The sequence below is a fragment of the Streptomyces mesophilus genome (assembly GCF_040300965.1).
GTDB classification, from domain to species: domain Bacteria; phylum Actinomycetota; class Actinomycetes; order Streptomycetales; family Streptomycetaceae; genus Streptomyces; species Streptomyces mesophilus_A.
Genome location: NZ_JBEPEW010000066.1, coordinates 1 through 42,427, shown reverse-complemented (window position 1 = coordinate 42,427; position 42,427 = coordinate 1). Strand labels below are relative to the sequence as shown.

Sequence of the window (42,427 nt, the reverse complement as noted above, 5' to 3'; positions counted from 1 at the left end):
GGGGCGCGGCCGGTGCCGCGGACCCTGCGGCAGTGGGGCGGTCGGGCGGCGTGGTGGGAGCCAGTAACCTTGTGGGCGGCGTTCTAAGGGCCTGTCGGGAGTTTCCCGTCTGCCGTGCGACGCCCGGCACGCGCGCTCGCGGCGTTGCCGGACCGCCCACGTGGCTCCGCCACGAGGGCACTCCGGCGCCTTGCGATCGCACGCACCGGACGCCGCACGGCCGCCCTTCGGGCGACGACGGGAAACTCCCGACAGGCCCTTGCGCCGTACCGCACTCACGACCCGCCCGACGAAAGGCGCTCCAAGCCCCGTGGACACCACCGCCACCGCAGTGATCGTTGCCATCGACGGACCTTCCGGCACGGGCAAGTCGAGCACGTCGAAGGCCGTCGCCGCCCAGCTGGGCCTGAGCTACCTGGACACCGGCGCCCAGTACCGGGCGATCACCTGGTGGATGGTGCACAACGGCATCGACATCACGGACCCGGCCGCCATCGCCGCGGCCGCGGACAAGCCGGAGATCGTCTCGGGCACCGACCCGTCCGCCCCGACCATCACGGTCGACGGCACGGATGTGGCCGGTCCGATCCGTACGCAGGAAGTGACCTCCAAGGTCAGCGCGGTCAGCGCGGTGCCCGAGGTGCGCACCCGGATCACCGAACTGCAGCGCTCCATCGCCGCGGCCGCCGAGAAGGGCATCGTGGTCGAGGGCCGCGACATCGGCACCACCGTGCTGCCGGACGCCGATCTCAAGGTCTTCCTGACCGCCTCGCCCGAGGCCCGCGCGGCCCGCCGCAGCGGCGAGCTCAAGGGCGCGGACGTCAACGCCACCCGTGAGGCACTGCTCAAGAGGGACGCGGCCGACTCCGGCCGCAAGACCTCCCCGCTCGCCAAGGCGGACGACGCCGTCGAGGTCGACACCAGCGACCTCACGCTGCAGCAGGTCATCGAGTGCGTGGTCACCCTGGTCGAGGAGAAGCGGGCCGCGAAGTGAGCGAGACCGCCTCCGAGCGGGGTGCGGAGGTAGGCCGCAAGATCGGTGTCGGGCTGATGTACGGCCTGTGGAAGCCGCGGGTCCTGGGCGCCTGGAGGGTGCCCGCGAGCGGCCCGGCGATACTCGCCGTGAACCACTCGCACAACGTCGACGGCCCCATGGTGATGGGTACGGCGCCGCGGCCCACGCACTTCCTGATCAAGAAGGAAGCGTTCATCGGGCCGCTGGATCCGTTCCTCACCGGGATCGGCCAGCTCAAGGTGGACCGCTCGACCGCCGACCGGACGGCGATCACCAGGGCGCTGGACGTCCTGACCGCGGGCGGCGTCCTCGGGATCTTCCCCGAGGGCACCCGGGGCGACGGCGACTTCGCCTCCCTGCGCGCCGGGCTCGCGTATTTCGCGGTCCGCAGCGGGGCTCCGATCGTCCCGGTGGCCGTACTGGGAAGCACAGACCGTCCCGGACGGTTGATAAAGGGGCTGCCGGCGCTCCGCAGCCGTATCGACGTGGTCTTCGGTGACCCCTTCGACGCGGGAGACGGCAGCGGACGGCGCACGCGCAAGGCCCTCGACGAGGCGACCCTGCGCATCCAGGAGCGGCTGACCGGCCACCTGGAAAACGCCAGGCGCCTCACGGGGCGCTGAGTAAGACTTGAAGCACCGCGTCGCACCCGGCACCGGGTGGGAACGCGGTGAGTAGTGGCCCGCGCGCCTGCGTGGTCCATCGATGACCGATGACAGAGGTACGGACTTCATGAACGACCAGATCCCCGCAGAGGGCGCGCACGAGCACGAGCACGACCACGGCGCGCTCGGCGAGGCGGAGTACGCGGAGTTCATGGAGCTCGCCGCGGAAGAGGGCTTCGACATCGAGGAGGTCGAAGGCGCGATCGAGGAGGCCGGGCACGGCCCGCTCCCCGTGGTCGCCGTCGTCGGTCGCCCCAATGTCGGCAAGTCGACCCTGGTGAACCGCGTCATCGGCCGCCGCGAGGCCGTCGTCGAGGACAAGCCGGGCGTCACCCGCGACCGCGTCACGTACGAGGCCGAGTGGGCCGGACGCCGCTTCAAGCTCGTCGACACGGGCGGCTGGGAGCAGGACGTCCTCGGCATCGACGCCTCCGTCGCCGCCCAGGCCGAGTACGCCATCGAGGCCGCCGACGCCGTGATCTTCGTCGTGGACGCCACCGTCGGCGTCACCGACACCGACGCGGCCGTCGTCAAGCTGCTCCGCAAGGCCAAGAAGCCCGTCGTGCTCTGCGCCAACAAGGTCGACGGCCCGAGCGGCGAAGCCGACGCGCTGGCCCTGTGGTCCCTCGGCATCGGCGAACCGCACCCGGTCTCCTCGCTGCACGGCCGCGGTACGGGCGACATGCTCGACGCTGTCCTCGAGGCGCTGCCCGACGCGCCCCAGCAGCTCTTCGGCGGCCCCGGTGTCGGCGGCCCGCGCCGTATCGCCCTGATCGGCCGTCCGAACGTGGGCAAGTCCTCGCTCCTGAACAAGGTGGCGAAGGAGGACCGCGTCGTCGTCAACGAGATGGCCGGCACCACGCGTGACCCGGTCGACGAGCTGATCAACCTCGGCGGTGTCACCTGGAAGTTCATCGACACCGCGGGCATCCGCAAGAAGGTCCACCTGCAGTCCGGAGCCGACTACTACGCCTCGCTCCGTACCGCCGCCGCGGTCGAGAAGGCCGAGGTCGCCGTGATCCTCATCGACGCCGCCGACTCGATCAGCGTCCAGGACCAGCGCATCGTCACGATGGCGGTGGAGGCCGGACGCGCGATCGTCATGGCGTACAACAAGTGGGACACCCTCGACGAGGAGCGCCGCTACTACCTCGAGCGCGAGATCGAGACCGAGCTCGGCCAGGTCGCCTGGGCCCCGCGCGTGAACGTCTCGGCGCGTACCGGCCGCCACATGGAGAAGCTGGTGCCGGCGATCGAGACGGCCATCGAGGGCTGGGAGACCCGCGTGCCGACCGGCCGCCTCAACTCCTTCCTCGGCGAGCTGGTCGCCGCCCACCCGCACCCCGTGCGCGGCGGCAAGCAGCCCCGCATCCTCTTCGGCACGCAGGCGGGCACCAAGCCGCCGCGCTTCGTGCTCTTCGCCTCCGGCTTCATCGAGGCGGGTTACCGCCGCTTCATCGAGCGCCGGCTGCGCGAGGAGTTCGGCTTCGAGGGCACGCCGATCCACATCTCGGTCCGGGTGCGCGAGAAGCGCAGCAAGAAGAAGTAACGGCCGCTCCTTTGGACGTACGAAGGCCCACCAGGCGTCTGCCGGGTGGGCCTTCGTGTGTCGTACGGAAGGGGCGTACGCGTCGTACAGGGGCCCCCGGACGACGCGTACGGGAGCAGCTCAGCGCTCCCGGCGCGGCCCCGGCGGCAGCGCGGCCGGGAAGCCGCCCGGGCGGTGCGACAGGTGCTGCCAGGTCGGCGGGGGCGGCTCGTGGCGCGGGTGCCGGCCCGGGCTCGGGGGCATGTTGCCGAACGCCGTGAAACCCAGGTCGTCTTCGCCGACGCGGTCCCCCGGAAGCGCCTTGAACGACCTGCGCCACTCCGCATAGAGCTCGTCGTAGATCGGGGTCTCGGAGTGACTCGGGGGAGTCTCCCCGGAGGGTCGCATACCGGGGATGGGGTGGCGGGAGGGGTCGTAAGGCTGCACGTAGGTGCCAACGACCCCACGGCGGTTGGGATGCGGGACGGGACGCATCGACCTCGGACCGAGCAGCGCCGGCGGTGCGGGCCGGCTCACGCTGGGCTCAGCGGGCATCAGGTCCCGGCCAGCGGCATGCACGCCGTGACGAGCTTGCCGTTGGCCGCGGCCTTGTCCAGGGCGTCGCGCAGCAGGTCCTCGCGGGGCTGGCGCCCGATGGAGCCCACGGGGGCTGCGAACACCAGAACCTTGTTGGTCTTGTTGGCGGCCGCTCGCCAGCCCTCGGTGACATGGAGCGGCTGGTGTGCCTGCCACCAGGCCGCCTGGCCGCCGCTCTCGCCCGGCTGGAGCACCGCGTGCAGCTGACCCATCGCGAGCAGCACCGACCAGCCGTTCAGGGCGGCGGGGACGTCCTTGACCTGGCTGACGGGCATGAAGCCCTGCTCGATCAGGAGCGGCAGGAAGTCGTCGCCCCCGCTCGTGGCGCCGGGGCGGGCGATCGGCCCGGTGGGCTCGACGACGAGCGCGGGGTGCAGCTCGCCCTCGAGGAGTACGAGTCCGCTGGTCACACCGAGCACGGCCTGCTCGGGCTCCTCCGGTGCGGCCGGCTCGCCGCCGGTGATCGACTGGACGGCGCCCTGGAGCTGCTCCTCGGGAACCTGGACCACCTGCGAGGGCAGACAGGTGGCGTGCGCGAAGGCGAGGACGGCGGTCTCCTCGCCGACGAACAGCACGGTGCTGGTGCGCTCCTGCTGGCTGTCGCCCGGGGTGCGGCAGGACGTGCAGTCATAGCTGCCCGGGGAGTTCTCGCCGGTGAGCAGACGGTCGGCCTCATCGTCGCCGATCTCGGCGCGTACGTCGTCGCTGACGTCGAGCATGCGCTGCACGGGTGCTCCTCGGAAGTCGGTGCGTCGCGGTGCCGGGAGGCTCCCGGCACGGGGGACCGGTCGCTCCGGACCCCCCGAAAAGCCCGAAGGCTCATGAAGAGCACAACGGGGGAACCGTGGCGCAAGTCACGCAGCCGAGCGAACGGAATCGCACCATCCTCAGCACACGGTGAAGCCTTCGCCGGAACCGCTCACTCCGCGTCAACCGCTGCTGCATACAAGGAAGTTGAACCGGTGAGCTGAGTCACAGATCGCCGGAGTCGCCGACGGACAAATGCGGAAATCAAGGTTTCTAGTGGGTGGCTGGAAATCGCCGCTACTCCGGGTAATGGCCAACTGGCCTGGAATGACAAGGATTTGGTTGATATCGGGCGCCTGCGTGCCTAGATTCCACCGCCGTGTGCATCGAGCACCGCTCGGGTACGTCCGCCGGCAGCACCAAGCCAGCTCTTGCACCACGCGTCGGCGGACGGGACGCGACCGCTCACCGGCGTCGGATACGCCGGCGCGGCGGCGTCCAGGGGGAGCCCGGGTCCTGCGAGAGGGATCTCTGTGTTAGCCAAGTACGCCATCTCCTCACGTCCCAAGCGCAGTCGGACGACGGCAGTGCTCGCCGGGGCCGCTCTGGCCGCCCCGCTGGGCCTGTTCGCGGCAAGCGGTCAGGCCGCGGCTGCCGACAGTGGAGTCTGGGACCGCATCGCCAAGTGCGAGAGCGGCGGCAACTGGCACATCAACACCGGCAACGGCTACTACGGCGGGCTCCAGTTCTCCGCCTCGACCTGGCGCGCCTACGGCGGAGGGGCATACGCCTCCACGGCCGACAAAGCGAGCAAGGCGCAGCAGATAGCCGTCGCCACCAAGGTGCAGAAGGGGCAGGGCTGGGGCGCATGGCCCACCTGCTCGAAGCGGGCCGGAGCCTACGGCAGCGCACCTGCGGTGAACGCGCCGTCCAAGTCCCGGACGGCACCCAAGGATGCGGCGCCCAAGAAGGCGGAGTCCAAGGCGTCCAAGGCGCCCGAGCGTGCGAAGAGCCATGCGTCACGGGGTGGTTCACGGGATTACACCGTCAAGAGCGGCGACACCCTGAGCACCATCGCCGCGGCGCACGGCACGTACTGGAAGAAGATCTTCGACGCCAACAAAGCAGTGATCGGGGGCGATCCGGATCTGATCCTGCCCGGACAGAAACTGGACCTTCCCTGACAGGAGCGGGCAGCCCCGCCTGGTCGTCCGACCGGGTGGGGCTGCCCGGTGCCGGGGCGCGGCACTCCGGATCCCCGCCGCGTCGCTGCTTAGCGTGACGCATGCCGAAGCGTCACTTGTGGACCCTGAGCCTCCTGGCCCTCCTGCTCCCGCTCCTGCCGACCGGTGCGCACGCCCTGCCGGGGCCACGCGCCGAGCCCTCGCCGCCACCCGCGTCCGGTCCCGCTTCCACGCATCGCTCGTACGTCTTCGAAGTGCCGTACGACTGCGCGGCGAAGAAGTGGCCGTGGAACTGTCTGGCCGAGTGCGAGAGCAGCGGCCGCTGGAGCGCCAACACCGGCAACCAGTACTACGGCGGGCTGCAGTTCTGGCAGCCGACCTGGGAGGAGCACGGCGGGCTCGCGTTCGCTCCGCGAGCCGATCTGGCCACGCGCGAGGAGCAGATCAAGGTGGCCGAGGAGGTGCTGCGCAAACAGGGCTGGGACGCCTGGCCGGTGTGCTCGGAGCGCTACCGGCTCGACGGCCGGATCCACACCGTGAAGTCCGGCGAGACCCTGTCCTCGATCGCCCGCCGCTACAAGGTCAAGGGCGGCTGGTACGCGCTGTACCAGGCCAACCGCCAGATGATCGGCCGCTACCCGGACCGCCTCAACACGGGCACGATGCTCCTGATCCCGGACGGGAAGGGGGCTCGGCGGGTGCTCTGAGTTCGGTGGGGGCCCACGGTGGGCGCGCTTGCTCTGAGTTCGGTGGGGTCCACGGTGGGCGCGCTGGGTTGAGCGCGTGACTGGACGCGTCGGTGCCGAAGAAGCGGCGGCCTTGGACGAGCCGGCCTTGCGCGTCCGGGAGGAGCCGGCCGCGGCGGGCCTGCCGGTGCTCGCGCCGGGGATGCGGCACATCGTGGCCGCGGGAGCCGACGCCGAGGTGGACTATGCCGCGGACTGTGCGGGCGGCGTCTCCGTGGGCTGGGTCACCGGCCACCGTTTGGCCGAATGTGCCCTGCGCGCCGCCCGTGAGCTTCGCGCCGACGATCCGGCCCTTCGGCACTGGGGCTCTGTCGCCACGGCGATGACCGAGGCGATCGCCGCAGTCCTGGTCTCGGCCGGGTTCGAGGTCGAACGGCCCGTCGGTGCGCAGAGCGTGCGCGTGGTGTCGGCGCCGTCGGCCGACCGGCCGCCGGTGTGGCGGCTGCGCGACGATGAGCTGAAGGTCTCCTGCCCCGACCCGGAGCGCGCGCGCTGCGCTGTCGGCTGAGGCCGTTGCGCGCCGTGCGCTCCGCGGTCCTGCGGCTCAGCCCTCCGGCTGGCGCCGTTCCGCCGCCGCCCACTCCGCGGCTTCGCCGCTGAACGCCACGGAGCCGCGACGTAGTTCGTGGACGAGGACGGTGTGGGCGCGCAGGGAGGGTGGGAGGCGTTGTTCGGATGTGACGACCGTGGCGTCCAGGGCTCCGAGCAGTTCGTACGTACGGGCCGCGACCGACGGGGACATGCCCTGGGCCGGTTCGTCCAGGAGCAGGACGCGCGGGTGGGCGAGCAGGGCCCCGGCGAGCGCGAGCATGCGCTGCTCGCCGCCCGAGAGGGTCGCGGCGCGGCGTCCGAGCAGCGGCCGCAGTTCCGGATACGCGTCGAAGGCGGCGGTGAAGTCCTCGTGCCGGGTGGCCAGTTCGAGGTTCTGCCGCACAGTGAGTGAGCCGAACACGGCCTGCCGGTCGGGCACGAAGCGGATGCCGTGCGCGGCGCGCTCATGCGCGGGGACGCGCGTGACGTCCCGTCCGCGCCACAGCACCTGCCCCTCGGAGAGGGCCACGGTGCCGGCCAGGGCCCGCAGCACCGTCGTACGCCCCGATCCGTTGCGTCCCAGGAGCACGGTGGCCCCTGGGTGGGCGGCGGCCAGGTCGACGCCGTGCAGGGCCTCCAGTGGGCCGTAGCGCACGCGCGCCCGGCGGAGCTCGATCTCGGCGGTCATGAGTGGCCTCCGCCGATGCGCACGGCGCCGGGGGGCGTATGGGCGATGCGTGCCGGGGCGTGGGCCGCATCGCCGATGCGTCCGGGAGCGTGGGCCGCCCGACTCGTCGGCGCATCGGTCAGCGAACGCTCGGACCTGGTCCCGATCATCCGTGCTCACCGCCCGTACGCGCCACCGCGTCGAGGACCTGGCCCGCCGGCCCCGATGCGACCATGCGGCCCGCGCTCAGGACGTGCACCGTGTCGGCGAGATGGGCCACCAGGTCCAGGTCGTGCTCGACGATCAGCAGCGCGGTGCCTTCCGCCGCGAGGGCCCGCAGGATCCGCGAGAGCGTGTCGACCTCGGCGGTGTCGAGGCCCGCCGCCGGTTCGTCCAGGAGCAGGACGTGGGGTGCGCCGGCGAGCGCCCGGCCGAGTTCCACGCGGCGCAGGGTGCCGGTCGGCAGATCGGCGGCGGGATGCCGGCGCACGGGGCCGTCGAGGCCGAGCAGGCGCAGGGTGCGGTCGACCGCGGCCGGGTCGCGTACGCGGCCCTGTTCGGCGCCGACGCGCACGTTCTCCTCGACAGTGAGCGAGGGGAAGACGGCGAGCTGCTGGAAGGTGCGGGCGATGCCGAGCCGGGTACGGGCGTGTGCGGCCAGGCGCGTGATGTCACGCCCGGCGAACTCGACGCGGCCCGCGGCCGGCCGCACGGTACCGGCGAGGCAGTGGAACAGGGTGCTCTTGCCCGCGCCGTTGGGCCCGACGACAGCGGTGATCCGGCCGGGCGGAAGCTCCAGGCCGACGTCGTCGAGCGCGCGGAAGTCGTCGTACGCGACGGTGAGTCCGTGGGCGGACAGGGTGCCGGGAGCGGGGGACGCGGGGGAGGGGCCGGGCGCCGCGAGGCCTGAACTCCGGTGCCGAGGCGGCACGTTGCGGTCCGCTGCCTTGTCTCCCTCACGGCCGGGCGCGGGGGTGCGCGGTACGTGAATGCCGGGGAACGGCTCGGATTCCTCAGGACCGGACGCGGCGCCAGGCGGCGGCTGGCCGTCGGGAATCGGCGCCGCTGGGCCGGATGAGTCCGTCCCCGCGGCCCTCTCGCCGACAGCCACGGCCTCCCCTCGTACGGCCAAAGCCTCCCGCCGTACCGCCTGAGCCGCGATCCGTGCCCGTACCGCCTCGCCCCGGGGGCTGAGCCGCAGCGCGCGGTCCGTTCCGTGGAACCGTCCGGCGACGGCCCGTACCGCTTCGTAAGGGCCCCCGGGGAAGCGGCCGATCAGTACCGCGAGGACTCCGATCAGCGCCGCCGCCACCCCGCCGCGCGTGCCCGCGTCCAGACCCACCAGAAGCGCCGCCGCGCCCAGCGCGCCGATGAGGGAGTCCGCGCCGAGCACCACGACCGCCGCGAACCACAGGAGGCCGCGCACCGGGTCGAAGGCCGCCGGGTCGAAGGCGCGCAGGCCCATGCCGAGCATGCCGCCGCCGAGCGCGGCGAGCGCGGCGCCCGCGACGAACGCGCCCACCTTCATGAGAGGTACGGGCACACCCGACGCCGACGCCCCCGCCTGATGGTCGCGCAGGGCGGCAAGGGCGCGCCCCGTGCGGCCGCGGCGGAGCAGCGACACGCAGAGCAACGCGCCGGCCAGGAGGGCGAGTTCGAGGACGTAGTACGCGCGGTCGCCGCCGAAGCCCGCGGGCCGGCCGATGCCGAGACCCGATGTGGCGTACGGCTGGTCGAAGACGAAACGGCTCACGCCCATCCCCACCGCGAGGGTGGCGAGCGCGAGGGCCAGCCCGTGCCTGCTGATCGCCGGCCAGCCGGTCAGCAGGCCGAGCGGCGCCACGAGCAGGACCGCGACCCCGAGCGCCGCCAGCGTCGGCAGCTGCGGAAGGCCGGGGAAGCGGCCCGCCGTGAGCAGCGCCGTGAACAGGGCACCCAGACCCGCGTACGCCGCCTGCCCCAGCGAGATCTGTCCGCCGCGCCCCGTGACGACCACCAGCGAGAGGAGGACGACGGCCAGCGCCGGCACCTGGATCGCCGTATGGAGGTCGGAGCCCGCGAAACCCAGCGGCAGCAGGAAGAGCACGCCCGCTACGACCCACACACCGGCCGGTGTACGGATACGGGCCGTCGCGGTACGCGGCAGGGCGTCGCGTCCGCCGATCCCGGGGAGCACCAGCGCGGACACCAGGAGCGCCACCACGAACAGGTTCGCTCCCACCGCCTGCAGCAGCGGCTCGCCCCAGCCCGACGGATGCAGCCGGGTCAACTGGGCCTGGACCACGCCGATCCCGAGCGCCACCGCCACCGCGATCGGCAGACTGTGCATGCCCGCGCCCACCGCGACCGCGATCACCTGCATGACCAGGAGGGTCAGCCCGTAGGGGTCGAGGCGCACCTGGGAGGCGAGCAGCACCCCGGTCAGACCCGCGGTGAACGAACCGAAGGCCCAGCCCACCGAAGCCACCCGGTCCGCGTCGATCCCGCCGAGCACGGCCAGCGGACGGTTGTCGACCACCGCGCGCAGCTCACCGCCGAACCAGGTCCAGCGCGTCACCGCCCACACACCGGCCGCGAGCGCCAGCACGATCGCGAGCTGACCCCACGGTTCGTCGCCGAGCACCTGCGGGGCGTCCGCGTGCGCGCCCTGTCCCCAGACGAGCGCCGCCCCGCCGACCAGGAGTACGAACACCCCGATCGACGCGACCAGCGTCTGCACCGGATCGCCGCCGAGCACCGCGAGCGGCCGGAACACCGCACGCTCCAGGAGCAGCCCGATGCCCGGCGCCACCACGAGCAGCGTGACGGTGGCGCCCAGCCAGAGCGGCCAGCCCCACTCCACGGTGAACTGCCGCAGCAGATACGCGCACACCATCGCGACCGCGCCGTGCGCGAAGTTGAGCACTCCGGTCGCCCGGTAGGTGACGATCAGCCCGATGCCGGTCAGGGCTGCCGCGCTGCCGACGGCGAGGCCGGCCAGAGTGAGGTCCCACGTCAGCGAGTTCACCGCTCAGGACTCCGGACCGGCCTCGGCGGCCTCGGATCCGGGTTCGCAGATCGGGCACGGGTCCAGCCCCTCGTCGGCCGGCGCATGCGCATCGGCCGGCACGGCCTGCGGTTTGCCCGCGACGAGCGGGCAGTCGGCGCGGTGGTAGAGCGTGCCGCCGGGCACGAGCAGCAGATCGCCGCTGGTCGCGGCCGGCCGCACGGCGACCGGCTGCGGCTCCTCCTCCCGTACGAGAAGGGCGTACAGCTCGTCCATCCGTGCCGCGGCCGCGACACTGCGCGCCTGGGCCACGAGCACCGCGCCCGCCACGATGAGCGCGGCGCCCGGCAGGGTGCAGGAGGCGAGATAGGGCACCTGGCGTTCGGCGAAACGCTCGCCCGAGACCCCGTACCAGCCGATCACGCAGAGCACCGCGCCGAGCGCCGCGGCGGCGAGGCCCGTCCACAGCAAGGGGTGCACTGTCCGCAGTCGAGCAGTCCGCATCCGGTCCCCCTCGGGATCCAACTCATGTGTGGGTGCGTCTGTGCCGGTGTCGCGTCTTTGCTGATGTCTAGTCAGTCGGCTGTCTGTTCTTGTCAGCCGATCGCTTGCACTATGCCTTCTTGAAGCTGACCCTGAAAGCACCGGGCTGTGCCCGGTCCGACACCCGGTGGTGAGCCTGATGGTCCTCGGGAGCAGCCCCCACACGCGTTCCAGGACACGTTGCGCCGCGCTCGTCGCGGCAGTGGTCCTGGTCATCGGCCCGGCCGTGACGGCCTGCGGTGACGACGGCGGAGGGGGCAGCGACGATCCGCCGCCCACCCCGACCAAGGACAAGACGACCAGCGCACCCGCGGATCCGACGAGCGCCTCGCCGTCGGAGGAAGAAGGCGGCGGCGGTCAGCCGGAGGATCCGGCGGCGGCCGAGAAGGAGATCAAGACCAACTTCGCGAAGTTCTTCGACCCCAAGGTGTCGATGGCGGAGAAGGAGAAGGTCCTGGAGAACGGCACCGAGATGCGGCCCGTCCTGAAGGCCTTCAGCGGTGACGAACGCGGAGGCCAGACCTCGGCCGAGGTCAAGAAGGTCGAGTTCACCTCGCCCACCGAGGGCAAGGTCACCTACGACCTGTCCCTCAACGGCGCGGTCGTGCTGCCGGGCGCCTCAGGGGCCGTGGTGGAGCAGGACGGCACCTGGAAGGTCTCGGTCAAGACGCTCTGCGGCCTGCTCGCGATGAGCGGCAGCACCTCGCCGATGCCCGGCTGTTGAGCGGATGCGAGCGCGGTCGTACGGAGCCGTGTCCGCGGCGCTGCTCGCCCTGGTCGCCGTCGGCTGCGGCAGCCGGCTGCCGGAGAGCGAGTTCACGGACCGGCCCACGGGGCCCGAGCAGCCGGCGGACACCTCGCCCCTGAAGGTCGGGATCATCGCGAGCGAGACGAGCCCGGTGGGCGGCGAGGCGTTCACCGGGCCGCGGGACGGGGCGCGGGCGTACTTCGAGCGCCTCAACTCCCAAGGTGGGATCGGCGGCCGCAAGGTGGAGGTGCACACCTGCGACGACGGCGGCAGCGGTGTGGGCAACAACGAGTGCGTACGCAAGCTTGTGGACGAGCAGAAGGTCGTCGCCCTCGTCGCGACGACCACGCTCGACTACGCGGGCGCCCCACAGGTGTCCGAGGCAGGCGTCCCGGACATCGGCGGGCAGCCGATCGGGCCCGCGTACGACACGTATCCGCATCTCTACTCGATCTACGGCTCGCTCGCCCCGCGCAAGGGCGGCAAGGCGGGCTGGGACGGCAAGCAGTACGGCGGCACCGAGGTCTACCGCTACTTCAAGCGCGAGCACGGTGCCCGTACCGCCGCCGTGATCTCGTACAACCAGGCCGCGTCGGCGGGCTACGCCCAGCTGATCACGCGCGGTCTCAGGGCCGAGGGCTACAAGGTCGTCACCGAGCAGGTCGATCTGTCGCTGCCCAACTTCCGCGCGGTCGCGGCCGATCTGAAGGAGCAGGGCGCCGATCTGGTCTTCGACGCGATCGACTCCCATGGCAACGCGCAGCTCTGCAAGGCCATGGACCAGGTCGGCGCGAAGGTCACCGCGAAGGTCACGAACGCCCAGAACTGGAACTCGGGCGTCCTCGAGGACTACGCGGACGCACCGCGCTGCCGCAACGCCCTGTGGGTGACCGGATCGAGCCGCAACTACCAGGACCCCGGCAGCGGGGCCGCGAAGGAGTTCCGTGACGCGATGAAGGGCTCGGACCGCCGGCTGTCGCAGTGGCAGCTCGAAGGCTGGGCGGCGGCCATGTGGTTCGCGGACGCCGCCAAGTCCTGCGCCGGACAGGAGGAGGGCGTCACCCGGGAGTGCGTGGACGCGTTCATGCGGCGCGGTGAGCCCTATGACGCGCGCGGGCTGCTGGTCCCGGTGGTCTTCGAGCAGCGGCCCGAGCCGCCGAGGACCCGCCGGACCTGTCTGTCGGTCGCCCGCTGGCAGGACGCCGAGGGCTGGGTGACCGAGGGCGGCGACATGAACGAGAACTGCTTCGAGGTGCCCCAACTCCCGTACGAACAGTAGGAGGTCCCCCGGGGCTTCAGGAGGTGGACGCCTCCGCCCGCACCATCACACAGTCGAACTCGACCACACGCCCCGTCGCCGGCTCCCGCGTCACCGGATACATCCCGGTGATCCCGAAACCCCGGGCCTCGTACGCGGCGATCGACTCGGCCATGGCGGGGCTGCCCTCGTACAGCCTCAGCGGTGCGACCTCCGACTGAAGCCCGACGAACTCGTCGATCCGCTTCCCGCCGCCCTCGAAGACCTGCAGGTCGAACCCCTGCGTATCCATCTTCAGATACGGGCGCGGGTCGGCGATCCCGTCGAGCGCCTCGTCGATCACGCCGTCGAGACGGCGGACGGTGATCTCCTCGGTGCCGCCCTTCTTGAAACGCTTGTAGCGGCCGCGTCCGTAATCGCTGGGCGGCAGCAGCGAGTTCATGGTGTTCCAGTCGACGTGGATGGTGCTGGTGCCTTCCGCGGAGCCGAGGGCGCAGGGGTGGACCTGCCAGTCGGGGTCGTTCTTCGCGGCCTCGCGCAGCGTCTCGAAGGTGAGCGGTACCGGCTCGAACGAGACGATCCGCCCCTTGTAGCCGGAGCGGCGCAAACGCTTCGCGTACTGCCCGCGGTTGGCGCCGACGTCGAAGACGCAGTTCACGCCGTACCGCTCGAGGATTCCGGCCACATGGTGGTGGCACAGGTACTGGGCCGCCGCGAGCTGGAACTCCCGCTCGTCGGCCACGTCCTGATCGCCGCGCACCAGCAGATGGGAGCCGCTGCCGCCGAACTTCGCGTGCTGCCACCTGCCGCGCCGGGAGATCACGGCGGCTCCGGGCTCCAGATCGAGTACATGGACACCGAGCCGCGGCAGTGCTTCGAGCAGTCGTCTGAAAACCGTCGTCGCCATGCATCCACCCTGGCAGAGCCCTGGGTGTGGGAGGAAGGGACGTGCGCGAGGGGGAAAACGGGACGAGAGGTGGGGAGTTCCCCGTTCCGGGTCACAGAGATCAAACGGTTGGAGCACGAGCTCCTACCGGAACCCAACCTGTACACGCGTTCGGACGTCACACCAGATGTCAGGCGGACACCGGGGAGGGGAACTCCATATGTCCGCGGGAAAACGGGGAACTTGGGGACGCATGCGGATCTCTTTCCTGATCAACAGTGCATACGGCATCGGGGGAACGATCAGGACCACGTTCAACCTCGCCGAGCAGCTCGCCGAGCAGCATGAGGTCGAGGTGGTCTCGGTCTTCCGTAACCGGGCGAGTCCGCTGCTCGCGCCGGACGGGAAGGTGCCCGTGCGCTACCTCGTCGACCTGCGCAGGCAGGAGGCGACCTACGAGGGCGACGACCCTGAACACAAGCTGCCGTCCCGCTGTTTCGCCCGCCACGACGGCGCGTACGAACGCTACAGCCGGCTGACCGACCGGCGGATCGGCGACCATCTCGCGCGGACCGACGCGGACGTGGTCATCGGCACCCGGCCCGGACTCAACACCCATCTCGTCCGGCAGACCCGCCGCGGCCCGGTCCTGCTCGGGCAGGAGCATCTGACCTACTCCACGCACTCGCCCAGGCTCCGCCGCGAGCTGCGCGCCCTGTATCCGCGCCTCGACGCACTGATCACGGTGACCGAGAAGGACGCCCGCGACTACCGCAAGCTGTGGCTGCCCGGCGTACGGGTGGAATCCGTGCCCAACTCGGTGCCGGACCCCGGCCTCGAACCCGCGGACGGGCGGGGCAAGTGGGTGGTCGCGGCCGGACGGCTGACCCGGATGAAGCGGTACGACCTGCTCATACGCGCCTTCGCGCACGTGGTCGCGGAGCGGCCGGACTGGAAGCTGCGGATCTACGGCGGCGGGGTGGAGCGGGCCGGCCTGCGCGAGCTGATCGGACAGCTCGGCCTGTACAACCACGTCTTCCTGATGGGGCCCGTCAGCCCGCTGGAGCCCGAGTGGACGAAGGGGGCGATGGCCGCGGTCTCCTCCAGTTTCGAACCGTTCGGCATGACCATCGTCGAGGCGATGCGCGCGGGCCTGCCGGTGGTCGCCACCGACTGCCCCCACGGGCCGGGCGAGATCATCACGCCCGGAGTGGACGGGCAGCTGGTACCCAACGGGGACGCCGAGGCCATGGGCGCCGCGCTGCTCGGCCTGATCAACGACGACGAGAAGCGTGCCGCCATGGGCCGTGCGGCCCGCGAGCGTGCGCACCGCTACGACCCGGCGACGATCGGGGAGCGCTACGACCGGCTCCTGACCGAACTGGTCGCCCGCCGCAGCCGGTTCCGCTCCGGCGCCCACCGGGCCCGCGGCTCACTGGTCGGCGGGGCGTACGCGGTCAGGAACGTGGCCGGCGCGGCGCGCCAGGGCCTGGGCTACGTGCAGAAGAACGGCATGCGTGCGGCCGTCGTGAAGGCGAGGACCGTATGAGCACCAGCAGCACCAGCAGCACCAGCAGCACCAGCAGCACCAGCAGCACCAGCAGCACCAGTACATCGGCACTGACCGAGTCCGAGCGCAGCACCGGGCCGCGTGCCCACTGCGTGGCCGACGCGGACGGCGGGCTCGGCTTCGAGCTCGGCCTGTCCGGAGCCGCGGGCGGACAGGCCGTCCTGCTGCTCCAGCTGCGGCGCGGCCGGACCACACAGGAGGTGCGGCTGCCGTTCGCCGAGACGTCCCCGGGCCGGCTGCGGGCGGAGCTGCCGGTCGGCACGGAGCTGCGGGAAGGGCGTTGGGACGCGTATCTGGTGCTCGACGAGGACGCTCCGGTCCGGATGCTGCCGGGCATGAACGATCTGCGCGCCCTGCTCGGCCGCGTGCCCGGCAAGGGGGAGGAACGCCTCCGGGTGCGGATCCCGTACCCCACGAAGGACGGCCATCTCGCGGTGCGCGCCTGGCAGCGCTCTCCGCACGCCGAGGCCGGCGAGCTGTACATAGGCGAGGACCGGCTCACCTTCAAGGGACGGCTCTTCGGCGCCGGGTTCGACGACGGGGCGTACCTGGAGGCGGACCTGCGCGGCAGCGACGAGCCGTCCCGGCGGGCCGAAGTGGTGGTGGACGGCGACGAGTTCACCGCCACCGTCCCGTATCAAGCGCTCAAGGCCGGGCTTTGGGACCTGCGGCTGCGGCCCTCGGGTGCGCGGGGGCCGCGGGTGCGGGTCGGGCGCCTGCTCGACGATGTCGCCGACAAGAAGCCCGTCTTCACCTATCCGGCACTGCGGGTGACGGGGGAGTACGGCCCGGTCGACGCCGAGCCGTACTACACCGTCGACAACGATCTGTCGGTCAAGGTGACCGCTCTGGCCGACGAGAGTGAGGCGGGCTAGCGCGCCGAACCGGTCGGCGGCCGGCGCAGCGCCCGGAAGAACTCCCGTACGTCGCCGAGGAGCTGCTGCGGAGCCTCGAGGGCGGCGAAGTGCCCGCCCTGTTCGTACTCGTTCCAGTGCGTGATGGTGTTGAGTTCCTCGGCCCACCGGCGGATCGCCGCGTCCTCGAAGAAGTTGGCGACCCCGGTGGGCACCGTGGACGATGCGCTGGGGAACCAGTCGAGCGTGTGGGTGTTCTCGTAGTAGATCCGTGCCGCCGAGCCGCCTGTGCCGGTCAGCCAGTAGAACATCACGTTGGTCAGGAGCGTGTCCCGGTCGACCGCGTCCTCGGGCACTTCGGCGGAGGGATGGGTCCACTCCTTGAACTTCTCCATGATCCAGGCGAGTTGTCCGACCGGGGAGTCGTTCAGGCTGTACGCGAGGGTCTGCGGGCGCGTGGACTGCAGCTTGTTGTAGCCGAAGCCCTCGCTCATAAACCAGTTGATCTTGTCGAGGCGCTTCAGCTCCTTCTCACTGAGCTGCGCCTTGAACTCGTCCGACACCGGGCCGAGCGGGATGAACCCCACCGACGCGGCGTTCACATGGATCCCGATCACCGCCTCGGGCTCGATCCGCCCGAGCGTCGGCGAGATGATCGCGCCGAGGTCGCCGCCCTGGGCGCCGTACCGCTCGTATCCCAGGCGCCGCATCAGCTCGTGCCAGGCCTTGGCGACGCGGGTGGCGTTCCAGCCCTTGTCGCGGGTCGGCCCGGAGAAGCCGAAGCCGGGGATCGAGGGGACCACCACATGGAAGGCGTCCGCCGGATCGCCGCCGTGGGCACGCGGGTCGCTGAGCGGGCCGACGAGTTCGAGGAACTCGACGATCGAGCCCGGCCAGCCGTGCGTGAGGATCAGCGGCAGCGCGTCCGGCTCGGGTGAACGGACGTGCAGGAAGTGCACGTTGGCGCCGTCGATCTCCGTGGTGAACTGCGGGAGTTCATTGATCCGGGCCTCGTGCTTGCGCCAGTCGTAGCCGGTGCGCCAGTACTCGGCCAGCGACTTCAGATAGGTCAGCGACGCGCCGTACTCCCACTCGGTGCCCGGGAGTTCGTCGGGCCAGCGGGTCGCTTCGAGCCGGGTGCGCAGGTCGTCGAGCTGCGCCTGAGGTATCTCGATCCGGAAGGGTTCGATCTTCGAGGGTGCAGTGTTCTCCGCCATGCCCCACAACGTAGTGGCGCTTGCGGACAACTACAGTCCTCCTGACGACGGAGAACCGAGGTGCTCGAGGCGGCCTGTGTCGATGGCACACTCGGTCCCATGCTCGAGACCTCGGCCCGCCTGCTGAAGCTGCTCTCCCTGCTTCAGGCGCATCGCGAATGGTCCGGCCCCGACCTCGCGAACCGCCTCGGCGTCACCCCGCGCACGGTCCGCCGCGACATCGACCGGCTGCGCGAACTCGGCTACCCCGTGAACGCCTCACCCGGCACCGGCGGCGGATACCAGCTCGGCGTCGGCGCCGAGATGCCACCGCTGCTTCTCGACGACGAGGAGGCGGTAGCCGTCGCGGTCGGGCTGCGCACCGCGGCCGGGCAGGGCATCGAGGGCATCGGCGAGACCTCGGTACGGGCGCTCGCCAAACTGGAGCAGGTGCTGCCCAACCGGCTGCGCCGGCGCGTGAGCACCCTCAACGCGTTCACCGTGCCGATGCTGCGGTCGGCCCGTGCCTCCGCCGTGGACCCCTCGGTCCTCACCGAGCTGGCCGGCGTCTGCCGCGACGCCGAACGGCTGCGCTTCGAGTACCGCGACCACGGCGGGAGCTCCACCCGCCGCACCGTCGAACCCCACCGCCTCGTATGCACCGAACGCCGCTGGTACCTGGTCGCCTGGGACGTGGACCGCGACGACTGGCGTACGTTCCGCGTCGACCGCGTCACGCCCAAGCCTCCGCACGGCCCGCGCTTCGAGCCGCGCGAAGCGCCCGCCGAAGACCTCGCCGCGTATGTCTCCAAGGGCGTTTCGACCAGGGTGTACGACGCCCAGGCGACGATCCGCCTGCACACCCCCGTACAGGAGGCGGAGCAGCGCATCTCCCCGTCCGCCGGGGTGCTCACCGCCGAGACGGAGAGCACCTGCATCCTGCGGACGGGGGCCGGCAGTCTGGACGTCATGGTCATCCATGTGATGCTCATGGGCTACGAGTTCGAGGTCCTGGAACCCGCCGAGCTGACCGAGCACATCAGGCGGAGTCGTGACCTCCTCGCCCGGGCTCTGGAACGGGGTTCGTCTCCCGCTGGAACGCCGCGAACTCCGGATGGTGCAGATCGAACGCCGGGGACTCCGAACGGATCCGGGGCAGCGTGACGAAGTTGTGCCGCGGCGGCGGACACGAGGTCGCCCACTCGAGGGAACGCCCGTAGCCCCAGGGGTCGTCGACGTCGACCTTCTTGCCGTACTTGGCGGTCTTCCAGACGTTGTACGCGAACGGCAGTGTCGACAGACCCAGCAGGAACGCGCCGATCGTCGAGATCGTGTTGAGCGCGGTGAAGCCGTCGGCGGACAGATAGTCCGCGTACCGCCGTGGCATCCCCTCCGCGCCCAGCCAGTGCTGCACCAGGAACGTGGTGTGGAAGCCGACGAAGAGCGTCCAGAACTGGATCTTCCCGAGCCGCTCGTCGAGCATCTTGCCCGTGAACTTCGGCCACCAGAAGAAGAAGCCGCCGAAGGTCGCGAAGACCACGGTGCCGAACACCACGTAGTGGAAGTGCGCGACGACGAAGTACGAGTCGGTGACATGGAAGTCCATCGGCGGCGACGCGAGGATCACCCCGGTCAGACCGCCGAACAGGAACGACACCAGGAAGCCGATCGCCCACAGCATCGGTGTCTCGAAGCTCAGCGACCCCTTGAGCATGGTTCCGGTCCAGTTGAAGAACTTCACTCCGGTCGGCACCGCGATCAGGAACGACATGAACGAGAAGAAGGGCAGCAGCACCGCACCCGTGGCGAACATGTGGTGCGCCCACACCACGACGGACAGACCGGTGATCGCCATCGTGGCGCCGACCAGCATCACGTAACCGAAGATCGGTTTGCGGCTGAAGACCGGGAGGATCTCCGTGATGATGCCGAAGAACGGCAGGGCGATGATGTAGACCTCGGGATGCCCGAAGAACCAGAACAGATGCTGCCAGAGCAGCGCACCGCCGAACTCCGCCTCGAACACCATCGACCCGAACCGCCGGTCCGCCTCCAGGACGAGCAGCGCGGCCGCGAGCACGGGAAACGCGAGCAGCACCAGGATCGATGTGAACAGGACGTTCCAGGTGAAGATCGGCATACGGAACATCGTCATGCCGGGCGCCCGCATCCCGATGATCGTGGTCAGGAAGTTCACCGCACCGAGGATCGTGCCGAAGCCGGAGAGCGCAAGCCCCATGATCCACATGTCGGCGCCGATGCCGGGCGAGCGCTCCAGGCTGTTGAGCGGCGCATAGGCGAACCAGCCGAAGTTGGCGGGACCCGAGGGCACGAGCAGCGAGCCGAGCACGATCAGGCCGCCGAAGAGGAACAGCCAGTACGAGAGCATGTTGAGCCGCGGGAAGGCGACATCGGGGGAGCCGATCTGCAGCGGCATGATCTCGTTGGCGAAGCCCGCGAAGGTCGGCGTCGCGAACAGCAGCAGCATGATCGTGCCGTGCATCGTGAACGCCTGGTTGAACTCGTTGTTGCTCATCAGCTGAAGCCCGGGGCGGGCGAGCTCGGCCCGCATCATCAGGGCCATCAGACCGGCGATCAGGAAGAACGCGAACGACGTGATCAGGTAGAGATGCCCGATCTTCTTGTGGTCCGTGGTCGTCAGCCAGTCGACGACCACCCGCCCCGGCCGGCGTACCGGAGCCGCGTCGGCGACCTCCTGCACGGTGTCCGTCCCCATCGCTGCCCCCTCGCGTCGTCACGTTCCGGGCCCCGAGCACTCGCCATGATGCTCGCGTCGACCCCGACTCCAACAGGGGGCGTGCACACGGGAGTACCTGCCGGGTGGCGCAGGTAATCGAGAGATCCGGGGAGATTCTGTACGGGAACCATGAATTCCCTATGGCCCGTCAAGTCGTCGGCGTGGAGCCGGGATCGCTATTACGGGGCAATCACGGGCGACCGCGGCCGCTGGAATTCACCGGACCGGGAACGGGCCGGGAACGGATCGGAAACGAGCAGAGAACGACCTTTACGAGTACCCGCATCGGCAATTCGGAACCCCTCGTTCGTGTGAAGAGCTGCGGGATAAACCGATGTAGAGAAGCTGTGACACAAGCGTGACCGCCGGGGGACAGGTGACGCTTGGTGTGCGCTCGGCGGGGGATGCGGCCTCCGCTTCCACACCGCGGCGCGGGCGCCTACGGTGGCCGTATGGCACCGATACCCACGCCCGGAGCGGGACCTCAGGACAGCCCCGACACCTATGTAGGCCTCGACGCGCAGCGCGCGGAGCAGCAGGCCCTCGAGCACGGTTGGCGCACGGTCAGAAAGCTGCCGCCGGGCGCCATCATCACCATGGAGTACCTCGAAGGGCGGCTGAACTTCGAGGTCGACAACGGCGCGGTCACGCGCTGCTGGAAGGGCTGAGGCACCCCGCGCGGGTCCGCCGGACGACGGCTTGGACCCCGCGTACGAACGGCGAAGGCCCCGGCTCGATGAGCCGGGGCCTTCGACCCGCGGGGAGGCTGTGCGTACCGGCCCCGCTGTCCGTGCGGTTCTCGATGCGCCTCAGCTGCCCGTGACCGGGCTCGCCGCGGTGGAGCGGCCGACCCGCTCCGGATGCTGCGGCCGACGGCTGACGACCGGGCTTGCGGGCGCGCGCTCGGTGCGGACCGGGTGTGTACGCAGTCCGCGCGCCGGATGCACGGTCGCGGCGACCGGCTCGCGTGCGGCCGGCACCTCGTCGTCGGCGGGTGTGCGCTGCGGGAACATGGCCGGCACTCCGGCCGGGACCGCGCCCGCTGCCGTACGGCGCTCGCGGATCCGGTCGCGCATCGCGAAGATCCACGCCTCGGCCCGTGCGACCAGCGGCTCGAACCAGGGCAGCGCGAGCAGGATGAGCAGACCCGCGGCCCAGCCCAGCATCACATCGCTGAGCCAGTGCGTACCGAGATAGACCGTGCTGAGCCCGACACCGAGCGCCACGATCGCGGAGACCGCCGACAGATAGCGGCGGGTGCGCTGGCTGGAGGCCAGATACGCGAGGATGCCCCAGGTCACGACCGCGTTGGCGGTGTGGCCGGAGGGGAATATATCGCCGTTGCCGAAGTGCCACATCTCGTTGGAACCGATGGCCGTCGCATAGTGCGGGCCCAGCCGGCCCATGCCGATCTTGGCGGCGCCGACCGTGATGTTGAGCAGCAGCAACGAGGTGCCGAGCATCAGCAGCGGCCGCAGCGTGTGCTGCCGCCAGGAGCGCCAGCCCAGCCAGGCCAGGACCATCACCGCCGTGGGGCCGCGCTGGCCGAGCACCACGTAGTAGTCGATCCAGGCGTGCAGCCCGGACCACTGCTCGTAGGGGCGGAAGAACATCAGCTGCCAGTCGAGCCTGACGAGCCAGGTGGTGTTGATGACGGCCACGACGATGAGCCCGTAGAACACCAGGGTCGAGCCGAGAAGCACGATCCGGTGCGGGCTCATCCGCGGAACGTCGAGGTTCTGCGGCCGCTCAGGCTCACGGTCCAGACGGGCGAAGAGCCGGTCCAGACGGGTGAGGTTTTGTTCGGTACGCACCCAATCGACGTTACAGCGAGTGAGCTGAGCGCTAGGCCGAATCAGTGGCTTTGTGATGACGATGTGATGTGGGATTGATCTCAGGAGTCCCGTTATTCCCGCGGTTCGTCGAAAAGCGCGGGACCTTCGACCCCTATTTCTTTGATCATTCCGAGACCGATTTAGTGGGCGGTCCGAATTCGTTCACCGGTAATCGGTGCCGATTTTCCCTGCCGATCACGGCGGGCCCGAGCCGTTGAGCCAAAGCGCCCCATACGCCGCAGATGCCGCGCCCACGACCGTGAGGACCGCCGCCGACCTGGACGTTCGCAGCCGCCCGAGAGCGACGGCGAGTGGCAGCAGGAGCGGGAAGGCCGGCATCAGAAGCCGCGGCTTGGACCCGAAGTACCCCGAGGCGCACAGCGCGAGCGCAAGGACGATCCCCGTGTAGACGAGGAGCGGCACCGGCTGCTTCTGCCGGACGCCCGCCACGTACAGCCAGATCACGGCCGCGACCCCGACGATCAGACCGATCCCGGCGAGCGCCGACGGGAATGACGTGAACTTGTCGCCGATGAAGCGCGCGAAGGCGTACCCGAAGTCGAAGCCGTTGCCCCACTGCTTCTGGACGTCCAGATAGCCGAAGAGCCCGCCGCCCGTCTTCTGTCCGACCCACAGCACGTACCCGGCCGCGCCCAGCGGCGCGAGCACCGCCCCGAGCACCATCCGCCAGGGCGCCCGCCTCTCCCGTACGACCACGAGGATCGCCGCGACCCACAGCGCCGCCACGACCGCCATGCCCACGGGCCGGGTCAGACCGGCGAGCGCGGCGAGCAGACCGGCCGTCAGCCAGTGCTCGCGCAGCACCGCGTACAGCGACCAGGCGGCGAGCGCCGTGAACAGCGCCTCGCTGTACGCCATCGACTGCACGATCCCGACGGGAAGGACCGCCCACAGCGCCACCGCACAGACGCCGGCACGTCTCCCGTACAGGCGGTCGGCGATCAGGAAGATCCCCCAGGCCGCCGCGAGTGAGGCCGGCCAGGCGACCACCATCCCCGCGTCCGCGTACGACAGCGGGCTGATCGCCGAGAGCGCCCGCTCCAGCCAGGGCAGCAGCGGGAAGAACGCGAGGTTCGAGTGGACCGTGCCGTCGGGCAGCGTGGTCGACCAGCCGTAGCCGTGCTCGGCGACGCGGGTGTACCAGAGCGAGTCCCAGCGCGCGGTGAGCAGGGTGTGCGGGCTCTTGCCGGTACCCAGGCACCACAGCGCGAGCACCAGGAGACCGAGCGCGCGCACCCCGGCGTAGACGAGCAGTGCGGGCGCCGCGTGGCGCAGCGCACGGGTCAGGCGTCCGGTCGCGGGAGGCCCCGCGGGGCGTTGATCAAGATCGGTCACGGGCTCGATTATGGGTGCCGCCACCACAGCGGCCCGAACCGGCGTGTGCCCTCTGTGCGTGTATAGGGCGAAGAGGGGTGGTGTACGCCACAAGCAGTCTCGTGTGCGCGTGAGAGATGGACCACGCGCACCAGCAGTGAACTGACGTAATCTGACGGCTCACTCGCGATCGCGCCGGTCGGCCCCACCCGACGGCTGCGTACGAGGACCCACTGGAGGTACACGGATGAGCGGGACGACCACGGCTGCCGCGCGGCGGCCCTCGGCCGTTACCAGGCTCCTGTGCCCCGAAGGCGGCGCCAACCGCTGGGTCGTCCTGATCGTCCTGTGCGTGTCCCTGGCGATCGTCGCGATCGACTCGACCGTGCTCCATGTCGCGGTCCCCGCCGTCACCGAGGACCTCAAGCCGGGCGGCATCCAGCTCCTGTGGATCGTGGACGCCTATCCGCTGGTGTGTGCGGCGCTGCTCATCCTCTTCGGCACCCTCGGCGACCGCGTCGGCCGCCGCCGCGTGCTGCTCCTCGGATACGGGCTGTTCGGCGTCGCCTCCGCGATGGCCGCGCTCGCCGACTCGCCCCACCTGCTGATCGCCGCCCGCGCCCTGCTCGGTGTCGGCGGCGCGATGATCATGCCCGCGACCCTCTCGATCGTCCGCCAGGTCTTCCCAGACCGACGCGAACGGGCCGTCGCCATCGGTGTCTGGACCGCCGTCGCCGCGATCGGCGCCGCCGCGGGCCCGCTGCTCGGCGGCTTCCTCCTCGAGCACTTCTGGTGGGGTTCGGTCTTCCTGATCAACATCCCGCTGATGTTCGCGAGCCTGTTCATCGGCCGGTGGCTGCTGCCCGAGTCCACCGGCGACCGCGACGGACCGTGGGACGTGACCGGTGCGCTGATGGCCGCCGGCGGACTCTTCGGTGTGGTCATGGGTGTGAAGCGGGCGGGCGGCGGTGAGGGCGTGCTCAGCGCGATGACCCTCGTGCCGCTGGTCGTCGGCGCGGTGCTCCTGATCCTCTTCGTACGCCGTCAGCGCCGCCGCACGCACCCCCTCGTCGATCTGTCGATGTTCGCGCGCCCCGCGTTCGGCACCTCGGTCAGCTGCATCGTCCTCGCCATGCTGGCGCTGGTCGGTCTGATGCTGATCGCGGCCCAGTATCTGCAGCTGGTCCTCGGGCTCTCCCCGTTGGAGACGGGCCTGCGGATGGTCCCGCTCACGCTCGCCGCGATGGCCGGCGGTCTGGTCGGCTCACGTCTGCTGCCGAAGGTCGGGCCGCGCGCCATGGTCGCCTCCGGTTTCTGTCTGACGGCGGCGGCCGTCCTGGTCCTCACCTTCCTGGGCCACGACGACAACCCGGCCCTGATGCTGGTCGGCTTCGTCCTGCTCGGCTTCGGTCTGCAGACCACGCTCTTCGGCAGTTACGAGTCGATGCTGAGCGAGGCGCCGCCGGGGCAGGCGGGCGGTGCGGCCGCGATCGGCGAGACCTCGTACCAGCTCGGCGGCGGCATGGGCATAGCGCTGCTCGGCAGCGTGATGAACGCGGCGTACGCGCCCGGGCTCGCGGCCGCTCCGGGCGTGCCGTCGGCGGCCCGCGCCTCCGCGGAGAACTCCCTCGGCGAGGCCTACGAGGTCGCCGACTCGCTCGGCGGCGGTGCGGGGGCGGCGCTGCGGTCCGCCGCGCGGGACTCGTTCGTGAACGGTCTGCACGTCACACTGATGGTCAGCGCGGGGCTGCTGCTGCTGGGTGCCCTGGCGGCGCTGCGGTTGCCGCGGGCGATGTCGTGCGGTGACACGTGCGATGCGGGTGACGGTGCGGTGGCTATTCCTTCGCCGGCTGCGTCCTGTGAGTCTTCGCTCTCGCCTTCGTCTTCGCGCTCGTCTTCGCGCTCGTCTTCGCGCTCGTCTTCGCGCTCGTCTTCGCGCTCGCGTGAGCGTGCGTCTGCGGAGTCGCGGGGCTGAGCTGGTGGCTGCGGTGGGTTGAGGGGCGCCTGCGGCGGGCTTTCTCCCCGCCCCGCCCCTTCCCGGCTGTGACATTGGCGGCTCCGCCGCGTGGGGGGCTTCGCCCCCGGCCCCCGCATCCGAACTTCGTTCGGATCTGCTCAAACGCCGCAGGGGCTGGATGGTCTGCTCAATCCCGCAGGGGCTGGGCCGACCGGGCCGCGATGGCCCGCGGACCCGGGTGCTAACGTCGGCGGCGCACCGTGACTACCAGCGCTAGTTTCGCTGCCCGCACCCCCGGAGGCCGGTCATGTCAGCATCCGCAGCACCCCCCTTCGACCCCCGCGACCCCCTGGGCCTCGACGATCTCCTGGAGGCCGAGGACCTCGCCATCCGGGACACCGTCCGCACCTGGGCCGCCGACCGCGTCCTGCCGCATATCGCCGACTGGTACGAGCGCGGCGAGCTGCCCGGCGTCCATGAACTCGCCCGCGAGCTGGGGGCCATCGGTGCCCTCGGCATGTCGCTCACCGGCTACGGCTGCGCGGGCGCGAGCGCCGTCCAGTACGGGCTGGCCTGCCTGGAACTCGAAGCCGCCGACTCGGGCATCCGCTCCCTCGTCTCCGTACAGGGCTCCCTCGCGATGTACGCGATCTGGAAGTTCGGCTCCGAGGAGCAGAAGCAGCAGTGGCTGCCGCGCATGGCGGCGGGCGAGGCGATCGGCTGCTTCGGCCTGACCGAACCCGACCACGGCTCCGACCCGGCGGGCATGCGCACGTACGCGAAGAAGGACGGCACCGACTGGGTGCTCACCGGTCGCAAGATGTGGATCACCAACGGCTCGGTCGCGAAGGTCGCCGTCGTCTGGGCGCAGACCGACGACGGCGTTCGCGGCTTCGTCGTGCCGACCGAAAGCCCTGGATTCTCCGCGCCGGAGATCAAGCACAAGTGGTCGCTGCGCGCCTCCATCACCAGCGAACTGGTCATGGACGAGGTACGCCTGCCCGCCGACGCCGTACTGCCCGAGGTCACCGGCCTGCGCGGACCGCTCAGCTGCCTCAGCCATGCCCGGTACGGCATCGTCTGGGGAGCGATGGGAGCGGCCCGCGCCTGCTTCGAGTCGGCGCTCGACTACGCCAAGTCCCGTGAGCAGTTCGGCAAACCGATCGGCGGCTTCCAGCTCACCCAGGCCAAGCTCGCCGACATGGCCGTCGAGCTGCACAAGGGGATTCTGCTCGCGCACCATCTGGGCCGCCGGATGGACGCCGGGCGGCTGCGGCCCGAGCAGGTCAGCTTCGGCAAGCTCAACAACGTCCGCGAGGCCATCGAGATCTGCCGGACCTCACGCACCATCCTCGGTGCGAACGGGATTTCGCTGGAGTACCCCGTGATGCGCCATGCGACGAACCTCGAATCGGTGCTCACGTACGAAGGCACCGTCGAGATGCATCAGTTGGTGCTCGGCAAGGCGCTCACCGGGCTCGATGCCTTCCGGTGAACCCGGGGACGGCACCTCTTGGCGAACCGGGTCGGTGGCCGGTTCTCTCCGGTGAGCAGGCCCTGCGTCAGCTCTGGTTGAAGAAACCGTCCGCCGGCCGGGCCGAGGCCTCGCCGTTGACGATCTGGGTGTTGGCCGGGGTCAGCAGGAAGACCCGGCCCGCCACGCGCTCGATGGAGCCGCGCAGACCGAAGGTCAGGCCGGCCGCGAAGTCCACGACGCGCTTGGCGTCGCCGGGCTCCATCGACGTGAGGTTCATGATGACGGGGACTCCGTCGCGGAACAGCTCACCGATGCCGCGGGCGTCGCGGAAGCTGTCCGGCGTGATGGTGCCGATCCGCCGGCCCTGCTCCTCGGCAGCCTGCGAAGCGACGCGGACCCGTGGGTCCGTGACCCAGGAGTTGTCCGTACGGGACTCCTCGACCGAGTCGACCGCGTCGTCGTATCCGTCGTAGTAACGCTCATCATCGTTGTCGTCGACGAGGCCAAGCCAGGCGCTTGCCTTACGTACCGATCCCATGGACGCCTCCTCTCACAGCGGTTCTGAACTCCGCACGTCCCCTATGGTCGTCCATGATGCTCAGCGGGCTCCGCGTTGACCCAGCTGTTTTTCGCTGCGTCAGGGGTTTGTGACGGTACTGGTGCAGAACGTACTCCCCATTCCCCAAGGGTCCTGACGGGCACGGCTGCTGACAGTGAGTGAAATAGTATTTGTTGTGGCGTACGGGTGATACCGGCGTGTCGTGGAGAACCTGTGGCCGATGCCTCCTGGTGGATACGATGCGGATCACTCCAAGCGACCTCACGGGGGAGAGTCGACGTGTTCGGAATCGTGCGGCCCTGCAGCCATCACCTCGGCGAAGGCCTCAAGACCCAATGGATGGCGCATCTTTGCGGGCTCTGTCTCGCGCTGCGCAAGGACCATGGTCAGTTCTCGCGGATCGTCACCAACTACGACGGCTTGCTGATCTCGGTTCTGACGGAGGCTCAGGCCGAGCGCAGCACCGACTGGCGGCGTACGGCGGGGCCTTGTCCGCTGCGCGGGATGCGGACCGCGTCCGTCGCGCAGGGCGAGGGGGCGCGGCTCGCCGCGGCCGTCTCGCTGGTCCTCGCCTCGGCCAAGGTGCGCGACCACGTGGCCGACGGTGACGGCCTCCTCGCACGGGGGCCGGTGGCCGCCGCCGCGCGCCGCGTGGCCAAGGGCTGGGACCGCGCGGGTGCGAAGGTCGGTTCGGCGGTCGGCTTCGACACCGCCGTCCTGGTCGACGCCGTGGACCGGCAGCTGGAGATCGAGGCCCTTGCCGGGCCCGGGACTTCCCTGCTCATGGTCACCGAGCCGACCGAGACCGCTACGGCCGCCGCCTTCGCGCACACGGCATGGCTGGCGGGCCGGCCGGGGAACGCGGGGCCGCTCGCCGAGGCCGGCCGGCTGTTCGGGCGGCTCGCGCATCTCCTCGACGCGGTGGAGGACCAGGCGGCCGATGCCGAGGCAGGCGCGTGGAACCCGCTGACGGCGACCGGGACCTCATTGGCTGAGGCGCGGCGGCTCGCCGACGACGCGCTGCACGGGATCCGGCTGGCCCTGAACGATGTGGAGTTCACCGAGCAGCGGCTCGCCCACATGCTGCTCGCACACGAGCTGCGGCGGTCCGTGGACCGGACGTTCGGCTCGACGACCTGCTCGCATCAGCAGCCGGGAGCCGGGGGTCCGCAGGGGTTCGGGCCGCCGCCTTCGGGGTTCGGCGGTCAGAATCCGTACGGTGACGGCACCGGCAATCCGTACGGCGGCGGTCCCGGGAACCCGTACGGCGGGGGAGCGGGCGGTCCGGTCGGACCTGGTGGTCCCGGTGGGTTCGGTGGCGGTCCCGCGCCCGAGCAGCCCAAGGGGCGGCGCGGGTTCTGGGCGGGCTGCGGCATGTTCTTCGTGGTGTGCTGCACCTGCCAGATGTGCTGCGCCGAATCGTACGAGGGCCCGTGGACGCGCAAGAAGCGCGAAGGCTGCTGCCACAGCTGCGACTGCAACTGCGGCAGCTGCGACTGCTGCTGCCCCTGCGACGGCTGCTGACGGACGGCCCGTCTGCTGACGCACCGGCTGCTGACGCACGGCCCTCTGCTGACGCACCGGCTCCTGACGTTGCTGCCTTCCGCTGACGCACCGCCCGTTGACGCCTGCCGGTCCGGACGGTGCGCCGGCGGCGGCGGAGGGGCCGGGCCCGTGGGAATACCGGAAGCTGATCTTGCGCTCTGGTCTCGTGCCGAAGGACCGCACGCGCCCCGCAGGAAAGGCCGACCGCCCATGAGCACCGCACCCACCGCCGCCGACGACTGGAAGCGCTGGCACGAGCAGCGCGTCGAGACCGTTTCCGCCCCGCACGGCCCGCTGTCCCTGACCGGTACGCACTGGCTGGCGGACTATCCGGAAGGACAACTTCCGGCCATTCCCGGGCAGTGGGCCGAGGACGGCGACGAGGTGGTGCTGCGGGCCGTGGCCGAGGACGGCCTCGCCTTGGACGGGAACCCGTTCGGCGGCGAGGTGCGCCTGGGGGCTGACTCCGGTCCGGCCGGCTCACGGGTCGCGCTCGGGGAGCGGCGGCTGATGGTGATGCGGCGTGAAGGGGAGTGGGCGGTACGGGACTTCGACCCCGGCTCGCCCGCGCGCCGTGCGTTCCAGGGCATCGAGGCCACGCCGTATGACGCCGACTGGTCCGTGCCGGGCCGCTTCACCCCGTACGAGAGCAGGAGCACGATTCAGGTCGAGAACGCCGACGGGAGGGCGCGCGGGCTCGGGCTCGGCGGTGAACTGGCCTTCCCTGTCGGGGGCGTCGAGCACACCCTGAAGGTCACGGTCGAGGAGGACGGCTCGCTGTGGGCCGTGTTCGCGGACGCCTCGAGCGGGCAGGGCAGCTATCGCTTCCGGTTCCTGCGCACGCCCGCGCCCGCTGCCGACGGGCAGGTTGGCGTGGACTTCAACCGCGTGACTCTGCCGCCGTGCGCCTTCGCCGACCACTTCATCTGCCCGTTCCCGCCGCCCGGCAACACCCTTCCGTTCGCAGTCGCCGCGGGCGAACGGAACCTCGACGGCCGGTCATCCGTCTGATCCACCGACGCGACCCCGGCGGCCTCCTCGCGTACGACAGGAGCCGCCGGGGCAGAAGTGCGTGCTGAGGCATACGGCCGAAAGGCGCCCTTGTGCCGTCAACCCGCTAGCCGAATACTCCCGAACAGCGCTTGTCAGGGGCACAACGTGTTCGGAATGCGGACACTTCCCCTGGCTGCGCCTCACGGGCCCGACCCCACAACACGGGCCCCCGATTCCCCTCGGGAGGAACGACAAGTGAGGATCAAGCGCACCACCCCCCGCAGCGGTATAGCGAGACGCACCCGCGTGCTCGCCGTCGGCACCGGACTCGTGGCTGCGGCGGCTCTCGCCGTGCCCAGCGCGAGCGCCGGCGAGACCGCCACCTTCAGTGCCGCGCAGCTCACCAAGGCGAGCAGCGCGATGCTCAAGGCGGACGTCGGCGGTACCGCCTGGCACATCGACTCCAAGACCAACCGCCTGGTCGTGACGGCCGACTCGACCGTTTCGCAGGCGGAGATCAATGAGATCAAGCGCGCCGCGGGCGCCCAGGCCGGCGCCCTGAAGATCGAGCGCACTCCTGGCAAGTTCAGCAAGCTGCTCTCCGGTGGCGACGCGATCTATGCGTCCAGCTGGCGCTGCTCGGCCGGCTTCAACGTCCGCAGCGGCTCCACCTATTACTTCCTGACCGCCGGTCACTGCACCGACGGCGCGGGCACCTGGTACACCAACTCCAGCCGCACCACGCAGATCGGCCCGACCGCCGGTTCCAGTTTCCCGGGCAACGACTACGGGCTCGTGCGGTACTCCAACACCTCGATCTCGCACCCGGGCACCGTCGGCGGCCAGGACATCACCAGCGCCGCGAACGCCACGGTCAACATGTCGGTCACCCGCCGCGGTTCGACCACCGGCACCCACAGCGGCCGGGTCACCGGTCTCAACGCCACCGTGAACTACGGCGGCGGAGACGTCGTCTACGGCATGATCCGCACCAACGTGTGCGCCGAGCCCGGCGACTCCGGCGGCCCGCTCTACTCCGGCACGCGTGCGATCGGTCTGACCTCCGGCGGCAGCGGCAACTGCTCCACCGGCGGTACGACCTTCTTCCAGCCGGTCACCGAGGCCCTGAGCGCCTATGGGGTCAGCGTCTACTAGGCACCACGTACGGTTCTACTGCAGCCAGCAGCAGCGGCCCCCGCCCGGATCCCGGGCGGGGGCTCGCCTCTGCCGTCCTCGTACGGTTGGATCACCTGTACGGATCGCCCGCAGGGGCGGGCAACTCGCCACGGGGGAACAGGACTTGGACGACCGTCAGCGCCGGGTGCGCCGCAGCCCGCTGCTCTTCACCGCACCTCTGGTGCTGCTCTGTCTGCTCCTGGTCGTGCTCGGCTGGGAGGTCGTGCGCGGCAACATCGCGGCCGACGCCCGTGCGCACTGGCCGTGGCGGCTGCAGCTGCTCGACATGGAGCCGCTCGGCAGCCTCCTCGCGGTGGCCTCGGGTGCGGTGTTCGCCCGCGCGCAGTACGCCCGAACGGTCCGGCCGGCTCGGCTGGCGTGCGGAGTGGGTACGGGACCTGATCTGCGCGGACGAGTACGGCTGGCGGGTCGGACTGGTCAACGGCGGTCAGGGCACGGCCGTGATCGAGAGCGTCGACTACCGCGTGGCCCGGCCCGGCGCGGACACGGGGGAGTGGACGGACTTCGCCGGGGTGCTCGCCCAACTGTCCGCAGCGGGGCTCGAGTTCGGGACGGACTACGGTCTGGAGCTGTTCGGCGCGGGCAGCCCGCTCATCGGCAGGGTGGACGAGGGAACGGTGCGGGCCGGTGAGTTCTCCAAGCGCTTCGTCACCGAAGTCGACGCGCTCCAGCTGCGCCTGCGGGTCGTGGACACCGTGGGCGACACGCACGAGCGCATCGTGGACTGCCTCAAGGGCGCCCGCCTGACCCGCCCCGACGTGGACCGGACCGCCTAGTCCCGCGCGGGTGGGGCCGTCAGTCGGCGAGCAGCCATTCCAGTACGGAGTCGAACGCGGCCAGTGCGCCGAAGTGCCCCGCCCCTTCGGCGAGCACCGCATCGGCGTGCGGAATGCGGCGCGCGAGCCAGTGGAAGTGACCCACCGGTGAGAACGTGTCCTCGGCCCCGTGCCACAGCAGCACACGCCCGCGGATGTCCGCCGGATCGAACCCCCAGGGCCGCGAGAGCGCGAGACAGTCGTCGATCCACCCGTACGCCGAAGTCGCCAGCGCCTCGCGGTAGTTGGCGAGCAGCATCGCGCGCACGGCCGGGTCCGCGACGACCTGGGCGTCGGAGGGGGAGAGCCCTTCGGCGATGCCCGTGAGCAGCCGGGACGGCTCGGCGCGGATCGCCTCCGCCTGCGGCACCAGCGAGGCGGTGAGCGCACCGGCGCCCCGCAGCGCGAGGGAGTACTCGCGCACGTTGTACGGAGTCATCCCCGCGAACCAGTCGAGACCCGCGCCGTCCCGGGGCGCCGTGGCGACCAGCGCGGCGGCTCCGGTGATCCGCTCGGGCAGCAGCGCCGCGCAGGCCAGCGCGTGCGCGCCGCCGCCGCTGCGGCCGAGCACCGCGAAGCTCCGTATACCCAGGGCGTCCGCGACCTCGGCGGCGTCCCGGGCGCAGTGCGCCACGTCGCGTCCCTCCACGCGGTCCGAACCGCCGTACCCCGGGCGGTCGTACGCGAAGAAGCGCACCCCCGGCCACCGGGCGAGCACCTCGGCGGGCGCGATCCCGAGTCTGCTGCCGGGGGTGCCGTGCAGGAGCAGGACCGCCCGGCCGTGCGGATCGCCCCAGTCCTGCGCGGTGAGCGTCCGTCCGTCCCGCGTTCTCACCTTGCTGATCAACGCCTGCCCCTCCCCTTTGCCCCAGTAGGGGAGTTACCGTCAAAAGGATCCCAAGACACGTCCCTTACGGACCCTGGGGGGCCGCGATGGTCGAGGAACTGGTAGCGGCGGGCGCGGCGGTGGCTTCCGCCGGTGCCGTCTATGTGATGGCCGCGGCACGCGTCGTCAAACAGTACGAACGGGGTGTGGTGTTCCGGCTCGGCCGTCTCAGGACGCAGGTGCGGGGGCCCGGGTTCACGATGATCGTGCCGTTCATCGACCGGATGCGGAAGGTCAATCTGCAGATCGTCACGATGCCCGTGCCCGCACAGGACGGCATCACCAGGGACAACGTGACGGTGCGGGTGGACGCTGTCATCTACTTCAAGGTGATCGACGCGGCCGAGGCCGTCGTCCAGGTCGAGGACTACCGCTTCGCGGTCTCGCAGATGGCCCAGACCTCGCTCAGGTCCATCATCGGCAAGAGCGATCTCGACGATCTGCTCTCCAACCGCGAAAAGCTGAACCAGGGGCTCGAGTTGATGATCGACAGTCCGGCCGTCGGCTGGGGTGTGCAGATCGACCGGGTCGAGATCAAGGACGTATCGCTGCCGGAGACCATGAAGCGGTCCATGGCGCGCCAGGCCGAGGCCGACCGTGAGCGGCGGGCCCGGATCATCAACGCGGACGCGGAGCTGCAGGCCTCGAAGAAGCTGGCCGAGGCCGCGCACGAGATGTCCGAGGAACCGGCGGCGCTCCAACTGCGGCTCCTTCAGACCGTGGTGGCGGTGGCGGCCGAGAAGAACTCGACGCTTGTGCTGCCGTTCCCCGTGGAGCTGCTGCGGTTCCTCGAGCGGGCGCAGCAGAACCTGCCGGCCGCTCCCGCTCCCGCCGCCCAGGCCCCCGGCCGCCAGGACGCGGGCGTGCAGCGGCAGGCGGCCCTGGGCGAGGGGCAGCAGGAAGGGTCCGCGGTGTCCGAGACGCGCCTTTCGCAGGACGTGGCGGCGCCGGTCGAGGAGAAGCCCTCCGAATAGCTGCGGCCGTGAGCAGGCCGAATCGTGCGCACCGGCCTGACCCAAGTCTGTACCACAGGGGCGATTTCAAGACAGGACTAGTCCTTACGCGCTGGTGACGGTCTGCTCGCTCGCGGTGTTTGCAGCGGAAAGCGACATGGGGTGACCCGCGGATACAACGCGCCGGGGGCGTACGCCCGTTGCCGAGCGGGAGTCCTGAAGTCGACCTTGTGTGCTACCAGTCGGTATCGGAATAGTGGTCGCCACAACACGGGCATGGACACGGCTTTTTCCACTGAGCCGGGCCCTGACCCGTACGCCTTCCGGTCCCGGTGGCCCCCACGCACCGGGACCGACCCCCCCACAGGAGGTCGTGAAGTTGAAGCACCGACGCATACCCAAGCGGCGGGCCGCGATAGCAGGCGCGGGCATCGCCGCGCTGGTGACCGCGGGATTGACGTTCCAGACTGCGAACGCGAGCCAGGAAACCCCCACACCTGAGCTCAAGACCCTTTCGGCGACGGCGGCCGGAAAGCTCGCCTCCACCCTCGGCGAGGATCTCGGCACGGACGCCGCGGGCACGTACTACGACGCGGCGAGCAAGACGCTCGTCGTCAATGTGCTCGACGAGGCCGCGGCAGGCCTGGTCGAGAAGGCGGGCGGCAAGGCCAGAGTCGTACAGAACTCCCTCGCGGAGCTGAAGAGCGCCCGTGCGACGCTCACCGACAAGGCCACCATCCCGGGTACGTCCTGGGCCACCGACCCGACCACCAACAAGGTCGTCGTCACCGCCGACCGCACGGTTTCCGAGGCCGAGTGGGACAAGCTCGGCAAGGTCGTCGAGGGACTCGGCGGCAAGGCCGAACTGCAGCGCACCAAGGGCGAGTTCAAGAAGTTCGCCGCCGGCGGTGACGCGATCCTCAGCGGTGGCGGCCGCTGCTCGCTGGGCTTCAACGTCGTCAAGGACGGCGCCCCGCACTTCATCACCGCGGGTCACTGCGGTCAGGCGGGCTCCACCTGGGAGGACTCCAACGGCGGCGCGCTCGGCGAGATGGTCGAATCCTCCTTCCCCGACAACGACTTCGCCCTGGTGAAGTACGCCGACGGGGTCGAGCACCCGAGCGAGGTCAACCTCTACAACGGCAGCAGCCAGGCCATCACGGCGGCCGCCGAGGCGACCGTCGGCATGCAGGTCCAGCGCAGTGGTTCCACCACGCAGGTGCACGACGGCGAGGTGGTGGCCCTGGACGCCACCGTGAATTACGGCAATGGCGACATCGTGAACGGCCTGATCCAGACCACCGTCTGCGCCGAGCCCGGTGACAGCGGCGGTTCGCTCTTCGCGGGCGACCAGGCCGTCGGCCTCACCTCGGGCGGCAGCGGTGACTGCAGCTCCGGCGGGGAGACCTTCTTCCAGCCGGTGACCGAGGCACTGCAGGTGTTCGGCGCAGAGATCGGCTGAGCCCTTCACGTACGGCGATAAAGGCCCCGCTTCCCTCTCAGGGAAGCGGGGCTCGCGTATTTTCCTCGTGCTTACGGCCAATCCCCAGAAATTCTTGTGAAAGTTTTCACAAGCTCGCAAGGGACTTTGGTCCCTTCGCGTATGCGCAGGTCGGAGTGCATTTTCATGAGGGCACTTTGATCTTGAAGGGACTTAAGGCCTGGCCTCTCAGGCCTTTATCGGCCCTCCAGGACAGCCGTGCGGGTGTCGAATTGAGGTGTCGAGGAAATCTCGGCAATCGGTCGCAGCCGCAGTGAAGGAGTACCTGCCATGCAGGCGAATGAGATGGTGGACGGGCTGGTCCAGGGAGCGCTCAAGGCCCTCGATCTGTTCGAGACGTACGACCAGGAGCAGGTCGACCACATCGTCAAGAAGGCCTCCCTCGCGGCGCTGAGCCGGCACGGCGAACTCGCCCGGCTGGCCGTCGAGGAGACCGGGCGCGGCATCTTCGAGGACAAGGCCGTCAAGAACCTCTTCGCCTGCGAGCACGTCGTCAACTCGATGCGTGGCCTGAAGACCGCCGGTGTCATCTCCCGTGACGAGCTGAACGGCATCACCGAGATCGCGGAGCCGGTCGGCGTCGTCTGCGCCATGACCCCCGTGACCAACCCGACCTCGACCACCATCTTCAAGGCCCTGATCGCCCTGAAGACCCGTAACCCGATCATCTTCGCCTTCCACCCCTCCGCGCAGAACTGCTCCGCCGAGGCCGCCCGTATCGTGCGCGACGCCGCGATCGAGGCCGGTGCCCCGGAGAACTGCGTGCAGTGGATCGAGACTCCCTCCATGGAGGGCACCGGTCTCCTGATGAACCACGAGGGCGTCTCCACCATCCTCGCCACCGGCGGCAACGCCATGGTCAAGGCCGCCTACTCCTGCGGCAAGCCGGCCCTCGGCGTCGGTGCGGGCAACGTCCCGGCGTATGTACACAAGAGCGCCAAGCTGCAGCGCGCCATCCACGACATCGTGCTGTCGAAGGCCTTCGACAACGGCATGATCTGCGCCTCCGAGCAGGCCGTCATCCTCGACAAGGAGGTGTACGCCCAGGGCATCGAGGAGTTCAAGCGCCTGGGTGCGTACGTCGTCTCCGCGGCGGAGAAGACCCAGCTGGAGAACTTCATCTTCGGCACCAGCGCCTACGCCGACAACGCCGCGAGCGCCAAGCTGAACCCGAACGTCGTCGGCAAGTCCCCGCAGTGGATCGCCGAGCAGGCCGGCTTCTCCGTGCCCGAGTCCACCTCGATCCTCCTCGCGGAATGCGCCGAGGTCGGTGTCAGCGAGCCGCTGACCCGCGAGAAGCTCTCCCCGGTCCTGGCCGCCCTCGAGGCGGGCTCCACCGAGCTGGGCATCGAACTGGCCGCCCAGATGGTCGAGTTCCACGGCCTCGGCCACTCCGCCGCCATCCACGCCGAGGACGAGGAGCTCGTCGAGGAGTTCGGCAAGCGCGTCAAGGCGATCCGCGTCATCGCCAACTCGCCCTCGACCTTCGGCGGTATCGGCGACGTCTACAACGCCTTCCTGCCCTCCCTGACGCTGGGCTGTGGCTCGTACGGCCACAACTCCGTGTCCAACAACGTCACCGCGGTCAACCTCGTCAACATCAAGCGGATCGGACGGCGCAACACCAACATGCAGTGGTTCAAGGTCCCGCCGAAGATCTACTTCGAGCGCAACTCCATCCGCTACCTCGGCGAGATGGACGGCATCAAGAAGGTCTCGCTCGTCACCGACAAGACCATGGTCGCCCTCGGCTTCGTCGAGAAGGTCACCACCATCCTGCAGTCCCGCGCGGGCGGCGTCTCGGTCCAGGTCATCGACAATGTCGAGCCGAACCCGGAGCTGGACACCGTGCAGGCCGGCGCCGCGATGATGCGGGACTTCCAGCCCGACACGATCGTCGCGCTCGGCGGCGGCTCCGCGATGGACGCCGCGAAGATCATGTGGCTGATGTACGAGCACCCGGAGATCGCCTTCGCCGACACGAAGGAGAAGTTCTTCGACGTCCGCAAGCGCGCCTTCAAGTTCCCCTCGCTCGGCGAGAAGGCCAAGATGGTCGCCATCCCGACCACCTCGGGCACCGGCTCCGAGGTCACCCCCTTCGCGGTCATCTCCGACCCGAAGGCCGCGCAGAAGTACCCGCTCGCGGACTACGCGCTGACCCCGCACGTGGCCATCGTCGACCCGAACCTGCCGATGGGCCTGCCGGCCTCCGTCACCGCCGACTCCGGCTTCGACGCGCTGACCCACGCCACCGAGGCGTACATCTCGGCGTACGCGAACGACTACACCGACGGCCTCTGCCTGCAGGCCATCAAGCTGATCTTCGAGAACCTCGAGGACTGTGTGAAGCTCGGTGCCAAGGCTCCCGAGGCGCGCGAGAAGATGCACAACGCGTCCACCGTCGCGGGCATGGCCTTCGCCAACGCCTTCCTCGGCCTGGTGCACGCCATGGCCCACACCCTGGGCAACACCTTCCACGTCCCGCACGGCCGCACCAACGCGCTCCTTCTGCCGCACGTCATCCGCCACAACGGCACCGTGACGCACAAGGCCACCCCGTGGCCGAAGGCCGAGGTCTACCGCGCCCCCGAGCGTCTGCAGGAGATCGCCAAGATGCTGGGCCTCAAGGCCTCCACCCCCGAGGAGGGCGTCGAGTCCTACGCCGCCGCCGTCGAGGCGCTGCGCGACCGCTGCGGCATCCCGGCCTCCTTCCAGGCCGAGGGCGTGGACGAGGACGCGTTCATCGCGGCCCTGCCCCAGCAGGCCATGAACGCCTACGCCGACCAGTGCGCGCCCGCGAACCCGCGGATGCCGATGATCGACGACATGAAGCAGCTCATGAAGCAGGCGTACTACGGCAACATCGAGGGTCAGCCGAAGGCTGCCTGACGCCGACGGAAAGGGCCCGCCCCCGGTACACACCGGGGGCGGGCCCTTTCCGTATGCGTGAGCCACCTACTCCTCCGGGTGCTCCTCCTCCAGCCGCGGGGCGATGAAACGCCCCATCGGCAATACGTTGCGTCCCCAGGTGGAGGCCAGGATCTGGCCCGCCAGAAGGTAGAGCGCACCGGCCGCCGCGAGCAGACCCGACCAGCCCGTGACGCGGTTCCAGCCGACACTGCCCGTGAAGCCCACCACGGTCATGCCGATGAAGGCCATCAGGACGCAGGTGAACGTGAAGAGCAGGGCGACATGGATGCGCAGCGCGCCCAGCCACAGCACGAACACCACGAACACCCATGGCAGCGTGAACAGGCCCATGGTGTCGCCGCGCAGCGCCGGGTCGAGCGCTGGCGTCACCCATTGCAGCATCAGCCCCTTCGCCATCCAGAAGAGCCCGAACGAACCGAAGACCGTGGCGTGCCAGGTGTCACCGCGGTGCGCCTGGAACAGTCCGGCGAGCAGCTGCGCGAGACCGCCGACGAAGAAGCCCACCATCGGCAGCACGGGGTGCGAGAGCTTCTCCGGGAAGACGCCCGCGTCGATGCCGGTGGCGATCACCGTGACGACGATGAACCCGGTGAGCCCGAGCGGCCCCAACTGGGCCTGCGCGGAAGGCTCCATGCGCTTGACGGAGAGCGCCTGGGCGATGGGGCCCGAGCGGGGCAGGAGGTTCACGAGCGCTGCTCCTCGGCCTCGGCCTGCAGTTCCTTCTTGTCCTGACGCAGCAGCGACATGACGATCGCCACGGCCGCCGCACCCACCGCCCAGCCCGCGAGCGTCAGGAACGCGCCGCCGGCGCCATTGCCCTTGAAGTACGCGATGGAGCGGGCCGCGAAGGTGCCGGCACCCGGTGGCAGGATCGGGCCGAGGTGCCGCCAGAAGCCCGGAAGCAGCGGATACGGGTAGGCGCCGCCGGCACTGGGATTGCCGAGCACCACCACGAGCAGGATCGCGAGACCGATGCCGACGATCCCGGCGAGGCCCTGGAAGGCGAGCGTGATCGCGCCGACCGCGAAGACGAGCAGGGAGCCGAGCCCCCAGAACGCCATGACGCTGCCCGGCAGCGCGCCGAGGATCGGCCCGGCGATCACCGCGCCGAGCAACCCCGCCACGACCGAGTACAAGGCCATCGCGCCGAGCCGGATCACCGCGCGCGCCGGGTTGGCGGGCTTGGCGCCCGCGCTGATGGCGAGGGCCGACGCACACAGATAACCGCCGACGCACCAGCCGACGACGAGATAGAAGGCGGACAGACCGCGGGCGTCACCCGTTGCCTCCGGGACCGCGTCCACGACCTTGAAGGTCCGCTTCTCCGCTCCCTCGACCTTGGCCATGATCTCTTCGAGGGCCTGGGACAGCGAGGCCCCCGCACCGCTGGCGACCAGGAGCTTGTCCTCGGTGCCCTGCGGGTTGATGATCAGCGCGCCGTCGACTCCCCGGTCCTTGATCCGCGCGAGCGCATCGGCTTCGGAATCACTGGCGCTCGGCTTGAGCGGCTTGCCCGGCAGCGCCTTCAGCCGCTGCACGGCCTGGTCGGTCGCCGCCTCCATCTGCTTCTGCGCCGCCGCGGCCCGCGCCGGATCGGCCTCGGCTTCGGCCTTGGCCTGGGCGGCGGGCACGGCGACCGTGACCGCGATCGGGATCTCATGCGGCTTCGGGTTGTGGAACGCGCCGATGTACGAGGCGATGAACGCGAGTTGTACGGCGAGCACGCCCAGCACAAGCAGCGCGGTCCGCACACTCACGGCGTCCTTGACCTCATGCAGGAATCCGGTACCCGGATCGCCGTCCAGTCCTCCACGTGGGCTCATGTCCCTACGCTCGGGCCGGTCCGCCCCGCGCGCAGCAGCGGCGGGGCCGATCGGGTGAGCGGGCAGAGGTTCAGCGCCGGTGCATCGTGTGCAGAGCGTCGACCAGGACCTTCGGGTCGTGGCCGCCCTTGTATACGGGCGGCGGCTGCTTGTCGAGGTGCAGGAGTCCGGCGACCGCGGTCCAGGCGGTGCGTACCGAGTACTCGACGGTGAAGACCACGTCGTCGGGGACCTCGGCGTACTGCCCGATGAAGGCGAGATTCGTGGAGCCCTCGGGGACGACCTGCGGCCGGTCGCCGGCCTTGCGGACCAGGAACTGGCTCGTGATGTACGGCATCAGGGCCGGCAGCACGATCGAGTTCTCGAGGATCTGCGGACCCTCCTCGAAGCGCAGATGGTGCAGGACCTCGTCGAGGATCTCCCGGCCGGTGCACTCGCGCATCGGCTTGCGCACGAAGTCACCGGGCTTGTCGGGGAAGAGGGCGTAGCCCCACCAGACGAAGGTGTCCTCGGGCTGCTCGTGGAAGTGCGGCTGGTGGTTGAGCACGATGGTCAGGAGCCAGCCCGAGTCCTTGAAGGTGATCAGACCTCCCTTGCCGGCCTCGCTGCCGGAGAACTTCTCCATCAGCCCGAAGAACGTCGGGTCCTTGGTGGTGACCGTGAACGACTCCCAAGTGGAGTCGTCGATCGACGAGTTGAACACCGACGGGTCGCCGAGCAGGCCGTCGGTGCGCTTGGCCGCGAGGGTCTCCCACAGCCGCCAGGCGCCGGCCGTCCCCGAGGTGTCCAGGGCGGGCACCCGGTCCGTGGCGCCGAGCGTGGAGTCCGCCGTCATCGAGCCGTTGGTGACCATCACCAGGTCGTCCGGGGCGAGGTCCACGGTCTCCTCGGCGCCGCCGCGCGTCCAGGTCAGGGCGCGCACGGTGAGCTCTTCGCCGTCGGTCAGGTCCAAGTCCGTGACAGTGGTGCCGAGTTGGACCGTCACGCCCTGGTCGGTGAGCCACTTCATCAGCGGGCGCACGATCGAGTCGTACTGGTTGAAGCGCGTCCGGTAGATCCCCGACATGGAGTCGAAGGTCTTGAAGAGATGCACGAAGCGGTTGAGGTAGCGGCGGAACTCGATCGCGCTGTGCCACGGCTCGAAGGCGAACGTGGTGCACCACATCCACCAGAAGTTCGTGTGGAAGAACTCCTGGCTGAAGCAGTCCACGATCCGCTTGCCGTCGAGCAGCTTCTCCGGGGTGCCGACGCACTTGACCAGCTCGAGCCGGTCGCGCTCCGAGAAGCCCATCGAGTGGGCGTCGACCACCTTGCCGTCCTTGTCGACGAGCCGAGCGTGGTCGTCCCAGGCGAAGTCCTCATGGAAGGCGAAGGTGTCCTCGGTGACCGACTTCGCCGGGTCGTCGAGCGAGGGGATCGAGCTCAGCAGGTCGTAGGTGCACTCGAAGTGGATCTCGAACATCCGGCCGCCGCGCATGGTGTACCCGGTCTCCGGAGACCCCGACGCGTCGAGGCTGCCGCCCTCGCGGTCCTGCTCCTCCAGGATCACGATGTCCGCCCCGGAGAACCCGCCCTCCCGGATCAGGAACGCCGCCGCCGACAGGGACGCGATACCGCTTCCCACCAGGTATGCCTTCGCCATTGCCTTACTCCTCTTCGCTCCCGACCGGTCCTCGCCAGTCTCGGGCGCGGGGGGGCGGGGGAGCAGGGGGGCGGGGCCGAACGGGTGAGCTGTCACGCCGCGTGGGGCGGCGCGGGAGCAGGCCGTGCCGCGGCCGGTCCGACCGCGGCCGCCCCGTACTTGTTCCGGGCCCGGTCGACGGCCTCCTCGATGCGGCGGGCCTTCTCGTCGACGGGGTCGAAGAGCAGCTGGTGGGAGGTGTGTTCGGCGGGGACGAGATCGTCGGCGCGCAGGGCGAAGGAGCGGACCCGGGCCCGTTGCAGGGCGAGCTTGTCGTGGAGCTCATAGGTGAGGGCCGTGAGCGGGGGAGTGTGGGCGGTGGCCTCGCGCAGCGTGCGGGTGCGGGTGGTCGTCGAGCGGTCGGCGTAGCGGACCGTGAGGGTGAGGGCGCGGGCCGCCTGGGCCTCGGCGCGCAGTTGCAGGCCGAGGCGGTCGGTGAGGGCGAGCAGGGCGGCGCGCT

The 42,427-nt window shown here is 70.3% G+C and carries 36 protein-coding genes and 1 pseudogene; 21 read left to right on the top strand and 16 right to left on the bottom strand.

Features of this window, described 5'->3' with window-relative positions:
- Positions 1–310 precede the first annotated feature (310 nt).
- The 3 genes from cmk (at position 311) to der (ending at position 3,229) form a co-directional block, all read left to right on the top strand.
- Entirely contained in the window at positions 311–994 is a 684-nt protein-coding gene (gene cmk / locus ABT367_RS22865; RefSeq protein ID WP_352254932.1) for a (d)CMP kinase, read from the top strand.
- Between the two features lie 56 nt (positions 995–1,050).
- Positions 1,051–1,638: a lysophospholipid acyltransferase family protein gene (locus ABT367_RS22860; protein ID WP_434975514.1), complete on the top strand. Its 588-nt coding sequence runs from the start codon at positions 1,051–1,053 to the stop codon at positions 1,636–1,638.
- Between the two features lie 109 nt (positions 1,639–1,747).
- Entirely contained in the window at positions 1,748–3,229 is a 1,482-nt protein-coding gene (der, locus tag ABT367_RS22855; RefSeq protein WP_352254934.1) for a ribosome biogenesis GTPase Der, read from the top strand.
- A gap of 120 nt (positions 3,230–3,349) precedes the next feature.
- Here der and ABT367_RS22850 read toward each other — a convergent pair whose 3' ends face one another.
- Both ABT367_RS22850 and ABT367_RS22845 read right to left on the bottom strand, forming a co-directional pair.
- Positions 3,350–3,616 (bottom strand): hypothetical protein, encoded by a 267-nt coding sequence (locus ABT367_RS22850; RefSeq protein WP_352254930.1) that lies wholly within the window; start codon positions 3,614–3,616, stop codon positions 3,350–3,352.
- Positions 3,617–3,762: 146 nt separating this feature from the next.
- Complete coding sequence (locus ABT367_RS22845) at positions 3,763–4,533, bottom strand: hypothetical protein (RefSeq protein ID WP_352254929.1); 771 nt, start codon at positions 4,531–4,533, stop codon at positions 3,763–3,765.
- A 552-nt stretch (positions 4,534–5,085) separates the two neighbouring features.
- On the opposite strand from ABT367_RS22845, the gene ABT367_RS22840 reads away from it, so the two are divergent.
- The 3 genes from ABT367_RS22840 to ABT367_RS22830 all read left to right on the top strand — a co-directional run bounded on the left by ABT367_RS22840 (position 5,086) and on the right by ABT367_RS22830 (position 6,990).
- Positions 5,086–5,736, top strand: a complete 651-nt coding sequence (locus ABT367_RS22840) for a transglycosylase family protein (protein ID WP_352254928.1) — start codon at positions 5,086–5,088, stop codon at positions 5,734–5,736.
- Positions 5,737–5,837: 101 nt separating this feature from the next.
- Entirely contained in the window at positions 5,838–6,443 is a 606-nt protein-coding gene (locus ABT367_RS22835; protein ID WP_352254927.1) for a transglycosylase family protein, read from the top strand.
- Positions 6,444–6,519: 76 nt separating this feature from the next.
- Positions 6,520–6,990: a hypothetical protein gene (locus ABT367_RS22830; protein WP_352254926.1), complete on the top strand. Its 471-nt coding sequence runs from the start codon at positions 6,520–6,522 to the stop codon at positions 6,988–6,990.
- 36 nt (positions 6,991–7,026) lie between these two features.
- Here ABT367_RS22830 and ABT367_RS22825 read toward each other — a convergent pair whose 3' ends face one another.
- From ABT367_RS22825 to ABT367_RS22815, 3 genes are all read right to left on the bottom strand, one after another.
- A complete protein-coding gene (locus ABT367_RS22825; RefSeq protein ID WP_352254925.1) occupies positions 7,027–7,701 on the bottom strand; it encodes an ATP-binding cassette domain-containing protein in 675 nt (224 codons plus the stop codon).
- 145 nt (positions 7,702–7,846) lie between these two features.
- Positions 7,847–10,687, bottom strand: coding sequence for a branched-chain amino acid ABC transporter permease/ATP-binding protein (locus tag ABT367_RS22820; RefSeq protein WP_352254924.1), 2,841 nt, complete (start codon positions 10,685–10,687; stop codon positions 7,847–7,849).
- A 3-nt stretch (positions 10,688–10,690) separates the two neighbouring features.
- The gene (locus ABT367_RS22815; RefSeq protein WP_352254923.1) at positions 10,691–11,170 is read right to left on the bottom strand and encodes a hypothetical protein; all 480 of its coding nucleotides are present in this window, start codon (positions 11,168–11,170) and stop codon (positions 10,691–10,693) included.
- 178 nt (positions 11,171–11,348) lie between these two features.
- Here ABT367_RS22815 and ABT367_RS22810 point away from each other — a divergent pair, with 178 nt between their 5' ends.
- A complete protein-coding gene (locus tag ABT367_RS22810; protein WP_352254922.1) occupies positions 11,349–11,933 on the top strand; it encodes a hypothetical protein in 585 nt (194 codons plus the stop codon).
- A gap of 4 nt (positions 11,934–11,937) precedes the next feature.
- Positions 11,938–13,236, top strand: a complete 1,299-nt coding sequence (locus ABT367_RS22805; RefSeq protein ID WP_352254921.1) for an ABC transporter substrate-binding protein — start codon at positions 11,938–11,940, stop codon at positions 13,234–13,236.
- 16 nt (positions 13,237–13,252) lie between these two features.
- Here ABT367_RS22805 and ABT367_RS22800 read toward each other — a convergent pair whose 3' ends face one another.
- The gene (locus ABT367_RS22800) at positions 13,253–14,122 is read right to left on the bottom strand and encodes an FkbM family methyltransferase (protein ID WP_352254920.1); all 870 of its coding nucleotides are present in this window, start codon (positions 14,120–14,122) and stop codon (positions 13,253–13,255) included.
- A 232-nt stretch (positions 14,123–14,354) separates the two neighbouring features.
- On the opposite strand from ABT367_RS22800, the gene ABT367_RS22795 reads away from it, so the two are divergent.
- Both ABT367_RS22795 and ABT367_RS22790 read left to right on the top strand, forming a co-directional pair.
- Positions 14,355–15,650, top strand: a complete 1,296-nt coding sequence (locus ABT367_RS22795; RefSeq protein ID WP_352254919.1) for a glycosyltransferase family 4 protein — start codon at positions 14,355–14,357, stop codon at positions 15,648–15,650.
- Complete coding sequence (locus tag ABT367_RS22790) at positions 15,647–16,546, top strand: hypothetical protein (protein WP_352254918.1); 900 nt, start codon at positions 15,647–15,649, stop codon at positions 16,544–16,546. The genes ABT367_RS22795 and ABT367_RS22790 overlap by 4 nt, the downstream gene beginning before the upstream one ends.
- On the opposite strand, the gene ABT367_RS22785 is transcribed toward ABT367_RS22790, so the two are convergent.
- Positions 16,543–17,742, bottom strand: a complete 1,200-nt coding sequence (locus tag ABT367_RS22785) for an epoxide hydrolase family protein (RefSeq protein WP_352254917.1) — start codon at positions 17,740–17,742, stop codon at positions 16,543–16,545. The genes ABT367_RS22790 and ABT367_RS22785 overlap by 4 nt on opposite strands.
- A 99-nt stretch (positions 17,743–17,841) precedes the next feature.
- Here ABT367_RS22785 and ABT367_RS22780 point away from each other — a divergent pair, with 99 nt between their 5' ends.
- Positions 17,842–18,885: a helix-turn-helix transcriptional regulator gene (locus tag ABT367_RS22780; protein ID WP_352254916.1), complete on the top strand. Its 1,044-nt coding sequence runs from the start codon at positions 17,842–17,844 to the stop codon at positions 18,883–18,885.
- Here ABT367_RS22780 and ctaD read toward each other — a convergent pair.
- Positions 18,782–20,458, bottom strand: a pseudogene (gene ctaD / locus ABT367_RS22775) (aa3-type cytochrome oxidase subunit I); the annotation flags it as partial. The gene ABT367_RS22780 and the pseudogene ctaD overlap by 104 nt on opposite strands.
- A gap of 473 nt (positions 20,459–20,931) precedes the next feature.
- On the opposite strand from ctaD, the gene ABT367_RS22770 reads away from it, so the two are divergent.
- The gene (locus tag ABT367_RS22770; protein WP_352254915.1) at positions 20,932–21,147 is read left to right on the top strand and encodes an I78 family peptidase inhibitor; all 216 of its coding nucleotides are present in this window, start codon (positions 20,932–20,934) and stop codon (positions 21,145–21,147) included.
- 141 nt (positions 21,148–21,288) lie between these two features.
- Here ABT367_RS22770 and ABT367_RS22765 read toward each other — a convergent pair whose 3' ends face one another.
- Both ABT367_RS22765 and ABT367_RS22760 read right to left on the bottom strand, forming a co-directional pair.
- The gene (locus ABT367_RS22765; RefSeq protein WP_352254914.1) at positions 21,289–22,293 is read right to left on the bottom strand and encodes a phosphatase PAP2 family protein; all 1,005 of its coding nucleotides are present in this window, start codon (positions 22,291–22,293) and stop codon (positions 21,289–21,291) included.
- A 216-nt stretch (positions 22,294–22,509) separates the two neighbouring features.
- On the bottom strand, positions 22,510–23,670 hold the full coding sequence (locus ABT367_RS22760; protein WP_352254913.1) for a hypothetical protein: 1,161 nt from the start codon (positions 23,668–23,670) through the stop codon (positions 22,510–22,512).
- A 226-nt stretch (positions 23,671–23,896) separates the two neighbouring features.
- Here ABT367_RS22760 and ABT367_RS22755 point away from each other — a divergent pair, with 226 nt between their 5' ends.
- The gene (locus ABT367_RS22755; RefSeq protein WP_352254911.1) at positions 23,897–25,624 is read left to right on the top strand and encodes an MFS transporter; all 1,728 of its coding nucleotides are present in this window, start codon (positions 23,897–23,899) and stop codon (positions 25,622–25,624) included.
- A 289-nt stretch (positions 25,625–25,913) separates the two neighbouring features.
- Entirely contained in the window at positions 25,914–27,101 is a 1,188-nt protein-coding gene (locus ABT367_RS22750; RefSeq protein WP_352254910.1) for an acyl-CoA dehydrogenase family protein, read from the top strand.
- A gap of 67 nt (positions 27,102–27,168) precedes the next feature.
- Here ABT367_RS22750 and ABT367_RS22745 read toward each other — a convergent pair whose 3' ends face one another.
- The gene (locus ABT367_RS22745; RefSeq protein WP_352254909.1) at positions 27,169–27,621 is read right to left on the bottom strand and encodes a cell division protein SepF; all 453 of its coding nucleotides are present in this window, start codon (positions 27,619–27,621) and stop codon (positions 27,169–27,171) included.
- A gap of 300 nt (positions 27,622–27,921) precedes the next feature.
- On the opposite strand from ABT367_RS22745, the gene ABT367_RS22740 reads away from it, so the two are divergent.
- The 4 genes from ABT367_RS22740 (at position 27,922) to ABT367_RS22725 (ending at position 32,153) form a co-directional block, all read left to right on the top strand.
- Complete coding sequence (locus ABT367_RS22740; protein ID WP_352254908.1) at positions 27,922–29,166, top strand: DUF5685 family protein; 1,245 nt, start codon at positions 27,922–27,924, stop codon at positions 29,164–29,166.
- Positions 29,167–29,397: 231 nt separating this feature from the next.
- Positions 29,398–30,198 carry a DUF1684 domain-containing protein gene (locus ABT367_RS22735; protein WP_352254907.1) on the top strand — a complete coding sequence of 267 codons (801 nt, stop codon included), beginning with the start codon at positions 29,398–29,400 and terminating at the stop codon, positions 30,196–30,198.
- A 237-nt stretch (positions 30,199–30,435) separates the two neighbouring features.
- Positions 30,436–31,335, top strand: a complete 900-nt coding sequence (locus ABT367_RS22730) for a S1 family peptidase (RefSeq protein ID WP_352254906.1) — start codon at positions 30,436–30,438, stop codon at positions 31,333–31,335.
- 344 nt (positions 31,336–31,679) lie between these two features.
- Complete coding sequence (locus ABT367_RS22725; protein WP_352254905.1) at positions 31,680–32,153, top strand: hypothetical protein; 474 nt, start codon at positions 31,680–31,682, stop codon at positions 32,151–32,153.
- A 19-nt stretch (positions 32,154–32,172) separates the two neighbouring features.
- Here ABT367_RS22725 and ABT367_RS22720 read toward each other — a convergent pair whose 3' ends face one another.
- Positions 32,173–33,039, bottom strand: a complete 867-nt coding sequence (locus ABT367_RS22720; RefSeq protein ID WP_352254904.1) for an alpha/beta fold hydrolase — start codon at positions 33,037–33,039, stop codon at positions 32,173–32,175.
- 86 nt (positions 33,040–33,125) lie between these two features.
- On the opposite strand from ABT367_RS22720, the gene ABT367_RS22715 reads away from it, so the two are divergent.
- The 3 genes from ABT367_RS22715 to adhE all read left to right on the top strand — a co-directional run bounded on the left by ABT367_RS22715 (position 33,126) and on the right by adhE (position 38,421).
- Complete coding sequence (locus tag ABT367_RS22715) at positions 33,126–34,052, top strand: slipin family protein (RefSeq protein WP_352254903.1); 927 nt, start codon at positions 33,126–33,128, stop codon at positions 34,050–34,052.
- A 358-nt stretch (positions 34,053–34,410) separates the two neighbouring features.
- Positions 34,411–35,493, top strand: a complete 1,083-nt coding sequence (locus ABT367_RS22710; protein ID WP_352254933.1) for a S1 family peptidase — start codon at positions 34,411–34,413, stop codon at positions 35,491–35,493.
- A 309-nt stretch (positions 35,494–35,802) separates the two neighbouring features.
- A complete protein-coding gene (gene adhE / locus ABT367_RS22705; RefSeq protein WP_352254902.1) occupies positions 35,803–38,421 on the top strand; it encodes a bifunctional acetaldehyde-CoA/alcohol dehydrogenase in 2,619 nt (872 codons plus the stop codon).
- A gap of 66 nt (positions 38,422–38,487) precedes the next feature.
- On the opposite strand, the gene ABT367_RS22700 is transcribed toward adhE, so the two are convergent.
- From ABT367_RS22700 to ABT367_RS22685, 4 genes are all read right to left on the bottom strand, one after another.
- Entirely contained in the window at positions 38,488–39,150 is a 663-nt protein-coding gene (locus ABT367_RS22700) for an acetate uptake transporter (protein ID WP_352254901.1), read from the bottom strand.
- Positions 39,147–40,286, bottom strand: coding sequence for a DUF3533 domain-containing protein (locus ABT367_RS22695; protein WP_352254900.1), 1,140 nt, complete (start codon positions 40,284–40,286; stop codon positions 39,147–39,149). Before ABT367_RS22695 ends, ABT367_RS22700 begins: the two co-directional genes overlap by 4 nt.
- Before the next feature lie 70 nt (positions 40,287–40,356).
- Positions 40,357–41,928, bottom strand: coding sequence for an oleate hydratase (locus tag ABT367_RS22690; protein ID WP_352254899.1), 1,572 nt, complete (start codon positions 41,926–41,928; stop codon positions 40,357–40,359).
- 92 nt (positions 41,929–42,020) lie between these two features.
- Positions 42,021–42,427, bottom strand: a 407-nt coding sequence (locus ABT367_RS22685; protein WP_434975513.1) for a DinB/UmuC family translesion DNA polymerase, incomplete at its 5' end; no start/stop codon positions are given.

Excerpts from the sequence above, each read along its gene's own strand:
- ABT367_RS22860 (WP_434975514.1), top strand. The coding sequence starts at position 1,051 with ATGTACGGCCTGTGGAAGCCGCGGGTCCTGGGCGCCTGGAGGGTGCCC.
- der (WP_352254934.1), top strand. The coding sequence starts at position 1,748 with ATGAACGACCAGATCCCCGCAGAGGGCGCGCACGAGCACGAGCACGAC.
- ABT367_RS22850 (WP_352254930.1), bottom strand. The coding sequence starts at position 3,616 with ATGCGACCCTCCGGGGAGACTCCCCCGAGTCACTCCGAGACCCCGATC.
- ABT367_RS22835 (WP_352254927.1), top strand. The coding sequence starts at position 5,838 with ATGCCGAAGCGTCACTTGTGGACCCTGAGCCTCCTGGCCCTCCTGCTC.
- ABT367_RS22825 (WP_352254925.1), bottom strand. The coding sequence starts at position 7,701 with ATGACCGCCGAGATCGAGCTCCGCCGGGCGCGCGTGCGCTACGGCCCA.
- ABT367_RS22815 (WP_352254923.1), bottom strand. The coding sequence starts at position 11,170 with ATGCGGACTGCTCGACTGCGGACAGTGCACCCCTTGCTGTGGACGGGC.
- ABT367_RS22810 (WP_352254922.1), top strand. The coding sequence starts at position 11,349 with ATGGTCCTCGGGAGCAGCCCCCACACGCGTTCCAGGACACGTTGCGCC.
- ABT367_RS22805 (WP_352254921.1), top strand. The coding sequence starts at position 11,938 with ATGCGAGCGCGGTCGTACGGAGCCGTGTCCGCGGCGCTGCTCGCCCTG.
- ABT367_RS22800 (WP_352254920.1), bottom strand. The coding sequence starts at position 14,122 with ATGGCGACGACGGTTTTCAGACGACTGCTCGAAGCACTGCCGCGGCTC.
- ABT367_RS22795 (WP_352254919.1), top strand. The coding sequence starts at position 14,355 with ATGCGGATCTCTTTCCTGATCAACAGTGCATACGGCATCGGGGGAACG.
- ABT367_RS22790 (WP_352254918.1), top strand. The coding sequence starts at position 15,647 with ATGAGCACCAGCAGCACCAGCAGCACCAGCAGCACCAGCAGCACCAGC.
- ABT367_RS22785 (WP_352254917.1), bottom strand. The coding sequence starts at position 17,742 with ATGGCGGAGAACACTGCACCCTCGAAGATCGAACCCTTCCGGATCGAG.
- ABT367_RS22780 (WP_352254916.1), top strand. The coding sequence starts at position 17,842 with ATGCTCGAGACCTCGGCCCGCCTGCTGAAGCTGCTCTCCCTGCTTCAG.
- ABT367_RS22770 (WP_352254915.1), top strand. The coding sequence starts at position 20,932 with ATGGCACCGATACCCACGCCCGGAGCGGGACCTCAGGACAGCCCCGAC.
- ABT367_RS22755 (WP_352254911.1), top strand. The coding sequence starts at position 23,897 with ATGAGCGGGACGACCACGGCTGCCGCGCGGCGGCCCTCGGCCGTTACC.
- ABT367_RS22750 (WP_352254910.1), top strand. The coding sequence starts at position 25,914 with ATGTCAGCATCCGCAGCACCCCCCTTCGACCCCCGCGACCCCCTGGGC.
- ABT367_RS22745 (WP_352254909.1), bottom strand. The coding sequence starts at position 27,621 with ATGGGATCGGTACGTAAGGCAAGCGCCTGGCTTGGCCTCGTCGACGAC.
- ABT367_RS22735 (WP_352254907.1), top strand. The coding sequence starts at position 29,398 with ATGAGCACCGCACCCACCGCCGCCGACGACTGGAAGCGCTGGCACGAG.
- ABT367_RS22715 (WP_352254903.1), top strand. The coding sequence starts at position 33,126 with ATGGTCGAGGAACTGGTAGCGGCGGGCGCGGCGGTGGCTTCCGCCGGT.
- adhE (WP_352254902.1), top strand. The coding sequence starts at position 35,803 with ATGCAGGCGAATGAGATGGTGGACGGGCTGGTCCAGGGAGCGCTCAAG.
- ABT367_RS22695 (WP_352254900.1), bottom strand. The coding sequence starts at position 40,286 with ATGAGCCCACGTGGAGGACTGGACGGCGATCCGGGTACCGGATTCCTG.
- ABT367_RS22690 (WP_352254899.1), bottom strand. The coding sequence starts at position 41,928 with ATGGCGAAGGCATACCTGGTGGGAAGCGGTATCGCGTCCCTGTCGGCG.